Here is a 56,188-nt window from a genome sequence, read left to right as displayed (position 1 = left end):
GCCCTGGCGATAGCGGGCCAGTAACCGGTAGATGTGCTGGCGAGACAGGCCATAAACCCGTGCTGCCTGGGTGACAGAAAGGTGGCCACTGACAACTTCGAGGACAACCACACGCGCCTTGGACATGAGCCATGACTGTCACCTATGACGCGACTCATCGAAGCCCTTCGCAGGTGTAACCCATGACGCGACTCATCTGTCACCTATGTCGTGAACTCACACACCCTTAGCTCCACCCTTAGCTCCACACACCCTTAGCTCCACCCTTAGCTCCACCGATATCACCGCTGTTCAGCGGCGCGTTGACGTCTTGGCCTTGGTTCGGCGAAACAATTCGGCGGGACGGCCCCTGAGCCCGGTAACCATCCTTTCGGTCGCGACGAGATGGGGCTCCATCGTGCGCCGGAATGCATCGCGTTGAAGCGCAGCGCCGGCAACCGCTTCGTGCGCCAGTCGCAACTCGCGCATCGTGAATTCGTCGCCGAGCAGCCGGTCGGGGTCGGGATACACCCGGTAGCGGGACCGCAGGTCATCGACGGCACGGGCGATGATGCCGTCGTGGTCGTAGGGGAGGCGTCCGGGTGCCGATGCGGGCATGAGCCTGGTGGCTCCGGCGAAGCGCGACGCAAGCCGATCCAGCCGAACCACTTCGACGTGCGCGACGGCCAGCACCCAGCCGCGCTCATCGCGATGCGGATCGTCGAACACGTGCAGCTGGCGAGGATGGAGGCCGCGGACGTTCGCCTTTTCGCGCAGCGACCGATCGACCGCGTCGGCAAGCGTCTCACCCTCGTGCAGGAAGGTGCCCGGCAGCGCCCAGCCACGTCCGGTTGCCCGGCGCACCTCCAACACCACCAGCCCGACGTCGCGATCCAGGGACAGCACTGCAGTGTCGACGGCGACCGACGGGCGCACGTAATCGGCGAGAGTGTGTCCGTGGTCATCGCGCCACGGCCGATCATTCATGTCGGTGCCTCGGTATACGTTGACCCCATATTTAGCGCGATCCTACGCAATATCAGTACTCGTGGGCTCCGCGGGTGACGGTCGAGCGTGCCGGCCGACGTGAAGCCGTCCATCTTTGTCGGACCTCCTGCGTACACTTGAGTAATTAGCGCAAAAGTGCGCAAAATCCTGTTGAAAGTGGGTGGCCAGATATGACGAACGCAGACCTGACCTTGATCGCGGTGCTCGTGGACCGCAGCGGCTCGATGGCCCAGTGCCGCGACGACTGGGAAGGTGGATTGAACACCTTCGTCGAGAGCCAGGCCGAAGAACCGGGTGATGCCGAAATCACCCTGGCCCAATTCGACACCGAGTACGAGCTGGTCTGGCCGCTCCGGCCGATCAAAGAAGCGCCGCCGTACACACTGGTGCCGCGAGGCGCCACGGCGCTGTTGGACGCCATGGGCCGGTTCATCACCGGAGTCGGCGAGCGCCTGGCCAAACGCGATGAGGCCGACAGGCCGGGCAAGGTGATCGTCTGCATCGTCACCGACGGCATGGAGAACAGCAGCATGGACTGGACGCGCGACCAGGTGAAGGCACTGGTTGAACGGCAATGCAGCACGTGGCAGTGGGAGTTCGTCTTCCTCGGCGCGAACATGGACGCCGTCCAGGAAGGCGCATCGGTGGGCATCCCGCAAAAGTCGTCCCTCACATTCGACGCGGTCAACGCCAGGGCCGCCTACTCCATGGCGAGCGGCTACGTGTCGGCCGTACGAGGAGGCGCCCCAGCCACATTCAGCGACGAGGACCGCAAGTCGGCGAGGCGGCACAAAAGTAGGGGTTGAAATCGATCGCGGATCCGCGGCCATCGTCGACGTGGTCGGCACGCTCCTGGGCCCAGCGGCGAAATTCTCAGCATCCTGGTACCGGCGGTATGCATAACCGCGCCGTCGCGTGGGTACGCCGCCCAGTGAACGGTTGTTCGCAAGCAGGCGCCCGCAGAGCCGGCGACCTGTCGTCCACCAAAGGGCACCGACCGACTGACCCGGTCGGTCGGCGGGGAGGAGCTGCTGATGCCTGAGGTCCAACTTCACCACGAAGGACACCCGCGCTATCGCCGGATGGTCCGATTCGACTGGTCCGGGACGCCGCTGCACTGGGTGCCCGACGACCCGTTCTCGACGCACATGATGAACGTCTTGCATCTGCTGCTACCCGAGGGCGAGCGGCACTTCATCAAGGCCGTGCTCGAGGCGTCGTCGCTGGTCGACGACCCGGAGCTGGAGGCGGCGATCAAGCCGTTCATCCAGCAGGAGTCCTGGCACGCCTGGGCGCACCAGGTGGTGCTCGACCATCTGGCCGAGCAGGGCATCGACACCAAGCCGTACACGTCGCGACTCCGCAAGACGCTGTCGGTCGCGCTGGGTGACCCGCCGAAATTCTTCCCACCGGCGCTGAAGCGGTGGTGGTTGTATCGGCGGCTGGCCGACGTGGCGGCGCTGGAACATTACACCGCGATGTTGGGTCAATGGGTCCTGCAGAACCGTGGGCTGGACTACGCCAACACCGACCCGATGATGCTGGACCTGCTGCGCTGGCACGGGGCCGAGGAGGTGGAACACCGCTCGCTGGTGTTCGACGTCTACCAGCACGTGTGCGGCAACTACTTCATCAGAGCCTTCTCGATGTTGATGACCACCCCGCTGTTCTATGGGTGGTGGATCGCCGGCGCGAAATACCTCATGTCCCACGACCCGACCATCGACCAGAAGTGGCGCTGGCGAGACTGGCTGCGGGCGGCGCGCGAGTACAAGTTGCCCGGCCCCTGGCAGCTCATGGTGACCCAACCCGCCAGGTACATGCGTCCCCATCACCACCCGGGACCCGAAGCGGTGACCGAGATGGCGGTCGAGTACATCAAGAACTCGCCGGCTGCCAAGGCCGCCCGCGAGCGGGCCCAGCTGGAGGGGAAGGCGGCAGTTCGATGAAGGTCTCGGTCGATCTCGACACCTGCGACGGCAACGGTGTCTGCATGAGTCTGTGCCACGAGGTTTTCGACGTCAGGGAAGACGGACTGCACGTGCTCGAGGACCAACCGCCCCGCGAGCTGCGCGGACCGTTGAAGGCCGCCGAAGTGTCCTGCCCCACCCGCGCGATAGTGGTCGAGGAGTAACGCGATGCCCGCGAATCCTCAGCTACAGCAGGTCGTCGTGGTTGGTGCCGGAGTTGCGGGGATCCGCGCCGCCGAGACGCTGCGACAGGAGGGCTACGACGGTGCCCTCACCATCGTGGGGGCGGAACGCCAGGCGCCCTACCATCGGCCGCCGTTGTCGAAGAAGCTGCTCAACGGCCAGGTGCATCGGGCAGGCGTCGACATGGCGCCGCAGTTCGACATGGATGCGCGGGTGTTCAGAGGGGCATCCGCGGTCGGCCTCGACCTGTCCGGCCGTACCGTCGCGGTGCGCGACGACGGGCAGGACCTGTCCCTGGGCTTCGACGGACTCGTCATCGCCAGCGGCGCGCAACCGCGCGACTGGCCGGCCGGCCCGACCCCCGACGGGGTGCTCCTGCTGCGCACGGTCGAGGACTGCCTGGCGATTCGAGAGCGGCTCGGTGGGCGTCCCCGTGTGGTCGTGATCGGCGGCGGCTTCATCGGCAGCGAGGTGGCCGCGACCTGCCGGTCGCTTCAGCTGGACGTGGTGCTGGTGGAAAAGGCCTCCGGGCCACTGGTTCAAGCGTTGGGCGCGGAGCTGGCGCCGTGCTGGGCGACGTTGCATCGCGAACATGGTGTGGACCTGCGCGTCGGCGTGGGTGTCGACGAATTCGTCGGCAACGGCCGGGTCCAAGCCGTTCGGCTGGCCGACGGATCGCAGGTCCCCGCTGACGTGGTCATCGTCGGGCTCGGCGTTACCCCCGCCACCGGCTGGCTGGACGGCTCGGGTCTGCATCTGGACGACGGGGTGGTCTGCGATGCCACCGGCGCGGCCGAGGGCAACACCGGCGAGGGCAACGTGGTCGCCGCCGGGGACGTGGCGCGCTGGTGGCATCCGCTGTACGAGCGCCACCTGCGCACCGAGCACTGGGACGACGCGGCGCGGCAGGGCGAGGCCGCGGCGCGCACACTACTTGCGGGGCCCGGGCACGCCGAAGACTTCGACGCGGTCCCGTATTTCTGGTCCGATCAGTACGATGTTAAGCTCCAAATGCTCGGTGTACCAACTGATTACGATGCCGTCCAGATCATCGAAGGCAAACCCGACTCCTGGGAGTTCGTCGCCGCCTACGGGCGGGGCGGTCGCACCATCGCCGTGCTCGGGACCATCCCGGGCCGGGTTCACGCCTATCGGGAGGCTCTCGAGAAGGGTGCCGAGTTTCCGCCGGGCCGGCCGGATTAGCGAGGCCGGGCCCCCGGGGACTCGCGGCGCGCCCTTTTGGGTACAGCATCCACATGCATCGCCCCGACACGATCATCGAGATTCATCGCGAACGCGTGCAGGATCAGACGGCCGAGATGTTCAGCGGCGACAAGTACACGCAGTCCGTCGACGGCAGCGGCTACTCCGCGACGGCCACCCTCGACCTCACCCTGGATCGCGTCTGGTTCGTGCTCGACGCCCGTCGGCGGCTGTGGCAGGAGGAAGCCGACGGTGAACTTCGCGACCCGCTGCGGCACTTCGCGATAGACCTCGCGGTCTTCGAGTCCACGATCGTCATCGACTCGGTGACCTGCATCCCGCTGGTATCGCTGCCCCCGGCCACCATCACGATCCCGGACGGTCCGCGGGCCGGCGAGTCCCGCGAGATCGCGTACAACGAGATTCCGCTGTTCGGACGCTTGACGCTGCACGACCAGCTCGAGCCGCACCAGCTGGAGCCGGGCAAGCAGACGATCGTCCTGAATTTCACCGCTCAGGACGCTCCCGCGCTGGTGGCCACCCCGTCGCCGGACCCCCACGTCGGGTGGCTGTTCGGTCCGCACATCGAGCGGCGTGCGGGCGGGGTCACGGTCCTCGGCGGACAAGACCCGCGAATCAGCTGGGAACTCGACTATGCCGAGGCGCACTGGATCACCCACAGCATCGCCGGGGAGCTGATGGTGAACCTGGAGAAGCTGCAGCACCCCGGCCTCTCCGACGACCAAGCCCGAACCAGGGTGCTCGACTCGCTCGCCACCCAGATCGCCGATGCGGTCCGGCCGCAGCTTGAGGCGATGGGAGACAATGGGATTCAAACGCTGCTGCCGTCGCCGGTGGACGTCGACCCCGAGGCCCGAGACGACAGCACGGTCAAGGAGCTCGACGCGGTCGTGCAGCGCTTCGAGGTCGGCGAGACCACCGAGGAGTCCATGGTGGTGCAGCTGCGGACGCTGCGCGAACTGCCGCCGGGCGAGGAGCTACCCGCGTCCGTCCTGGCCGAAAACCCTAGGGAGAGAGCAGCTTTGGCCGCCACCGGGTGGAGCATCCTGCGGCAGGTCCGTGACACGGTGATGAACAGTTTCGATCTCGACGAGGGCGACTTCGACCCCGATGCGCCATGCGCGCTGGCGGGCCCGAAGACCATCAGCATCGGCGGACAAGACCGTCGCCTCGACGCGATCGACGCCGACATCGTGCCGCGAACCGAGGACGGCCGGTTGGTGGTCGACGGCACCGTGAGCGCTGACACCAAGCTCTACGACTTCAAGGCCACCTTCAAAGTGGTGTACGAAATGGGTCTCGGCGACATCCCCCGCGACCCGAAAGGCATAGAGCTGCAACGCGAGAAGGTCGACACCATCGAGCACCTCGAAGACGCGCTGAGTCTGGCCGCCCGACAGAAGCGCGCCGGCGACCTCGGCGCCGAGGAATACGAAGCGGAAGTCAAGCGAGTCAGCGAGCGATTCGAACGGTTACCGCAGACCGTGGGCGTGCGACCGGCGCAGAACTCCGAGCCGGAGGTCAACGCGGACTTCAGCCTGACCGCGGCCGGAAAAGTGGCCACGGCCGCGGGCGCGGCGGCCGTCATCGGACTGCTCGCGCTGCCGGTGACCTGGGTGGCGGGCGCGGCCGGGGTGGGAGTCGCCGGGGCGGGCGGACTGTTGACCCTCGCGATCGCGCAGTACATCACCACCGTTTTGACCATCGACTGGTTCGGCACCGGCATCGGTTCTCGTCAGGTCAAGAAATCGCTGAACGATCAGCCCGAGGGCACATCGCTGCCCCCAATCGGGATGCCGGTCGCCCTGGATCTCAACCGCCAGCGCCTCGCGGTCTACTTCCGTCCGGTGCCGGCGAAGTTATGCATCGATTGTGTGGTGGTTGATGAGGACGACACTGCTGAAGACGACAGCGACGGCGAGGCAACCGACGCCGACGGCAGCATTCGCGGCGTCGGCGGCCGGTGGCCCACCGATGGCCACCCGTGGCGGCTCTCGCACGATGATGCCGTGTTGTTCGTCGACTCGGAGGAGTTACAGCTGGTCGTCGATGGGGGTGGCGACGAGGTGCCTGTTGACGTCGTGACCAACGACGACGGACGACGCCGCCTGCGGGTGCCGGGCGACGCCGACGCATGGCGCCGGCTTGCGCGATGCTCCCGTGACGCCGACAACGACAGCGACGAGCGCGATTGAACCGTGACGAGTCCGGTCAGGTTCAGCAGAGGGCAGCGGCCGAGAACCACCCACCGGCCACCAGCGCGATGAGGAGCGCGGCGGTGGTTTGGCCCATCATCGCGGCCGTGATGACGCCCACCACCGCGCAGATGAACACCGTGACGGTCAGGATGGCGACGAGCAGACGGTGTGAATTGACGGCCGCGCCGGTACGAGGGGCGATGACGGCCTTTCGAGAGCGATCCACGCCAACCATGAAATCTCCTTTGGTGTGACGCCAGCAACATACCACTACCAGATGTGGTCTACATCACAGCATGAAGGCGGGGAGTCGTCGGACCGCGCCGGCGCGCCCTGGTCCGCCCGAGACCGCAATTAGGTTTTCGCCTCGATGCGGATTACTCTTGCCCGCGGTTCGTTCGCGACTCAGGAAAGCAGCCATGTCTGTTCAGCCCACACTGCTGCGCCGTCAATCGTTGCGCAGCGCCCGCCGTCAGCGGCCGGCTCCGCGCGTGAAGCGTCCGATGGTCGGCCAGTGCTTCGACATCGAAATCACTCGTGACGTGGACGGATGGATGATCCGGATACCCGAGCTCGGCAGGGCCACCCGGGCCGGCAGCAGGGCCGCCGTGGAGCCTGCCGCACGCGAATGCATCGCGACCTGGACCGGGATCCCCATCGGCTACGTCGTGGTTTTCGTCGCCAGCGAGACCGGCTAGTTACTCAGCCGCCCGGCGCAACCGCGATTGACTTGGTCTCGAGGTAGCCGTCGAGCCCCTCGGGCCCGAGCTCCCGGCCGTAACCGCTGGCCTTGACGCCGCCGAAGGGCGCGAACGGATCCATGGTGTAGCCCTGGTTGATGCCGACGGTGCCGGTGTGGATCCGGGTGGCCAGCGCCAAAGCCCGGTCGGTGTCGTTGCCCCAGACCGATCCGGCCAGGCCGTAGTCCGAATCGTTGGCGATCTGGACCGCCTGTTCCTCGTCGCGATAGGGGATGACCGTGATGACGGGGCCGAAAATCTCTTCGCGCGCGATGCGCATGGCGTTGTCGGCGGCCGCGAATAGGGTGGGCCGCACGTACCAGCCGCGGTCGAGGCCGTCGGGCATGTCGGTGCCGCCGACGATCAGCCGGGCGCCCTCGTCCTGACCGATCCTGATGTAGTCGCGAACGCGCTCCTGCGCTCGGCGCGATACCAGGGGACCGAGCTGGGTCTCGGGGTCGCCGGGGTCGCCCACGCGAAGGCCGCTCATCTCGGCCGCGAGCGCATCGACATAGTCGTCGTGCCGCGCTTGAGGCACCAGCACGCGGGTCAGCGCGTTGCAGATCTGCCCGCTGTTGGACAGGCTGGCCGAACGCACCCCGGCCGCGACCCGGTCCGGCGCCGCGTCGTCGAGGACCAGCGCCGCCGACTTGCCGCCGAGCTCGAGGCTGACCTTGGTGAGGTTGGCGGCGCAGGCCGCCGCGACCGCCCGCCCCGCCGTGGTGGAGCCGGTGAACGACACCTTGTCCACCCCGCGGTGGGAAACCAGGCAGGCGCCGAGCGCGGCGTCGCCGGGCAGCACGCTGACCACCCCCGGGGGCAGGCCGGCTTCGTCCAGCATCTCGCCCAAAAGCAGGGCGTCCAAGGGGCTTTCGGGCGCGGGCTTGAGCACCACGGCGCAGCCGGCCAGCAGGGCGGGCACCAGTTTGGTGACGATCAGGAACTGCGGCATGTTCCAGGGCACGACCGCCGCGACCACACCGACGGGCTCCTTGCGGACCAGCACGTCGCTGCCGAAGAACCCGGGCCTGGCCTCCTGCCACCGGTGTCGCTCGGCCAGGTCGCAGAACGCGCGGATCATGAATGCGGGCAGCCCTACCTGGGCGCGCCGGGCGAAGCTGATCGGGGCGCCGATCTCGGCGGTGATGGTGTCGGCCATCTCGGCGCGGCGCCGGTCGTAGATGTCGGCCAGGCGCCGGACGGCGGCGATCCGGTCCGACGGCCCGCTGCGGCCCCACGGGCCCGAGGCCAGTGCCGCGCGCGCGGCGGCGAGCGCGGTGTCGACGTCGTCGGGGCCCGCCGCGCCGACCTCGGCGATGGGTTCCCCGCTGTGGGGTGAGATGACTTGCACGACGCCGTGGTCCATCCGCGCCTCCCGGGCGAGTATCAACTACTTGCTAATGACGGGTAGAGGATATACCGTCGGCCGTGACGTAGCTCTCAGGGACCGGCGAAACCGGTGCGCAGGTGGTCATTTCGCGCAGCCAACGCTGCGGTGAGCGGCCGGGCGCCCACGACGCCGGCGAGATCGGACTGCACAAGGAGCGATGATGGCTCGATTCCCCAAACCGCCGGAGGGCAGCTGGACCGAGCATTACCCCGAACTGGGCACCGGCCCGGTGTCCTACGAGGACTCCATCAGCCCCGAAATCTACGAGCTGGAACGCGAGGCCATCTTCAAACGCGCCTGGCTCAATGTCGGTCGGGCTGAACAGCTTCCGCGCAAGGGCAGTTACCTCACCCGGGAGCTGAAAGTCGTCAACACCTCGATCATCTTGGTGCGCACGACATCTGGCGACATCAAGGCCTACCACAACGTGTGCCGGCACCGCGGCAACAAGCTGGTGTGGAACGACATGCCCCAGGAGGAGACCCGCGGCGTGTGCCGCCAGTTCACCTGCAAGTACCACGCCTGGCGATATGACCTGGACGGCAACCTCACCTTCGTGCAGCAGGAGGAGGAGTTCTTCGACCTCGACAAGAGCCGCTACGGCCTGGTGCCGGTGCACTGCGACGTGTGGGAAGGCTTCATCTTCGTCAACTTCGCGAAGAAACCAGAGCAGTCGTTGCGAGAGTTCTTGGGGCCCATGATCACCGAGCTGGAGGGCTACCCCTTCGACCGGATGACGTCCCGCTGGTATTACCGCCCGGAAGTCAAGGCGAACTGGAAGCTCTACATGGATGCGTTCCAGGAGTTCTACCACGCGCCCGTGTTGCATGCGAACCAGTCGCCGACCGCGTATTCAAAAGCGGCCGCCGAGGCGGGTTTTGAGGCCCCGCACTACCGGCTCGACGGGCCGCACCGGCTGGTCAGCACCTCGGGCGTGCGGGCCTGGGAGATGGCCGACGAGATGCGCAAGCCGATCGAGGACATCTGCCAGAGCGGCCTGTTCGGGCCCCGGGACAAGCCCGATCTGGGACCCATGCCCGCCGGACTCAATCCCGCGAAATGTGATCCCTGGGGGCTGGATTCGTTCCAGCTGTTCCCCAACTTCGTCATGCTGTTCTGGGGCCAGGGCTGGTATCTGACCTACCACTACTGGCCGACGTCCTATAACAGCCACCTGTTCGAAGGCACGCTGTACTTCCCGGCGCCGCGCACCCCGCGCGAGCGGGTGGCCCAGGAGCTGGCCGCGGTGTCGTTCAAGGAATACGGGTTGCAGGACGCCAACACGCTGGAGGCCACCCAGACGATGCTCGAATCGCGGGTGATCGACACGTTCGTGCTCAACGACCAGGAGATCCTGCTGCGGCACCTGCACAAGGAGACCTCGGCCTGGATCAACGACTATCGCCGGGCCTCGACGGCGGGGGTGTGAGCGCGATGCCGATGCTGCCCCCCGAGTTCGCCGACCTCGAACCGTTCTCCGATTGGTGTCTGCCCAGCGAACCCGAGCGCTACGCCAAGAGGCTGGCCAGTTCCATGACGCAGATGAAGGCCTTCTACGACGCGATCACGGCGCGGGCCGAAGACGCTTTGGCGTTCTGCGACAAGTTCTCTCTCGACGACCTGCCCGAGGACGTGCAGAACCTGATGCACCTGCTTTATTCGATGATCATGGTGTCGTTCCCGGTGGAGTGCTGGAAACAGCCCCGCGTCCCCGACTCGGGCGCCTCGACACTGGACTGCGTGTCCGAGCCCGTGCCATGACGTCGGTGCTGCGCGCGGCGCGCTGGGCCGACGTCGTGACCGGCCAGATCCATTCGCCGGCGGTAGTGGTGATCGAGGGCGAACGCATCACCGCGATCAATCCCCAAGAGCCACTTCCGGATTCGGCCGCCGTCGTCGACCTGGGCGACGTGACCCTGCTCCCGGGACTGATGGACATGGAACTCAACCTGCTCATCGGCGGGCCCGGCGGCCCCGAGGGGCTACCGGCGCCCATGCACGGAGTGCAGGACGACCCCGCGTATCGCACGCTGCGCGGCGCGGTCAACGCGCGCGACACTTTGGCGGCGGGGTTCACCACGGTGCGCAACCTCGGGCTGATGGTCAAGACCGGGGGATACCTGCTCGACGTGGCGCTGCAGCGCGCCATCGACCAAGGCTGGCACGCCGGCCCGCGCGTGTATCCCGCCGGCCACGCCGTCACCCCCTACGGCCGACACCTCGACCCGACGGTCTTCCAGCGGTTGGCCCCCGGGATCATGCCGCTGTCGGTGGCCGAGGGTATCGCCAATGGCGTCCCCGACGTGATCGCCTGCGTGCGTTACCAAATTCGGCACGGCGCCAAGCTGATCAAGGTATCCGCCTCGGGTGGGGTGATGTCACACAGCACCGCACCCGGCGCGCAGCAGTACTCCGACGCCGAGTTCGCCGCGATCGCCGACGAGGCCCACCGGGCCGGAGTCCGGGTGGCCGCGCACGCCGTGGGCGACAGCGCGATTCAGGCGTGCATCCGCGCCGGCATCGACTGCATCGAACACGGCTTCCTGGCCAGTGACGAGACCATCCAGATGATGGTCGACCACGGCACGTTCCTGGTGTCGACCACGTATCTGACCGACGCCATGGCCATAGACCGCATCGCGCCCGAGTTGCGCAAGAAGGCGCTCGAGGTGTTCCCACGCGCAAAGTCGATGCTGCCCAAGGCAATCGACGCCGGCGTGCGGATCGCGTGTGGCACCGATGCGCCGGCCATCCCGCATGGCCAGAACGCCAAGGAGCTCGGCGCGCTGGTGGAACGGGGCATGACTCCCGCGCAGGCGATCCGCGCGGCCACCGTGGTGGCCGCCGAGCTGATCGAGGCGGGCCACGAGTTGGGCAGGCTGGCCCCCGGCTACCTGGCCGACATCATCGCCGTTGCGGGCGATCCTTTCGAGGACATCGCCGCGACCCTCGACGTCCGCTTCGTGATGAAGAGCGGGCAGGCCTACAAGACGCCCGCGGCGTGACGGGAGGCGGCATGGAACTCACCGACAACATCCTGTGGCTGCTCAAGCAGGCGTTCTACTACTCGCTGACCACCATCAACGAGGCGATGCGCGAACACGGCGTGAGCACCGCCCAGATCGGTGTGCTGCGCCAACTCGCCAACGAGCCCGGCTTGTCCGGTGCCGAACTGGCGCGGCGCCTGCTGATCAGCCCACAGGGCGTGCAGCTGGCGCTCACCGCGCTGGAACGCCGCGGGCTGCTGGAACGAAAGCAGGACCCGCAGCACGCACGGATCCTGCGGGCGCACCTGACGAGGGATGGTCGCAAGATCGCCGAAACCGTGGTCAATGACGCGATCGCCGCACACCAGGAGGTGTTCGGTGTGCTGACCGAGCAAGAGCAGCAGACCCTACGCGAGTTGCTGGGCCGCGTGGTCGAAAAGGGGACCGGCCACGAATTCGTCGACGACCACGTCGACGGCCGTTGAGACCAATCACAAGTAGTTGATACTCTGGCCGGGATGGGTGAGGATCGCGTGACTGCATACGCCGGATCGGCCGCGGTGACCGACACCGGGGCGGGCGGTGCCGACGTCGCGGCGCTGCCGGATGGCTTTGTGCCACTGCGGATCAAGCGCGTAGTCACCGAGGCCCGCGACGCGGTGTCGATCGTCCTCGACGTCCCGCCGGGCAGCGCCGAGGAGTTCGGCTACCAAGCCGGACAGTTTCTCACGCTGTTGGTCAACGTCGACGGAACCGAGCACCGGCGCTGCTACTCGATGTCATCGTCGCCCGCGCTGGGCGAGGATCTGCAGATCACCGTCAAAAGGGACCGCGACGGTGTGGTGTCGAATTGGCTCAACGACACGGCCGCGCCCGGCGGCCGGCTGGCCGCGCTGCCGCCGCAGGGCCGGTTCGTGTTGCACGACAGCGATCGTGAGCTGATCGCCTTCGCCGGCGGAAGCGGTATCACGCCGGTGTTTTCGCTGTTGCGCACGGCGCTGGTGTCCGGCACGCGCAGCACCCGACTGTTCTACGCCAACCGCAACCGCGACGCGGTGATCTTCGACGAAGCGCTGGCCTCGCTGCTGCTCGGCCCGCTCAGCTGGGCCGGCGCGTGGCGATCAGCAGGTGCGGTGCGTTGTGAGCTTCGCTGACCCGACGGTGCTTGACCGTGAGGCCGGTGCCGCGCAGCGTGTCGATCACGTCGGGCACCGGACGGAGATGAAAGCCATGTCCCGTGAATGGCAATTTTGCCATCGCGCCGGGGTCGGCCAGTCCGATGACGATACGACCGGAGCTGCCGACCACTCGGGCGAGCTCCGTGAAGGCGTGATCCAGCTCAGCGACGAAGTAGATGGTGTTGACGGTGAGGGCGCCGGTCAATGCCCCATCAGCAAAGGGGAGCTGCGTCATCGACCCGGGATGCAGCGCCAGCCGCCCGGTCGCGACATCGCGGCGGAATCGCCGGGCCGCCTGACCGAGCATCGTCTCCGACACCTCGACACCGTGGACCTTGCCCGACGGACCGACACTGTCAAGCAGGAATTTCAGCCCTACCCCACCGCCGAATCCGACGTCGACCACCGCCGATGCATCATCGGGTCGCAGCGCCTGCACGGCGGCGCTCACGAATCGCCGGTTGCCCCGATTGAGCGCCGCACCGACCAGCCGCCCGCGTACCCCGCTCGGATGACCGAGCTGCTTCGCGACACCTGACATGACGGCGCTCCGGACTCCCATCACCCGACCGTAGGACACCGTTGCCGATCCGGCACGGCTATCAGAGAAGTGACGGAGCGGAGCGCCAGGGAGTGTCGTTGTCGCTCACGCGGTCTGGACCTCTTGTGTCGGGGCCAGCGGGCGGGAACGCACCAGCGTCGGCCACCAGAACCACGGCCCCAGTATCCGCAGGATGGACGGCACGACAAACGAACGCACGATCAAAGTGTCGAGCAGCAGCCCGATGCACACGGTCGAGCCGACCTGGCCGATCGTCCTCAGATCGCTGGTGAGCATCGCCAGCATGGTGAAGGCGAACACCAGGCCGGCCGACGTCACCACACCGCCGGTGCTGCCGAGCGCGCGGATCAGGCCGGTGTGTATTCCGCCGTGCAGCTCCTCTTTGACGCGGTTGATCAGCAGCAGGTTGTAGTCCGATCCGACAGCCACGAGGATGATGAACGTCAGCGGCAGGACCAGCCAGTGCAGGTGCAGGCCGATGAGGTGCTGCCAGAAAAGGATGGACAGGCCGAACGCCCCGGCGTAGGAAAAGGCTACGGTGCCCGGAATCACCAACGCCGCCACCAGGCTTCGCGTGATGAAGAGCATGATCAAGAAGATCAGCACGAAGGCCGCGATCGCCGCGATAAGCAGATCCGACATCGCATACTGCTTGATGTCTTTGTCGTTGGAACCCGAACCGCCGATGTAGACCCGAGCGCCGGCCAGCGACGTCTCCTTCAGGATGGTCTTGATCGCGTCCGGGAACTGCTCCACGTGCTCCACGCCCTCGGGGCCCATCGCGTCGCCTTCGTGGGTGACGATGAAGCGGGCCGCCTTGCCGTCCGGTGACATCATCAACTTCATGCCCGCCTTGAGGTCGTCGTTGTCGAAAGCCTCGTGGGGGATGTAGAAGAAGTCGTCGCTGCGGGACTTGTCGAAGTCGTTGCCCACGTTGATCAGATCGTCGAACGTCTGGTCGGTCTGGATGGACTGCAGATCCGCCGAACCGTAGCTGTTGACCAGCTTCAACTGCAGTGCCTCGGTGTCGTCGGCCGTGGCTTTCAGTTGCGCGATGATCTGCGGGAAGGCCTTGTCCACCTCCACGAGGGACACCCGGGCGGCCTTGATGTCCTCGGCCAGCTTGTCGATCTGGTCGAGCCCGTCGAACAACGACCGGAACGACCAACAGATCGGGATGTCGAAACAGTGCTTCTCCCAATAGAAATAGCTCTTGATCGGGCGGAAGAAGTCGTCGACGTTGGAGATCTCCTCGTTGATCTCGTTGCTGACCCGTTCCAGGTCCTCGACGGTGAGCACCGTTTGGTGCAGTTCGTCGGACACCTTCTGGAAGAACCCGATCTCCTTGCGCAACACCGCGACAGAGTGCGCCTGGATCTCGGCCTGCGCTTCGGTGTTGGAGTTCTGTTCTCTGTTGAACGGGAGTTGCTGCCCGTTGCCGCTGCCCTGCGTGGTGAACAGGTACGGAATGCTGGCGTGCTCGAGCGCGCGGCCCAGCGGCCGGGTCATTCCTTGCACCATCGCGACGCCGTGCAGGCGGATCAGCGCCCTGGCGACCCGGTCCAGCGAGATGAAGTCGGCCGAGTTGCGCATGTCGTGGTCGGTCTCGACCATCAGCATCTCCGAGAACAGCTTGCTCTTGGGGAAGTGCCGGTCGGCGGCCTGAAAACCCAGATTCGCGGGCGCATTGGCCGGCTGGTACTGCCGATCGTCGTAGTTCTGGCGGTAACTCGGCACGAAGATCGCCCCGAGCATGACGACCGCCGAACTGGCCACCAGGATCGGCACCGGCCAGCGCACGATGCTGGCCCCGATGCGCCGATAGAAACGTCCCTTGGTGTCGGTTCTGGGGTCGAACATCCCGAACAGGCTGCCGACCGTCAGGATCGCGGGACCCAGCGTCATCGCCGCCGCGATGGTGAACAGCATGGTGATCGCGACGGCCGGGCCCATGGTGTGGAAGTAGTTCAGGCGCGCGAAAGTCAGGCAGTAACAGGCGCCGGCGATCGTCAGCCCGGAGCCGATGATGATGGGCGCCACGCCTTTGTAGGCGATGTAGAAACTGTCCTCCCGGCTTTCGCCGGCCTGCCGCGCCTCGTGATAGCGGCCCATCAGGAAGATGCCGTAGTCCGTCCCCGCCCCCAGCGTCAGCGCGATGACGATGTTCACCGCGAACGACGACAATTCGATGTATCCCAGATGCCCGAGCGTCGAGATAATCCCCTTGGCGACAAGCATTTCGATGAGGACACCCAGCAAGGGGACCAGGAGAGTCGACGGCGTGCGGTACACCAGCAACAGCATCACGACGATGAGGATGATCGTGACGATCGTGACGTTGTTCAGGCTGGCGTTGGCGATGGCGAGAGTGTCGGAGGCCAGCGGAGCCGCACCGCTGACGTAGACCTTGAGCCCCGGTGGCGGCGTGTCTTTTTTGATGATGTCGCGCACGGCGTCGACGGACTGGTTGGCCTGGATCTGGCCGATGTCACCGGCCAGTCGCAGCAGCACGTAGGTGCACTTGCCGTCGACGCTCTGCGCCCCGGCCGCGGTGAATGGCTTGCCCCACAAGTCCATTACGTACTGCACATGTTTGGTGTCGCGTTGGAGGCGCCGCATCAAATCGTCGTAGTACCGGTGGTCCTGGTCTCCCAGTGGCCGGTTCGCCTCGAACACCACCATGGTCAGATTGGTCGAGTTGGACTCGTGGAACTTCTCGCCGATGTGCAGCAGCGCCCGCTGCGAGGGCGCGTAGTGCGGGACCATCGGCCCGGCGAGCTCCTCGGCGACCCGTTCCACTTGGGGCATAAAGGTGTTCGTGGTGACGGCGAGAAGACCCCAGAAGAAGATGATCGGTATCGCCAGGGCGCGGACCATCCTGGCGATGAGGGGACGCTTGACCCGGGGCTCTGCGACGCGGTGCTCGGTCACGCCGACTTCACCCTGCACTGGACGTCGGCGTCCTGGTGGTCACCCGACTGCTCATCGCGCACAACGCCGTCGACCAGCATCCGGCAGCCAACCTGACCGCCGTGCACGTGCACCGAGATGCTGCCGGATGCCACTGTGAGAGTGGTGGTTTCCGTATGGGTCCAGGGCAGCGACGTGAGATCGACCTGATGCGGATGGCCGTCGATATCGACGTAGACCAGTTTGCCGCCCTGCCCGACGGAACCGAACACTTCATAGGTGATCCGCTTGAGATTGAACTCCTCGGGTGCCTGCGGTCCGTTGACGGTGATGACCGGCTCGGGCTCGGAGAACTGATGCACCTTGTACATGCACAGCAGGCCCACACCGATCGCGACGACGGCGACCACCGGCAGCCAGATTCGCGCCAGGATGGTCCTGCCGGCGGAACGAGGGCTCATGCGATCACCCCTCGCCACCCGGTCCTGACATCGTGTTCGCGCCCCCCGCCTTCGTCCTCGCGCAGGTCAAATAGTAGACGGTAATGTCCCCAATGAACATATGCTCGTGCATAGGCGGAGCGCACCGCAACCCGTACGCACAAGACGCCCGGTCTCGTCCTGGGTCAGGACACTTTCTTCAGCCGCCGCTTCAACCGTGCGCTGCGGCGAATCTGAATGGCCAGGTTCGTCGAGGTCAACATGGGGATCACCCCGAGGAATGTGCGCTCGGAGGGCGTTGCTCCGTGCAAGTGGTGCAGGCTGCCGAACACGAAAAAGCAGCCCAACATGAACAACGCGGCGGGGATGCACAGGGTCCTCAACGAACCGCGATCGGCGACGACTTGCTTCGCGTAGTCCACTTCGTCCCGCGACATCGGTTCGCCCTTGCGCACCTTGTGCAAAACCGCTCTGGCGCTGCCGATGTTCTCGCTGACCGGTATGGTCGCGCGGCCCTCAAGGCGGTTGACATGCACGGCGGCGACAAGCGCCAGCACAACGGCCGAGGCGAGCGAGAGTACGGTCAGCAGACCAAATAAAGACGAACTCATGTGTCTAGTCCTTGCTCCGCCGTGGATCACCGCAGGCTCGCAAAGCACGCTACCCCAACGGGCGTCGATCGCATCCCGGGCGAATCAAAACCCGAAGTCGCCGCCGCCGGAATCGGAGCCGCCGCCGAAATCGGAGCCGCCGGAGTCCCAGCCGCCCGAGTCCCAGCCGCCCGCGGAGTCCCCGGTGAACCCCACGTCGGCCGGTGTGCTGTCGTAGCCGGTTGCTTGCCCGCCGTCATAGCCGTAGCCGTAGCCGTCGGCGGCGGTGAAGGCGGAATCGCGGCCGGCTTCGAAGCCGCGCTCGTAGCTCCCGCCCCAATGGTCGTTCAACAGCGCATCCATCAGCAGCACGTCCGTCAGCGCCCACGTCCAGCCCGGGCCCCAGAACGCGTACGGGTAATAGCCGGGGTAGAAGAACATCCCGTTGTGGTAGCCACCGCCGTAGTAGTGCGGGTAGCCCGGCTGCGCGGTGGTGCTGTAGTTGCTGTTGTCGATCGTCACCGACTCGCCGGTGTCGGGGTTGGTGGCGCGCACCGTGGCCTGCTTTCGCTCCGCGGGCGGCACCGAATTCACGGCGGCGGCGTCGGGCATGGGCCGGCTCGGGTCGAGCTTGCGGTTGGCCTTGGTGACCGTGGACTGGACCACCCGCAGGTGCGCCCGCGCGGCGCCGTAATCGCCCTTCGCATAGGCACTTCGGGCATCATGCAGGCTGGAGTTGGCCTTCAACGACTCGGCGCTGACGTCAGCGCCGGCGTCGGTCAACACCGCGTTGTCGAGGTCGCTGACATCGGATGCTGCCACGATCAGCTCCTGCTTGACCTCTTCGCGCGCCTCGGTGTCTTTGCGGTGCTTACGATTTCGGCGTACGGCTAACCAGAGCACGCCGGTGATGGCGAGCCCGATGGCGAGGACGGCCAGCGTCACCTTGAGCCAGGCCGAGTTGTCGTGCTTTTGGTGCGCGACGGCAGACGTGGTCGCGGGTCCGCGCGGGACCGCATCGGCATTCGACAGCTTGGCGACGAAGTCGCTCGTCGCGCCGTACGGGTCGTTGCGGTGATCTTTCGCGGACTGCTTCATGAATCGGTCGACGTCGTCCGCAATGGTTCTGGGCACGTTGTAGGCGCGCACGTGGTAGCCGTGCGAGTCGATGACCAGGATGACGCCGCTGAATCCGGCGTCGCGGACCAGCATGGCGTCGTGCACGGCGTCGGCGGTGGTGACACCGCTCTGGGCGGGCGATACCGCCGCCACCCAGACCGGAGGCCCCGGGCTCCACGTCCACGGGCCGGTGAGGATTTGCCGGTTCAGCTTGTCGGGGTTCTGCAGCGGCGGCCTGGCCCCGGGGTCGACCACCACATGCGTCTGGGCGTCGAACTTATGCACCAGCTGGTCGGTGTAGGTGTCGGCCGAGGTGGGCGGGGCGAGCAGCAGCGCCAGCGCCAACATCAGCCAGGCCGGCACCAGGCCGCGAAGGCGTAGGGTCACAGCTCTCCTGCCACGAGCGCCCACCCTAGCCGCTTTCGGGCCGGTCCGCCGCGGGCCCGCGCGGCCGGCGATGACCGTCAGTGCGCGCCGGCCAGATTCAGCGTCACCACTCCCGCGATGATCAGCCCCACGCCGACGACCTTGGCCACCGATATCGGTGAGCCCAGGAACAGCACGGCGATCAGCACGATCAGGGCCGTGCCGATCGCCGACCACAACGCGTAGGCGACGTCGGTCTGCATACCGCGCGATATCGACACCGCCAGCAGCGCGAAGGAGACGGCGTAACCGGTCAGGCAGACCGCGGTCGGCCAAGGCCGGGTGAAGCCCTCGGTGCTCTTGAGCAGGCTGGTGGCTATCACCTCCGCGACGATGGCGCCGAGCAGAAACAGAAAGGTCACAACGCCTCCTTGCTGACCCGGATACACGTACATGGCATTCTCTGATACGGAGAAGCCGCGTCCAACGGGGGAACGGTTCGGAGATGCTGGCGATGAGCGCACCACGCTGCGACGGGATGGTGGCTCTCGTCACCGGAAGCAGCCGCGGCCTGGGCAGGGCAATCGCCGCGCGGCTGGCCTCCGAAGGCGACGGTGGCGCTGACCGCCCGCACGCTGGACCCGACCCGAAGTACCAGGGGTCGCTGAGCCAGACCCGCGACGAGATCCTCGCCGCCGGTGAGAAAGCCGTTGCGGTCCAAGCGGATCTGTCCCAATCCGAAGACCGGCGCCGGCGCTCTCGATCTGGCCAAGACCGACACTGAGAACATCGCGCTGATCACCGAAACCGCCTTCCGGTTGTGCACGGGTGATCCGAAGACCCTGACCGGTCGCATCGCACACACTCAGCCTTTCCTCGCCGAGGTCGGCTGGACCGCGCCGGCCGACGAACTCGCCGAGCTGTACCGGGCTGAGTCGGGTTGCGGCTTGGGCGATCTGGGATGGTTCACAGCGCTGGCGTGCTTCAAGTCGGCGGCGACCTGGTCGCTGATCATCAAACACAATCGCCGACGGGCCGCGCCACGCGCGGAATGGGAGGCCATGGCCGTGGCCGTGCCGCGGCTGCTCGAGCGCGCGCGGTCGATGCTGGATTAGCCTGCGGGGCCTACTGGCAACGGACCAGGAGGTTTTGGCAGATCATGCCGACCTCGCCCGAGTCGTCCGACGGCTGGCCCATGTTGGAGGGGTTGCTCCAAGTCCTGGGAAACGGGTTGAACACTTCTACCTGGTCGACCCCCGGCGGCTGGGGGCGCGGATCGACGTTCGGGCTCGCGTGCGCGACGCCGGCGCCGATCGCCACGGCGACGGCCGTCGCCGCGCAGACGAGCAGCCCGCGAGCGCATGCGCGAAACGCCATCGCTGCCTCCTCAACTGCTGCCTGGGTGATTTGCCTTTTCAATAATCGAGTCTACCTATGCGCTTCACATCGCATAACAGTTACAAACAGACAACAACTTCGATCGGCCGCCCAGCAAATTTCGCAGTGGCAAATGGCGGCTCCGTATGGTTTCGCCCGTGAGGCCCTTAGCCCTGGTCGTTCGCCGCGCCCTGGTGGCCGTCTTTTGTTTGGTCATCGCTTTGCCCACGGCGCCGACGACCACCGCGGATCCCGATGCCGAGGCGGCCCCTCCCGAGGCGGCGCCGATGGCCGAGGGGGCGTTGCCGTCGAATCCTCCGGTTATCCTCAAGACTCCCGACGGCTGGACCCTGGGCCTGGGCGCCAAAGAAGAGCAGCAGCTCCCGGTGGCGCCACTCACCACCGCGGTCTCTTCCCGCGAATACCTGTCCAGCGGCATATTTGTGGGATCCCTGATAGGGCCCGGACAGCCCCAGGGTGTCCTCGAGGTGGGCTACGAGATCGGCTGCGGCATCGACATGAGCACGTCTGACGGCGTCACGATCGGGGGCACCGCCGGCATCACCCCGGGTGTCACCGGACCGGTGACCGGCGTGCCGGGTGACGTGCTTCCGTTGGTCGTTGCTCCGATCGCGGGCGTGCTCAACGTGGGGCTCAAGCCGGGCCTGGTGATCGTGGTGCCCGTGGTCAAAAAACAATTTAGGGGCCCGAATCCGTGGGTCATGGTCAGCAACTTCCACGTCAAGATCGACGGGTGCGTGGGCCAGTCGTTCATCCGCTCCTATGCGGTGCTCAACCGGGTGACCGATGACTCCGACGTGGTGCTGTCCTACGTCGGCGTCACCAAGGGCGTCTGACCGGGGTCGGCGCTTCGCCGCGGGGGATGCCCGCGAGCCGGTCGGCGAACTTCGGGTCACCAGCGATCGTATGTCGTCTCTCGCGTGCGGAGAACTGCCCTCTCCGAATTGGCAAAGCCGTTCTCGCACGGGGGAGATGTGCGGTTGATGCTGCTCTGGTCACATGAGTCCCAGCAGCCCCCGGCGCAGCGATAGGGGCCTTTGCCCGCCTTTGCGCGACAACGCCGCGGGCGGGCCGGGCGAGCGATGAGTTTGTCGCGCAGAGGCGGGCACTCAACACTGCACGTCCCGAAGGGGCGGGAGTGCCTGGTACGGCGGGAGTGGCTGGCACGGCGGGATTGCCTGGCGGGGCGGGAGTGCCTGGCACGGCGGGAGCGACTGGCGGAGCGGGAGCGCCTGGCGCGGCCGGAGTGTCCGCGGTGGCGTGCCGCTTACCCCTGCAAAAATTCATTCCTCGAAAGTCGGGCCGTCGAACCGATCGCGAGTGACGAACTCGCTGACCGGCCGGCGGCGCAGTTTGGTTAACTGGCGCACCGGCTTTCCCAACGGCACCACCGCGGCCACCGCGTGCAGCTCGGGAATGCCGAGCAGTCGGCGGACGTGTTCTTCGGCCGCGACGGCCATCGTGGTGATCGTGCCGCCGTAGCCCTCGCTTCGCGCGGCCAGCAAGATGTTCCAGATCAGCGGGTACACCGACGCCCCACCGGCGAGTCCGGCCCGGTCCAGATCCTGGTCGACGGCCGCGACCACGCTCAGGTCCACCGAAACAACAAGGACCACAGGCGCTTTGGCGATCGGCGCCACGAAGGTGTCCGGGATCTCCGTCGCGTCGATGACATCCCGCGGCACGGCGCTGGGATGGACGGAATTCCATGGGTTTTCGCCGGCCTGTAACTGCGCGAAGTAGCGCCGCGCCGCGGACTTGCCGAGTTCGGCGAGCCGGCGCCGGATCGTTTCGTCGCGCACCACGGTGATGTGTGCGCCCTGCCTGTTTCCCCCGCTGGGCGCGAACCGGGCGTTGTCCAGGACACGCGTCAGCACCTCATCGGGCAACGGATCATCGGTGAATTCCCTTGCGGCGAAGGTTGTCCGCATCACGTCGTACAGCTGCATGGGGAGTGGCCCGTCAACTCGCGGACGCGCACCGCTCCAGCCGGAAGGTGCGCTCGAAGCCGGCCGGTCGCGTCGTCATTGTCACCTCCACCGCACCGCCGGGGGCGATGACGTAGCGCTCCTCGACATCGGGCCCGTCCACGCATCGGCCGACCGGCTGGCGCCCCAAGTCTTCGCGGTCGTGCAAGGCCGGGTCGAACGGGAACAGCACCGGATCGTACGGCGTGACGTCGCCGTCGGGCCGCCCGTTGACCAGACGGCTGCATTCCACGAACCGGAAGTGCCCGATGTTGTGCGCCGCTCGATATCGTCGTTTCACCACGAGCGGGGATTGCCCGTCGGCCGGAAGTGGAACGTCTTTGCACACGATCGGGTCGAAGACCACCCCGGCGCCGGCCTCGGCCTCCCGGAAAACCCCGAAGTTTCTCGAGAAGCGTTCGGACAGCGCGAAACCGGACTCCTTGTCCAAAAAGACGGCGAGTCCGATGGCGGTGGCGGCGAAGGGGTGCGGCGAGCGTTTCACCCGTTTGTCGCCGAAGGCGCTACGTAACATCCGGGACACCAGCGGAAATCCCCCGGCCCCGCCGACGACGTAGATGCCCGCCACCTCCGACCAGTCCACGTCCTGGCGGCCTCCCGCCGGATCGTGCAAGACGCGGTTCAGCAACCGCACCGTTTGGTCGACCAGCGGTGCGCACACCGAGTAGACGTCGTCGATGGGGCAGGAGAACGGGGGCCGATCGAGCGGGGACAGGTCGACCAGAAAACGGCGGGTCTGCGACCCGACCGCCTCTTTGCGCGCGGCGCACTCCTCGGCCAGCAGGTCGCGCCCGGCGACGTCGAGGCCGGGCAGGTTGGCGCCGGTCAGCACCAGCTCGACGATCGCGTCGTCGAAGTCGTCACCCCCGAGGCGCTGGATGCCCTCGCTGATCACGACCTCGTTCGCGTGCCCGGTCATCTTCAGCAGCGAGGCATCGAACGTGCCGCCGCCCAGGTCGTAGACGAGGACGTATTCCCGTTTGGCGTTGATGGTGGAGCGGTACCGGTGGGCGTATTCCAGGCTTGCGGCGGACGGCTCGTTGAGCAGTGCGGCGACGTGAAAACCGGCCGCCACGTAGGCATCCAGGGTCAGCAGGCGCTGGGCGCTCGAGGCGTTGGCCGGCACACTGATCGCGGCTTCGATGGATTCGCCCGGGGCCGGGGCGGCGTTCGAGTGCTGCTGCAGGTCGGTCTTCAGCTGGGCCAGGAAGCCGGCGAGAAGGTCGGCGATCCGATAGTCGCGGCCGGCCAGGGTGATCTCCGTCTGGGGTCCGGCGTCGTTGAGTAGACGTTTGAACGAGCGCAGCACCGACCAGCCCGGTTCGTGGCGGACGGCTCCGGCGTGTGCGCCGAAACGCAGCTCGCCGCTGGCGTTGGCGGCGATCAGCGAAGGCCACGCATCCATTCCCTCGAACGAGACGACGGGATAGTTGCCCCGGTCGACTGCCGCGACGACGGTGTGCGTGGTGCCGAAGTCGATGCCGACCCTCATCGCGCAAGTTTAGGACCGCGGCGCGGGGTTGGGCACGACCTTTTCGCGGCGCGCCGCCGGCCTGCGGTCAGTCCTCGAAGTGGCGCTCGTAGTCCGTGCGCTCGAGCCACCACTGCAGGCTGTAGGTCCCCCGCGCGAGCAGCAGGATCAACGCGATGCAGGCGACGCTGATGATTGCGTTCACAGCATGGACATTTCGTGTGCCAGGCGTGCGTCCTCGAGGTACGCGTAATGCCTCAGGTAGTGGGGGCGCCGCGGCTGATTGGCATCCGCGACCATCCGGCGCAGCGCGGCGGCGATCCGGCTGCCAAGGGATGGGGCCTCGATCGCGGGCGCCGCCGAAGACGGTTGTGCAATGGGCTCGTCGGCGGTATCGGATGCGGTCCGGACTCCCGTTGGCGTGAGCAGCATGTCGTTTACCTTCTTCGCGTTGTGATCCCGTTGACCAGGTAGGTCGACCGGTGTCGGGAGTAAACGTACGGTCGGCGCTCACCCGTCGGCACGCGTAGTGGACTACCTCTTTGCGCGCGGCCGGCTACCGCACGTCGCCGGATGCGGCCAGGTCGTCCCACTGCCGCTGCACCTCGCGCTCCGCGGCCGTAGGAATCAGGCCCGCGGGTGCGAAAGACCTCGACGGCACCGGGTCGTTTTCGGTCAACGGCACGCCACTGCCGCGAATCGCCTTGATCGCGGCGATGACTCCCGCGATGACCACGACGACGACGGCCAGCGCGAACAGGATGGACAGCGTGCCCTGGATGAACGTGTTGCGGATGACGTCGTCGAGTTGATGCGCGTTGGCGGCCGATCCGAGCGCCGTCTTGCCCGCGTGCCTGGCCGCCAGGTATTTCGCGTGCTGGCTCCAATACCCGACCGCGGGGTCCGCGGAGAAGATCTTCTGCCACGACGCGGTCAGCGTGACCGCCAGGTCCCACAGCAGCGGCACCCCGGGAATCCACGCCCACGCCAGCAGGCCCTTTTTGATGACGATCACGGTGACGACGCTCAGCGCGATCGCCGCCAGCAGCTGGTTCGCGATGCCGAACAGGGGGAACAGCGTGTTGATCCCGCCCAGCGGATCGGTCACGCCCATCAGCAGGATGCCGCCCCACGCGGCGACCACCGCCACGCTGCAACCCCAGACGCCCGGGCGCCAACTCGGATTCCGCAGCCCGGCCAGCGGTCCACCCAGGTTGCTCAGCGCATCGGAGAGCATGAACCGCGCGACCCGGGTGCCCGCGTCGACGGCGGTCAGGATGAACAGCGCCTCGAACATGATCGCGAAGTGGTACCAGAACGCCTTGAGACCGGAGCCGCCGAAGGCGCGGTTCAGCACTTCGGACATGCCGACCGCCAGCGTCGGCGCGCCGCCGGTGCGCGACACGATCGACCTTTCGCCGATGCCTGCGGCGGCCTGGTTCAGCTCATCCGTGGTCGCAGGCGCGCCGCGCAGACCGAGGCCGTTGACGTAGTGCGCGGCGGTGGCCGCGGTGCCGCCGGTCGGCGCGGCCGGGGCGTTGAGCGCGAAGTACACGTGCTGGTCGAGGATGGCCGCACTGATGAGCGCCATGACGGCCACGAACGACTCGGTCAGCATCCCGCCGTAGCCGATCAGCCGCATCTGGCTTTCCTTCTCCAGCAGCTTGGGCGTCGTCCCGGACGAGATCAGCGCGTGAAATCCCGACAGGGCGCCGCACGCGATGGTGACGAACAGGAAGGGAAACAGCGAGCCGGCGAACACCGGCCCGTCGCCGCGGTGGGCGAACCGTGAGACCGCCGGCGCCTGGATCAGTGGATGCGCGATGAAGATGCCGAGCGCGAGCAGCGCGATGGCACCGACCTTCATGAACGTCGACAAGTAGTCACGCGGCGCCAGCAGCAGCCACACCGGCAGCGCCGACGCCACGAAGCCGTAGATGATGATCAGCCAGCTGACCGTGACGGGTGACAGGCTCAACCAGGATGCGCCCCAAGAGGTTTCGCTGACCCAGCTGCCGGAGGCCACGGCCAGCATCAGCAATGCCACACCGATGAGTGAGACCTCGCCTACTCGCCCGGTACGCAGGAACCGCAGATAGCAGCCCATGAACAGCGCGATCGGGATGGTCATGGCGATGGAGAACACGCCCCACGGGCTCTGGGCGAGGCCGCGCACCACGACCAGAGCCAGTACCGCGATGATGATCACCATGATGACGAGGACGCCGACCATCGCGGCCACGCCGCCGGTCGCGCCCAGCTCGTCCCGGGCCATCTGGCCCAGCGACCGCCCCCGCCGCCGGGTGGAGATCCACAACACCAGATAGTCCTGCACGGCGCCGGCGAATACCGCGCCGACGATGATCCAGATGCTGCAGGGCAGGTAACCCATTTGGGTGGCCAGCACCGGGCCGACGAGCGGTCCGGCTCCGGCGATGGCGGCGAAGTGATGCCCGAACAGCACCCGGCGGTCGGTCGGCACGTGGTCGGTGCCGTCGTCGAAAATCTCGGCGGGCGTGGCGTGATCGTCGCGCGGCCGAACGACCTTCGACTCGATCAGCCGGGCATAGAACCGGAACCCGATCAGGTAGGTGCAGATCGCCGCGACGACGATCCACACCGCGTTGACGGTCTCGCCGCGGGCGAACGCGATGATTGCCCAGGCGACGGCGCCGAGCACCGCAACGACAGCGAACGCCAGCTTGTGCCGCGCGGTGATGGGGGAGCGGTCGATGATGGCGACGGGCGGCAGGTCTTCGTCGGTATGGATGTAGCTGATGTGTTTGCCGTCGTCTGTGGCCGCCACGGCCGAAACCCTACGCGCGCAAAGTCAATCGCGCCTGTCGAGACGGGCCCGCCTCAGTACAGCGCGCGCACGGCGTCGATGGTGTCGGCTTCGGCGGGTCCCTTGTCGTCGCGATAGCGCAGGACGCGGGCGAATCGCAGGGCCAGGCCGCCGGGGTAGCGCGACGACTTCTGCACGCCGTCCAACGCGATTTCGACCACCTGCTCGGGCCGCACACCGACGACGTGACCGTCTGTCCCGCCGACGGCGAGTTCGCTGAACCGGGCAGTCTGCCATTCGAGCATGGCGTCCGTCATGCCCTTGAAAGTCTTTCCCACCATCACGAATTCGCCGGTGGCCGGATCGCGCGCACCCAGGTGGATGTTGGAGAGCTTGCCCCGGCGGCGCCCCGACCCCCACTCCACCGCGAGCACCACCAGGTCCAGCGTGTGCACCGGCTTGACTTTCAGCCAGCCCGCTCCCCGCCGCCCCGCCTGGTACGGCGCGCCGGGCGCCTTGGCCATCACACCCTCGTGGCCCGCGGCCAGCGTCGCGTCCAGAAAGGCGCTCGCCTCCGCCGGGTCGGCGGTGAGCAGGCGATCGACCCGCTGCTCCGCAGGCACCAGCGCGTCGAGCGCGGCCAGCCGCTCGGTGGTCGGCGCGTCGAGCAAGTCGGCGCCGTCGCAATGCAGGATGTCGAAAAAGAACACCGAAAGCCGTTGCGCGGCAAGGGCGGCGGCGATGTCAGCCGAGCGGCCGAACCGTGCGGCGGTGACCTGGAAGCGGTGCGGCCGCCGGTCGGGTCGCAGGGCGATGGCCTCCCCATCGGCGATGAGGTGGTCGACCGGTAGCGCCAGCGTTGCCTCCACCACCTCGGGCAGCCGTGCGGTGACGTCGTCCAGGCTTCTGGTATAGACGGCGACATTGTGACCGGCGCGGTGAATCTGCACTCGTGCCCCGTCCAACTTGGCTTCGAAGATCGTCCGCCCGCCGTGGCGTTCGATCGCATCGGCCACGCCCGTCGCGGTCTGTGCCAGCATCGGGCCGACCGGCCGGCCGACCCGAAGGGTGAACGCGTCCAGCGCCGAGGCCGAGCCGGGCGACGGACCGGACAGGGCCGCCGCCGCGACCGCGGGCAGGTCCCCGGCGAGCATGGCGGCGCGCTGCACCGCGGCGGCGGAAATGCCCGCGGCCTTCGCCACGGCGTCGGCCATGATCCCGGCCAAGGCGCCCTGGCGCAATTCGCCGCCGAGCAGCCGCAGCAGAAAGGTCTGTTCGGTTTCCGTGGCGGCGGCGAACAGGGCGTTCAGTAGTGCGGCTCGGCGCACCTGCGCGCCCTTGCCCGACACGGCGCCGATGTCGGAGAAGGCGGCGTCGACGCCGGCGACGGTCAGCGAGGCGTCGGGGGCCGCGGCCGGTCGCGAGCGCAGCGCCGCCCATCCCACCCCGATCTGGCGTTGCCGCAACTCACCGGAAAGCCACGACACGACGATGGCGACCACCGCGGGATCCGGCGCGGCGCGGGTCAGCAGGCCCGCGATGTGGGCGACTTTGCCCAGCCGCGACGACGTGCTCCCGACATCGGTGGACGTCGTCGCCACGTCGAGAAGGAGCACGATCGCCAGCTTGGCACGGCTCGTTGACCGGCCTGAAGGGCGGACACGCTAGCGTGCCTACGTAACGTTACAGATCGCAACGATTCTGACAACCACAAAGGAGACTTCCGGATGGAGATCAGCGGGAAGAAGGTCGTCGTCATCGGCGGCGCATCGGGAATGGGCCGGGCCAGCGCCGAGCTGCTGCACGAACGCGGCGCGGATGTCGCCATCCTCGACCGCGAGGGTTCGGACGGCAAGACCGTCGCCGAGGGTGTCAAAGGTTCCTTCTACCCGGTTGACGTCACCGACTTCACCGGCACCGAGGAGACGTTGCAGACCGCGGTCGACAGGTTGGGCGGCCTGCACGTCATCGTCACCACCGCCGGTGGCGGCATCGCCAAGCGGACGCTGACCAAATCGGGTCCGCACGACCTCGAATCCTTCCAGTCCGTGATCGACCTGAACCTGATCGCCACCTTCAACATCAGCCGGCTGGCCGCCGCGCACATGGCCAAGAACGAGCCCGAAGACCCCGACACCGGGGAGCGGGGCGTCATCATCAACACCGCTTCCATCGCGGCCTTTGAGGGCCAGATCGGGCAGGTCGCCTACACCGCCGCCAAGGCGGGGATCGCCGGCATGTGCCTGACCATGGCCCGCGACCTGGGCTCGGTGGGCATCCGGGTGCTGGGGATCGCCCCGAGCCTGTTCGCCACGGGACTGACCCAGGGCATTCCCGACGAATTCGCCACGCAGCTGACCAGGGACGCGGCGTTCCCCAAGCGCCTCGGCCGTCCCGAGGAGTACGCGAAGCTGGTCGCCGCCATCGTGGACAACCCGATGCTCAACGGCCAATGCCTGCGCTTGGACGCCGGGCAGCGGTTCGCGCCCAAGTAGACGCCCCCCGTTGGGGCCCTCCCCGCAATAAGTACACTCTTTAGGCAGCCGCCCCGCTTCCCCTCGAAGCGGGGCAGGCCAACCAGCAAAGGGAGCGGGACGATCACACCCGGCTGGCACGCGGCGCGAGGAGGGCCCTCATGGGTATCGCAATAACCGACGACCATCGTGAACTCGCCGAGGTGGCTCGCGGGTTCTTGACCTCGCAGAAGGCGCGCTGGGCGGCGCGATCGCTGCTCGACTCCTCCGACGAGCCGCGCCCCGGGTTCTGGCAGAACCTCGTCGAGCTGGGCTGGCTCGGCCTGCATGTCGACGAGGAGTACGGCGGATCGGGATTCGGGTTGCCCGAACTCGTCGTGGTGGTCGAGGAACTCGGTCGGGCGGTGGCGCCCGGTCCGTTCGTGCCTACCGTGATCGCTTCCGCGGTGATCGCGAAAGACGGTACCGCCGAACAGAAGTCGCGGCTGTTACCCGGCCTGCTCGACGGAACCGTCACCGCGGGCGTCGGGCTGGACAGCAAGGTGCGGGTGGGCGACGGCTCAAAAGGTCGGATAGCCGACGGCGAGGCGGGCATCGTCCTGGGCGCCGGGCTGGCCGAGCTGTTGCTGGTCGGCGCGGGCGACGACGTGCTGGTGCTCGAGCGCGGCCGCGACGGTGTCTCGGTGGAGGTGCCGGAGAACTTCGATCCGACCCGCCGATCCGGCCGTGTGCGCCTGCAGAACGTGCGCGTCACCGACGACGACGTCCTGACGAGGGCACGGCAGTCGGCGTTGGCCCGGGCGCGCACGCTGCTGGCCGCCGAGGCGGTGGGCGGGGCGTCGGACTGTGTCGAGGCCGCCGTCGACTACGCCAAGGTGCGCCAGCAATTCGGGCGCACTATCGCCACTTTCCAAGCGGTCAAGCATCATTGCGCGAACATGCTGGTGGGCGCGGAGTCCGGGATCGCCGCGGTCTGGGACGCCGCCCGCGCCGCGTCCGAGGATGAGGAGCAGTTCCGCCTGATCGCCGCGGTGGCCGCGGCGCTGGCCTTTCCGGCCTACGTCCGCAACGCCGAGCTCAACATCCAGGTCCATGGCGGCATCGGCTTCACCTGGGAGCACGACGCGCATCTGCACCTGCGCCGGGCGGTGGTGAGCGCGGCGCTGTTCGGCGGCAGTGGCCCTAAGGCGCCGGCCGCCGACGTTTTCGCGCGCACCAGCGCCGGCGCCGTCCGGGAGAACAGCCTCGACCTGCCGCCGGAAGCCGAGGAGCTGCGCACCGGCATCCGCGCCGACGCCGCCGAGATCGCCGCCCTGGACAAGGACGCCCAGCGTGACAAGCTGATCGAGACCGGCTACGTGATGCCGCACTGGCCCAAGCCGTGGGGGCGCGCCGCCGACGCCGTCGCCCAGCTGGTGATCGACGAGGAATTCCGCGCGGCCGGCATCAAGCGGCCCGACTACGGGATCACCGGCTGGGTGATACTGACCCTGATCCAGCACGGAACGCCTTGGCAGATCGAACGATTCGTGGAAAAGGCGCTGCGCAAGGACGAGATCTGGTGCCAGCTGTTCTCCGAGCCCGACGCCGGCTCGGACGCCGCGTCCATCAAGACGCGCGCCACCCGGGTGGACGGCGGCTGGAAGATCAACGGCCAGAAGGTGTGGACCAGTGGGGCGCACTATTGCGCCCGCGGCCTGGCCACGGTGCGCACCGACCCCGACGCCCCGAAGCACGCCGGCATCACCACGGTGATCGTCGACATGAAGGCGCCCGAGGTCGAGGTGCGCCCGCTGCGGCAGATCACCGGCGGCTCGGACTTCAACGAGGTCTTCTTCAACGACCTGTTCGTCCCCGACGAGGACGTCGTCGGGACGCCCAACTCCGGGTGGACCGTCGCGCGCGCGACGCTGGGCAACGAGCGGGTAAGCATCGGTGGCAGCGGATCCTTCTACGAAGGGCTGGCCGACCAGCTGGTTCAGCTCACCGGGCAGCACCCGGATCGCTTGGCGGGCGGGCGAATTCGCGTCGGGTCTTACCTGGCCGAGGAAACCGCGCTGCGACTGCTGAACCTGCGGCGCGCGGCCCGCAGCGTCGAAGGCGCGGGCCCCGGCCCGGAAGGCAACGTGACCAAGCTCAAGCTGGCCGACCACATGGTGGAGGGCGCCGCGATCATGGCGGCGCTGCTGGGCCCCGAGGTCGCGCTGACCGACGGTCCCGGCGCCCTGGCCGGCCGGCTGATGATGGGGGCGCGCGGCATGGCGATCGCCGGCGGCACGTCGGAAGTGACGCGCAACCAGATCGCCGAGCGGATCCTCGGCATGCCCCGCGACCCGCTGATCAACTAGCCGGTCGCACCGGCGCGAACTGCGGCGCGCCGCCGCCGCCGCGTTCCGGACGCAAGGCCACGGGCATGCCGCAGGTCACCGAATCCGCTTCGCAGTCAACGATATTGGCGGCCACCCGCAGCCCGCTCTGTTCGGCGAGCTCGACGATGGCGATGACATACGGCGTGGGGATCTCCGGGTTGTACGGGTGATGGTTGACCGTGTAGGTGAACACGGTGCCCCGCCCGGAGACCTCCTGTGCCCGCAGCGCCGCCCCGCATTCGCGGCATTCGCCGCTGGCCGGATGCACCCAGTGCGCACAGTCGTCGCAGTACTCGATGAGCAGGGGCCCGTCTGACACGACGAATACAGTACACTCAATTGATTCGAGACGACGGCGGGTGTGGTCTGACGGGCGGTGTGCATGACGCATTTCGAAAAAGACGCGATCCTGTCCGGAATCGGCATCTCACGAATCGGCCGCCGCACCGGCATCCCGGGCGCGGAGTTGACCATGGAGGCGGTGCGCGCCGCCATCGACGATGCCGGCCTGGCCGCCACGGACATCGACGGCATCGCCACCCTGGGTGACACACCCGCGGGGGAGGTCAACGCGCGGCTGGGCATCGATGCCGCGGACTGCGGGTCCGGCTTCGGCACCGGCGGCCTGCTCTCGCCGGTGATGTCGGCCTGCCGCGCGGTCGCCGAACACCGCGCCCGGCACGTGGTGGTGTACCGGACGATTCAGATGCTCGGCGGCACGGTTCCGGTCAAGCAGGAGGAGAACGCGCCGGCGCCGCCGCTGGCGCGGATGTTCGAGACGCCCGAAGGTGAGCCCAAGCCCGCCGTCGGGGCGATGGACGACGTGAACGATCTGGTTGCGGCCCAAGCCTATTCGGCGGCCAACTGGCTGGCGCTCAACTGCCGTCGGCACATGGAGCTGTACGGGACCACCAAAGAGCAGCTGGGCTGGATCGCGCTCAACGGCAGGCGCAACGCGGCGCTGAATCCTCGTGCGGTGTACCGGGATCCGATGACGATGGCCGACTACCTGGGCGCGCGGCCGGTTTCCACCCCGCTCGGGCTGCTGGACTGCGACGTGCCGATCGACGGGTCCATCGCGGTGGTGGTGTCGCACGCGGAGCACGCGGCCGACTGTCCGCACCGGGCGGTGAAGGTGGAGGCGATCGGCGGCTCCGACGGCGCCGGCGGCTGGTTTCACCGCGCGGACTACCCGAAGATGGCGATGTCGGACGCCGCGGCGCAGATGTGGTCGCGCACCGCGTTGAAGCCCGCCGACCTGCAAGTCGCCCAGTTGTACGACGGGTTCACCTATCTCACCCTGGCGTGGCTGGAAGCGCTCGGGGTCTGCGGCGACGGCGAGGGCGGCCCGTTCGTCGAGGGCGGGGACCGGATCGCCCGCGACGGGCACCTGCCACTGAACACCTACGGCGGCCAGCTTTCGGCGGGGCGCATGCACGGCTATTGGGCGCTGCACGAAGGGTGCCTGCAGTTGCGCGGCGACGCGGGGGAGCGGCAGGTGTCGCGTCGCCCCGAGGTGGGCGTCGTCTCCGTCGGCGGCGGGCCCGTCGCGGGGTGCATGCTGCTGACTTGCTGAGCAGCGCGATCGAGCTCGGATGACAGAGGAGCCAAACACCGGCCGGGCGAACAAGCTCGCGTCGATCCTCGCCCGGGACATCGAGGCCGACATCGTCCGCTGCGGCTGGGCGGTGGGCGAATCGCTGGGTTCCGAACCGGCTCTGCAGCGGCGCTTCGGGGTGAGCCGGTCGGTGCTGCGGGAGGCCGTTCGCCTGGTCGAACACCACCAGGTGGCGCGGATGCGCCGCGGCCCCAACGGCGGGTTGTACATCTGCGAGCCCGACGCGGGGCCCGCCACCCGCGCCGTCGTCATCTACCTGGAATACCTGGGCACGACCCTGGGCGACCTGCTCAACGCGCGCCTGGTGCTCGAGCCGCTGGCGGCCTCGCTCGCCGCCGAGCGCATCGACGAGGCCGGCATCGCGCGGCTGCGGGCGGTGTTGCAGGCCGAGGAGCAGTGGAGGCCCGGTTTGCCGGTGCCGCGCGACGAGTTTCACATCGCGCTGGCCGAGCAGTCCAAAAACCCGGTGCTGCAGCTGTTTATCGACGTGCTGATGCGGCTCACCACCCGCTACGCGCTGGCGTCGCAAACGGATTCGGCCACCGAGGCGGTCGAGGCGGTCGAGCATCTGCACACGGACCACTCCGCGATCGTCGCCGCCGTCACGGCCGGCGATTCGGCGCGGGCCAAGACGCTGTCCGAGCGACATGTCGAGGCGGTGACGGGCTGGCTGCAACAACACCATCCGGGCGACGGGAGCCGGGGCCGTCACCGGCGCAGGCGGCTCGACGCCGAGGCGCCCCGGGGCAAACTGGCCGAGATGCTGGCCGTCACCATCGGCGACGACATCGCCGCCGGCGGCTGGCGGGTGGGTTCGGTCTTCGGCACCGAGACCGCCCTGCTGGAGCGGTACCGGGTGAGCCGCGCGGTGCTCCGCGAGGCGGTGCGGCTGCTCGAATACCACTCCATAGCCCACATGCGCCGCGGACCCGGCGGCGGACTCGTCGTCGCCCGGCCCGCGGCACAGGCCAGCATCGACACGATCGCCCTATACCTGCAGTACCGCGACCCGAGTCGCGAAGACCTGCGATGCGTCCGCGATGCCATCGAGATCGACAACGTGGCCAAGGTCGTCAAGCGGCTGGGCGAGCCCGCGGTGGCGGCGTTTCTGGCCACCCACCGGGCCGGGCTGCCGGCCACCGCGGGACAGACGGCCGACGACGTGCGGCAGGCCATCGCCGAGGAGTTCGACTTTCACGTGGGCCTGGCGCAGCTGGCCGGCAACGCGCTCCTGGATCTGTTCCTGCGCATCATCGTCGAGCTGTTCCGCCGGCATTGGTCGAGCACCGGTCAGGCACTGCCGACCTGGTCGGATGTGCTGGCCGTGCACCACGCGCACGCGCGGATCGTCGAGGCGATCGGGGGTGCCGACGAGGGCGTCGCGTGTCATCGCCTCCGCCGTCACCTCGACGCGGCCGCGTCGTGGTGGCTGTGACGGGGCGGCCGCAGGCAGCCAGACCCAAATGTGATCCCCTGCGCGGTATAGCGAAGGGCCGTCTTGGGTATTGGGAAGGAGGGGCGGCGTCAGTCGCATCTGCAGGGGGTTGGCGTAGGTGATCGAAAGCGAGCGCGCTGAAGTGACGGCCGGCAACGTGACCAGGCAATACGGTTTCGTCCACTCGGCGTCAATTTTCCATTCCCCCCAAGAGCTTTTGGAGCTGGTACGCCGCTTCGTCGGCGACGGTCTCGCGCTGGACGAGGCGATCCTGCTCGCCGCGCCCCCCGCGACGCTGGCGCTGTTGCGCGACGGGCTGTCCACCGGTGCCGACCTGCCCGCCGATGTGCGCATGGTCGACATCACCGAAGCGGCCCGCAACCCGAGCCGGTTCATGGCGATGCAGGGCGCGTTCATCGATGAGCACCCCGACCAGCGGGTGCGGATCGTCGGCCAACTCGCCTGGCCCGGCCGCACCGACGAGGAGTTCATCGCCTGCATGGAGCACGAGGCACTCGCCAACGAGGCCATGGACGGATACCCGGCGACCAGCCTGTGCCTCTACGACGCCGACCGGCTCGGCGGCGACGTGCTCTCCGACGCACGCGCGACGCATCCGCTGGTGTGGGAATGCGGTGGGCTGCAACGCAGTTCGGACTACGCCCCGGGCGACGTCCTGGAACGCTGCAACCGGCCGCTGACCGCCGGTCCCGGGGCCGTCACCTACATGGTCCGCAAGTCGGCCGACCTGCGGCCCGCGCGGTCCTTCGCCATCGACTACGCCGGCTGGATGGGGCTGTCCCAGGAAAGCATCGACGATCTGCAGTTGGTGGCCACCGAATTGGCCACCAACAGCCTGATGTACACCGGGGGCGCCTGCCGGCTGGCCTTCTGGCAGGACGACGGTCATCTGGTCTGCGAGGCACGAGACAGCGGACGATTCGACGACCCCATGGTGGGCCGCCTGGACCCGGGCCCGCGCGGTCCCGCGAGCCGCGGCCTGTATCTGGTCAACGCCATCTCGGACCTGGTGCGGACCCACACCACCCGGACCGGCACCACGATTCAGGCGTATCTGCGGTTCGAGGCCGCCGCGGGGCCGGCCGGATAAGCGGCGGGGGCCGGTTGCGGCGGCGCCATCTGTGGGTCTAATGTCATCGCTCGTGCGTGTCTTCGAGCGTGTCTTCGCGCCTGTCGTAGTAGCGAGCACCTGCAGCGGGGTCTGATTCTGACCGACCCCCCGCTGTGGGTCGGAAGCTACCGCCGTCGGTCACTTTCGCTGACTAGAGAAGACCGGCACCATGACTGTTCCAGAGCGCAATCCACAGAATTTCACTTCCGCCCGCAGGTGGTTCGGCGAACGCGTCGGCGTCGCGTTGCCCCGCGGCCTGCGCGAGCGGGCCGACACCATGTCTTGGGAGACCTTCGTCGCGACCTATGGACCCAACGCCGGCCCGCTGCGGCTGGGCCACTGGGAGTGCACCGACCTCGCGACCCGAATGAGCCCCGGCGCCCGCGGCTTTCGGGCGGTAATCGCCGTGGGCGATCGGATCAGCACCGTGACCGCCGCCGCCGGCGGCCCGATCGCGGCACTGACCGCGATGCTGCATGAGCGCGGGTTCGCCGTCGAGATCGTGCAGTTCCATCAGATGCAATCGTCAACCGGCAGCGCCACTTTCATCTGCGGCAGCGACGGCGTCCGCAGCGAGTGGGCGATGGGCTGGTCGGACGATGCGACTCAGTCGGCGCTGCGCGCCGTGATCGCCTGCGCCAACCGGCTGTTCGCGGCCGAATGAGTCCCGGACGTTCTACAGCGGGCGCAACACGATGGGCATGCCGTCCTTGGGCACCGGCATGCCGCCGTAATCCCACTCGCACTTGTAGCCCGGGCGGGGTGGCTCCAGCCGATACCTGCGCAGCAGGCGGTGCAGGATCGTCTTGATCTCCAGCTGCCCGAACGTCATCCCGATGCACTTGTGCGCGCCGCCACCGAACGGCGTGAACGCGTAGCGGTGCCGCTTGTGCTCGTTGCGTGGCTCGGTGAACCGCTCCGGGTCGAATGTCAGCGGGTCGGTCCACAATTCGGGCAGCCGGTGGTTCATGCCGGGGTAGGCGATGACGTTGGTGCCCTTCGGGATGTAGTAGCCGAGCAGCTCGGTGTCGCGCACGGTCTGGCGCATGGCCCACTGCACCGGCGTCACCAGACGGATCGACTCGTTCATTACCAGATCCAGCGTCTCCAGCTTCTCCAGCGCGTCGATGTCGAGCGGTCCGTCGCCCAGCCGATCCGACTCCTCGCGGCAGCGCTGCTGCCATTGCGGATGGGAGGCCAGGTGGTAGGCCATCGTGGTCACCGTCGAGGTGGAGGTGTCGTGCGCGGCCATCATCAAAAAGATCATGTGGTTGACGATGTCGTCGTCGGAGAACTTGTTGCCGTCGTCGTCTTCGGTCTGGCACAGCACCGACAACAGATCGGTGCCGGGGTTGGCGCGCTGCTCCTTGACCCGCTCGCGGAAGTAGTTCTCCAGCAGCTCGCGGGCCTTGAGGCCACGCCACCAGGTGAACGGCGGCACGGAGGTGCGGATGATCGCGTTGCCCGCGCGCGTGGTCACCGCGAACGCCTTGTTGATCTTGGTCACCAGCTCGTGGTCGGTGCCCGGCTCGTGACCCATGAACACCATCGACGCGATGTCGAGCGTCAGTTCCTTCATGGCCGGGTAGAGCAGGAAGCGGGCATCGTTGGGCACCCAGTCGTTGGCGATGGTCTGCGACACAACCTGGTCCATCTGCTCGACGTAGCTGACCAGGCGCGACCGGATGAAAGCCTCCTGCATGATGCGGCGATGGAACATGTGTTCCTCGAAGTCGAGCAGCATCAGGCCGCGGTTGAAGAACGGCCCGATGACCGGCACCCAACCCTGCTGGGAGTAGTCCTTGTTGCGGTTGGAGTAGATGACCTGCGCGGCGTCCGGGCCCAGGGCTGCGACACCCGGCAGGACGGGCGAGTCCCCGAAGACCACCGGACCCCTGGTGTTGTACATGTGCATCAGGTAGTCGGGCCCCCCGCGCAGCATCTCGATGATGTGCCCGAGGAGCGGCAGGCCCGCGTCGCCGACGACCGCTTTGAGCTCGCTGCCGGCTGGTGGCTCGGCGAGCGTCCGCTCCGGGAAGTCCGTGTTCAGCAGCCTGCGCTCGACCATCCCCATGCCGGGGAAGTTGTTGATCGAGGGTGTGAACCGGCGCCGCGCCTGGTCCAGCAGGTAATGCGGGGTGCTGATGGTGGCGGTCATAAACGCTCCTCTGCGTGCCCTCCGGTGACGGCCGTCACTGATTGATAACCTTCGCTGACAAACTTGACGGCTGTCAAGTTTGCTTTTTCTGTGGCGTGGTGCAAGGTCAGGGAGTGAGCAGCGACCCTGTCACTCCGGAGCCGGCGGCACGGCGGCGTGGTGACAAGCAGCGCCAGGCGATCCTGCAGGCGGTGCGAGAACTGCTGCAGGAAAAGCCCTTCGCCGAACTGTCGGTCAGCACCATCAGCATGCGGGCCGGGGTGGCGCGATCGGGCTTCTACTTCTACTTCGACTCCAAGTACGCGGTGCTGGCGCAACTGATGGCCGAGGCCGCCGAGGAACTCGAAGAACTCACCGAATACTTCGCCCCCCGGCTGGCCGGCGAATCGCCCGAGCAGTTCGCCAAGCGGATGGTCGGCAGCGCGGCGGCCGTCTACGCGCACAACGACCCCGTCGTGACCGCGTGCAACGAGGCCCGCAACACCGACGTCGAGATCCGCGAGATGCTGGATCAGCAGTTCGAGGTGGTGCTGGGTCAGATCGTCGGGATTGTGGAGGCCGAGATGAAGGCCGGGACGGCCATGCCGATCAGCGACGACCTGCCGATGCTGATCCGCACCCTGGCCGGCACCACTGCGCTGATGCTGACCGGCGACCCGATGCTGACCGGGCGCGACACCGACCGTGAGCGACGGGTGCGCGTCCTCGAGCAGTTGTGGCTGCACGCGTTGTGGGCCGGCCGTCCCTAGGGCGGTGCCACCGCCGGTATCGTCACGGCCATGGCGCAGAGGGGATCCGGGCGGTCTTTTGCGGGAAAGCGGTGCCTCGTCACGGGCGCGGCCAGCGGCATCGGCCGCGCCACGGCATTGCGGCTCGCCGCGCAGGGCGCAGAGCTCTATCTGACCGATCGCGACAGCGACGGTCTCGAACAGACCGTGGCCGACGCGCGCGCGCTGGGCGCGCGGGTTGCCGAGCACCGGGCGCTCGACATCGCCGACCACGACCAGGTGGCCGCCTTCGCCGCCGATGTCCACGCCGCGCATCCGAGCATGGACCTCGTGCTCAACATCGCCGGCGTATCGGCGTGGGGCACCGTCGACCGGCTGACCCACGAGCAGTGGCGCAAGATGATCGCCGTCAACCTGATGGGCCCGATCCACGTCATCGAGACCTTCGTCCCGCCGATGGTGGCGGCACGGCGCGGCGGCCATCTGGTCAACGTGTCCTCGGCGGCGGGGCTCGTCGCCCTGCCGTGGCATGCCGCCTACAGCGCCAGCAAGTACGGCTTGCGGGGCCTGTCCGAGGTGTTGCGCTTCGACCTCGCTCGCCACCGCATCGGGGTGTCGGTCGTGGTGCCGGGCGCGGTGAACACCCCGCTGGTGAACACCGTGGAGATCGCCGGGGTGGACCGGGAAGACCCCAACGTCGCCCGGTGGATCAGGCGGTTCGCCGGCCATGCCGTGACGCCGGAAAAGGCCGCAGAGAAGATCCTGGCCGGGGTGGCCAGGAACCGGTACCTGATCTACACGTCGGTCGACATCCGCGCGTTGTACGCCTTCAAAAGGCTTGCGTGGTGGCCCTATAGCGTCGCGATGCGTCAGGTGAACGTGATCTTCACCCGCGCGTTGCGGCCCGCCCCGCCGCCGCTAGTCCGGCATGACCAGCTCGAGGCGCACCCCGAGCAGGCGGACCGGCCGGTCGAGCTCGAATAGGTCGAGAACACGAAGGGTTGCTGCCACTATGGTGTCGCGATCGGTGCCGGGCGCGTCGAGCTTGCGAATCTTGGTGCGCGTGTAGAAGGTCGACGTTCGCACGGTCACCGCCACCCGGGTCACGGTCCGGCCTTCCGCCAACACGTCCGTCAGCGCCCGCTCGGCCAAATCCGTTACCGCCGCGTCCATCTCGGCGCGATCGGTGAGATCGCGCGGAAAGGTGACGACGTGGCTGCGCGAGCGCGGCACCCACGGCTCGGCGCTGACCCGACCGTCGCCGCCGCCCTTGGCCAACAGCAGCAGCCACAGCCCGGTGCGCGGCCCGAACGTGGCCGTCAGCAACTCCGCGTCGCAGTGAGCGAGTTGCGCTACCGTCGTAATCTCAATATCCGCAAGCTTTTTCGCCGTCTTGGGACCCACGCCCCACAGCGCGTCGACGGGACGGCCGGCCATCAGGGGCATCCAGTTCTCATCGGTGAGCACAAAGATGCCGCCCGGTTTCGCGAAGCCGGTGGCCACCTTGGCGCGCTGCTTGTTGTCGCTGATGCCGACCGAGCAGGACAGCCCGGTTTCGGTGGAGACGACGGCGCGGATGTGCTGCGCGACCTCGCCCGGGTCCCGCGCCGCCACCGCGACATAGGCCTCGTCCCAGCCCCAGACTTCGACCGGATGGCCCAGGTCGCGCAGCACCCCCATCACCTGGCCGGACGCCGCGTCGTAAGCGGCCGGGTCCGAGGGAAGGAAGGTCGCCTCGGGGCAGCGACGGGCGGCGGCCCGCAGCGGCATGCCCGCGCGCACACCGAACTCGCGGGCCTCATAGGAGGCGCAGGTGACGACCTTGCGCGGCTCGGTCGGATCGCCGCTGCCGCCGACAATGACCGGCCGTCCGGCCAATTCGGGGCGCCTGCGCAGCTCGACCGACGCCAGAAACTGGTCGAGGTCCACATGCAAGACCCAGGCCGGCGCCCCGGCGTTCATCGTCCGCAGAGCTTGCGCGCCAGGCTTTCCCACGCGTCGCCCAGTGTGGTCAGGGTATGACCGCCGTCGGCCAGTTGATGCTCGACGTAGTCCACGTCCAGTAGCGCGAGCAACGCGTCCGTCTGGGCGTCGAGGTCGCCGGTGGACTCTGCCGCCTTGAGCAGCATCCGCACGTGCGTGCGTAGCACCATGGCAGGTGCGTTGCGCCGACTTTGTGGGTCGCGGTTGGCCGCGGACAACAGTTCGCAGTGGTCGTGGGCGAACCGAATCCGCTCCCGGCCGAACGCGACCAGCCGATCGGCCGGCGGGGCTCCGGGTCCCAGGGGCGGCGGCCCGAACAGGAACGCCTGCTGAACGGCCTGTTCGTCCTCGTCCAGGAGCACCATCATCAGGCCGGCCCGGCTGCCGAAGCGGCGGAACAGCGTGCCTTTGCCGACTCCGGCGGCGGCGGCGATGTCGTCGGTGGTGACGGCGTCGGCGCCGCGCTCGGCGACCAGGTTGCGGGCGGCCGCCAGCAGCAGGGCGCGGTTTCGCGCCGCGTCGCCCCGCTCCTGGTGCACCACCTGCGGGGCGAACACGGGCAGCTCGGTCGACCGCTCGCTCACTCCTGCACTGTAACGCCGCCGGAATAAAGCGGACTAGAGTCCGGTTAGCTCGTGCGAGGATGTACGCAACGACCGAAGGGAAACTCGGACAGTGGCAATCAACATTTTGGCATTAGTGGGAAGCCTGCGGACGGCGTCGATCAACCGCCAGATCGCGGAGTTGGCGACGGCGGTCGCCAGCGGCGACGTGACGGTCACGATCTTCGAAGGGCTCGATGGGTTGCCGTTCTACAACGAAGAGATCGACGACGTGATGAACGCCGACGCGCCACCACTGGGCCCGGTGGCCGCGCTGCGCGCCGCGGCGGCCGGCGCCGACGCCGCCCTGGTGGTGACCCCCGAGTACAACGGCAGCTACCCGGCCGTCATCAAGAACGCGATCGACTGGCTGTCCCGGCCGTTCGGCGACGGCGCGCTGAAGGGCAAGCCGCTGGCGGTCATTGGCGGATCCTTCGGCCAGTACGGCGGGGTGTGGGCGCACGACGACACCCGCAAGTCCTTCGGCATCGCCGGAGCGCGGATCGTCGAGGACCTCAAGCTGTCCGTGCCGTTCAAAACCCTGCAGGGCAAGGCGCCCGCCGAGGACGCCGAACTGACGGCGAACGTGCGCGATGTGGTGGGCAAGCTGGCCGCCGAGGTCGGCTGATTGGCAGAAGTCGACAAGGCGCTCGCCGGGCGACCGGCGCTATCGCGATGACCCGATAGCACGAGCCGCCAGCCCCCGCCGGCGGCTTTGCTGGCCGGGGGTCGGGCCCGTCGCCGGCGGCGGTCATGTCGGTGGCCGCTGCTATACCCATGTGCAGAGGCGCTCACGCTCGGCCGTGTGATCTGCGACACGCCGAGCGGGTGTCTGAATTTGTTGACGACAGGGCTCACGACCAGGGAATTTCAAAAATGTTATTCAGAACATCTTGTATCTCGACAACTCGTCAGCCACTAGGTGTAGTGTTCCGAGCACCGGCAGATCCCAGGACCACCAAGCCCGCCAGACTGGGTGGACCCCCCGAAATCGGCGCCCACGGGTCGTTCGACCTCGACCGCCGCACGACGGGAATCAGGGAGCCTGACGGATCGCTGAACATAGCAAAGACGCAGTCCAAAAGTAGTTGCCAGTCCGTTGGGTCCCCTCTTCCGCAAAGGAGCGGCATTCTATGAGCATCACCGTGTACACCAAGCCGGCCTGTGTACAGTGCATCGCCACCTATAAGGCGCTGGACAAGCAGGGCATCGCCTACGACAAGGTCGACATCTCACTGGACGCCGAGGCGCGCGACTACGTGATGGCCCTGGGCTACCTGCAGGCCCCCGTCGTGGTCGCGGGCAACGACCACTGGTCCGGTTTCCGGCCCGACCGCATCAAGGCGCTCTCCGCGGCGGAACTCAGCGCTTAAGGCAACAGACGGGTAATAGGTCAGGTAAGGAGGTTGTGGTGTCCAACCTGGTCTATTTCTCGTCGGTGTCGGAGAACACCCACCGCTTCGTGGAGAAGCTGGGGATCCCCGCCACGCGGATACCCGTGCATGGCCGCATCGAGGTGGACCAGCCCTACGTCCTCGTGCTGCCCACCTACGGCGGTGGCCGGGCCACGCCCGACCTCAACGCCGGCGGTTACGTCCCCAAGCAGGTCATCGCCTTCTTGAACGACGAGCACAACCGGTCGTTGATCCGCGGCGTGATCGCCGCGGGCAACAACAACTTCGGCGCCGAATTCGCCTACGCGGGCAACGTGATCTCGCGCAAGTGCGGCGTTCCGTACCTCTACCGCTTCGAACTCATGGGAACCCAGGACGACGTGGACGCCGTCCGCGCGGGCTTAGCCAATTTCTGGAAGGAACAGACGTGTCACCAACCGTCGCTGCAGAGCCTGTAACCACCGGAGCCCACGCACTGCCGGGGGAGACGGATTATCACGCGCTCAACGCGATGCTGAATCTGTACGACGCGGACGGCAAGATCCAGTTCGACAAGGACCGCGAGGCCGCGCACCAGTACTTCCTGCAGCACGTCAACCAGAACACGGTGTTCTTCCACAATCAGGACGAGAAGCTCGACTACCTGATCAAGGAGAACTATTACGAGCGTGAGGTTCTCGACCAGTACAGCCGCAACTTCGTCAAGACGCTGCTGGACCGCGCCTATGCCAAGAAGTTCCGGTTCCCGACGTTTCTGGGCGCGTTCAAGTACTACACCTCCTACACGCTGAAGACGTTCGACGGTAAGCGATACCTGGAGCGCTTCGAGGACCGCGTGGTCATGGTCGCGCTGACGCTGGCCGCCGGCGACACCGTCCTGGCCGAGAAGCTCGTCGACGAGATCATCGACGGGCGATTCCAGCCGGCCACCCCGACCTTCCTGAACTCGGGCAAGAAGCAACGCGGCGAGCCGGTGAGCTGCTTTCTGCTGCGCATCGAAGACAACATGGAATCGATCGGGCGGTCCATCAACTCCGCGCTGCAGCTGTCCAAGCGCGGTGGGGGAGTCGCGTTGCTGCTCAGCAACATTCGTGAGCACGGCGCCCCGATCAAGAACATCGAGAACCAGAGCTCGGGTGTCATCCCGATCATGAAGCTGCTCGAGGACTCGTTCTCCTACGCCAACCAGCTCGGGGCCCGCCAGGGCGCGGGCGCGGTGTACCTGCACGCGCACCACCCCGACATCTACCGGTTCCTGGACACCAAGCGCGAGAACGCTGACGAGAAGATCCGCATCAAGACGCTGAGCCTGGGCGTGGTGATTCCCGACATCACCTTCGAGCTGGCCAAGAAAAACGAGGACATGTACCTGTTCTCGCCGTATGACGTCGAGCGCGTCTACGGTGTGCCGTTCGCCGACATCTCGGTGACCGAGAAGTACCACGAGATGGTCAACGACGGCCGGATCCGCAAGTCGAAGATCAAGGCGCGCGAGTTCTTCCAGACGCTGGCCGAGCTGCAGTTCGAGTCCGGCTACCCGTACATCATGTACGAGGACACGGTGAACCGGGCCAACCCGATCGACGGCAAGATCACCCACTCGAACCTGTGCTCGGAGATCCTGCAGGTGTCCACGCCGTCGATTTTCAACGAGGATTTGACGTATGCCAAAGTGGGCAAGGACATTTCGTGCAACTTGGGGTCGCTGAACATCGCCAAGACGATGGACTCGCCCGACTTCGCGCAGACCATCGAGGTCGCGATCCGCGCCCTGACGGCGGTGAGCGATCAGACGCACATCTGGTCGGTGCCCTCAATCGAGCAGGGCAACAACGAGTCTCACGCGATCGGGCTCGGGCAGATGAACCTGCACGGCTACCTGGCCCGCGAACGCATCCTCTACGGCTCCGAAGAGGGCGTCGACTTCACCAACATCTACTTCTACACCGTGCTCTACCACGCGCTGCGCGCATCGAACCGCATCGCGATCGAACGGGGCAGCAAGTTCGGCGGCTTCGAGAAGTCGAAGTACGCCTCGGGTGAATTCTTCGACAAGTACACCGAGCAGGTGTGGGAGCCGGCCACCCCACGGGTCCGCGAAATCTTCGCCGAGGCCGGCATTCGCATTCCGACACAAGAGGATTGGCAACGGCTCAAGGAATCGGTGCAGCAGCACGGCATCTACAACCAGAACCTGCAGGCCGTGCCGCCGACCGGATCGATCAGCTACATCAACAACTCGACCAGCTCGATCCACCCGGTGGCGAGCAAGATAGAGATCCGCAAGGAAGGCAAGATCGGCCGCGTCTACTACCCGGCGCCGTATCTGACCAACGACAACCTGGAGTACTACCAGGACGCCTACGAGATCGGCTACGAGAAGATCATCGACACCTACGCCGCGGCCACCCAGCATGTGGACCAGGGGCTGTCGCTGACGCTGTTCTTCAAGGACACCGCCACCACCCGCGACGTGAACAAGGCGCAGATCTACGCCTGGCGCAAGGGAATCAAGACGCTCTACTACATCCGGTTGCGTCAGATGGCTCTGGAGGGAACCGAGGTCGAAGGCTGCGTGTCCTGCATGCTGTAAATGCTCGCGCCGAGTGTGGATGTAGCGACGGCTGCCCGGGGTGTCGCGTCGTGCAATTCACACTCGGCGGGGCGCACGGGCCCGGTCTGCCCAGGTCAGCAGGCCTGACGGAGTAAGGTGCCTGACGTGGTGAGAATTCCTCGACCTGCTAGGCCCCACCCCAGCGTCAAACCTGGGGCCAAGGTCGACGCGCGCAGCGAACGTTGGCGCGAGCACCGCAAGAAGGTGCGCAGCGAGATCGTCGATGCGGCGTTCCGCGCGATCGATCGCCTCGGGCCCGAGCTGTCCGTGCGGGAAATCGCCGAGGAGGCCGGCACCGCCAAACCGAAGATCTACCGGCATTTCCACGACAAATCCGATCTGTTCCACGCGATCGGGGAGCGGCTGCGCGACATGCTGTGGGCGGCGATCTTCCCGTCCATCGACCTGAAAACCGACTCGGCGCGCGAGGTGATCCGGCGCAGTGTCGAGGAGTACGTGATCCTGGTGGACAAGCACCCCAACGTGCTGCGCGTGTTCATCCAGGGCAGGTCGGCGGCCAGCCCCCAAATTCTCGACGAGGGACGCGGGATCACGCTGGCCGTGGCCGACATGTTCGACAACGAGCTGCGCGACATGGAGCTCGACCACGCCGCCGTGGAACTGGCCGGGCACGCGGCCTTCGGCTGTGCCGCGTCGGCCACCGAGTGGTGGCTGGGCCCAGAACCGGAGAGCCCGCGCCTGATGTCGCGTGAGCAGTTCGTCGCGCACCTGGCGACCATCATGATGGGGGTGATCGTCGGCACCGCCGAGGCGCTCGGCATCACGATGGACCCTGACCTGCCGATTCACGACATGGTGACCGTCAAGCCCGCTGCGGGCTGAGTGGGCCGCGGCGTTGACAAGCGCCGCGGCCATCGATCACACTCGTCCCAACCGATACCCTCGGTACTGGGTATCTGCGTCAGTCGGGGGCCGTAGCCGAAGACGCCGGCCCGCGCCGACCCGAGACAGGCCTGGATAGAAGGATCATCGACCGTGACCGACGTCGTGACACAAACCGAGACAACCCCCGGGGCCACCGCCCACCAGCCCGTGCACACGCGCGCCCTCATCATCGGGACCGGATTCTCCGGCCTGGGGATGGCGATCGCGCTGCAGAAGCAGGGCGTGGGATTCGTCATCCTGGAAAAGGCCGACGACATCGGCGGCACCTGGCGAGACAACACCTACCCGGGATGCGCCTGCGACATCCCGTCGCACCTGTACTCCTTCTCGTTCGAGCCCAAGCCCGACTGGAAGAACCCGTTCTCTTTTCAGCCCGAGATCTGGGATTACCTCAAAGGGGTCACGGACAAGTACGGCCTGCGCCGTTATGTCGAATTCAACTCACTGGTCGACCGCGCCCACTGGGACGATGACGAGAACCGCTGGCACGTGTTCACCACCGACGGGCGCGAATACGTCGCACAGTTCCTGATTTCCGGTGCCGGTGCGCTGCACATCCCGTCCTTCCCGGAGATCGAGGGCCGAGACGAATTCACCGGTCCCGCTTTCCATTCCGCGGAGTGGGACCACAGCGTCGACCTGACCGGCAAGCGGGTGGCGATCATCGGCACCGGCGCCAGCGCGATCCAGATCGTGCCGGAGATCGTCGGGCAGGTCGCCGAACTTCAGCTCTACCAGCGCACCCCGCCGTGGGTGGTGCCGCGGTCCAACCCCGAGATCCCACCGCGGCTGCGGGCGGCGATGCAGAACGTGCCCGGGCTGCGGGCGTTGACACGCCTGGTCATCTACTGGGGTCAGGAGGCGCTGGCGTTCGGCATGACCAAGCGGCCTAATGCGCTGAAATTCATTGAGCTGTACTCGAAGTACAACATCCGGCGCTCGGTGAAGGATCGCGAGCTGCGGCGCAAGCTGACCCCGAACTACCGCATCGGCTGCAAGCGAATCCTGAACTCCACCACCTATTACCGCGCGGTCGCGGACCCGAAGACCGAGCTGGTCACCGACCGTATCTCCCGGATCACCGCCGACGGCATCGTCACCGCGGACGGCACACACCGCCAGGCCGACGTGATCGTGTATGCCACCGGCTTCCACGTCACCGACTCCTACACCTACGTCCAGATCAAGGGACTCCACGGCGAGGACCTGGTGGACCGCTGGAACCGCGAGGGCATCGGCGCGCACCGTGGCATCACCGTCGCGGACGTCCCCAACCTGTTCTTCCTGCTGGGCCCCAACACGGGCTTGGGGCACAACTCGGTGGTGTTCATGATCGAATCCCAGATCCGTTATGTCGCAGACGCGATCGCGACGTGCGACAAGATGGGCGCACGGGCGCTGGCCCCGACCCGCGCCGCCCAGGACAAGTTCAACGACGATCTGCAACGCAGGCTCGGCCCGTCGGTGTGGAACAGCGGCGGCTGCAGCAGTTGGTATCTGGACGAGCACGGCAAGAACACCGTGCTCTGGGGCGGCTACACCTGGGAGTACTGGCGCGCGACCCGCTCGGTCAAGCCGGAGGAATACCAGTTCTTCGGCGTGAAGACGGGCAGGCGCGCGGCCGCCTCCTGACCGCAGCCGCCCGAATCATCTTCTGCTGCTAAGGAGTTTGACGAACAGCTGCGCGGCCCCGTCCACGCCGGCGTCGTCGTCGGTGGCCACCAGGTCCAGCAGCAGCCCGCGTACGACGGCCAGTCCGAGCCGCGCCAGCGCGGGCTCGACCGTACCGTCGGCGACCTCGTCTGCCTCGTGCAGCCAGGCCTCGACGGCGCCGGGAACCATTCGCGCGAAAGGCTTTTCGCCCTGAGCGGCGCGAGAGTAGCACTCGAAGAACAGCCGCTCGGCCTGGCGCAGCTCGGGCCGCCGTAGGTGGGCCCACATGGCGGCGAAGCTCTCGGCGGGGTCGGTGGGCAGTTCGGGCAGCAGCGCCATCTGACGGCGCTCGACCTCGTCAACCATCGCCAGGAGCAGGTCTTCCCGAGAACCGAAGTGATGCAGCAACATTCGGTGACTGGTCCCGACGGCGGCCGCCACGTCGCGCAGCGAGCGGTCACCGACGCCGCCGGTGGCGAACTCGGCGACGAGCGACTCGAGGAGTTGCCGACGACGCCCGGCGTCAGGAGTGCGCGCCATCGGCGCGGCTGAGCCGCTCGGAGCGGGCCTTGAGGCCCTGGGCCTCCAGGGCGAGGAAGCGCTTGGTCTTGTTGAGCATCAGCCGTCCGACCAGACCACCCAGGACGCCACGCTGGTCGAGTTGCTGGCGCACCAGCGTGCCGCCACCGGGCCGCGGGATGACATGGTGGCGGGCCGTCACCCGCGCCCCGGGAGCGCTTTGCACCCAGGTCCACGACCTGCCGGGGTCGATCTCGGTGACCTCCCAGACCAGCTTCGGCATGCCGGGCTGTTTGATCGCGAACCGTCTGCCGACGGCCAGGGAGCCGGAGTCCAGTCCGACCAGGGAGTTCACCGACGCGGTCCAGTCCGACCAGTGCTCGACGTCGCTGAACACCTCCCAGACCCGTTGTGGCGGCGCGTCGATCTCGACGCTGTCTTCGGTAATCATGTACCATATGGTACATGAAATGCCGTGTCCCGAACAGGGGCCTGCGCTTCCCGTTGCGAATCCCGTCCGCGCGGACCACCTTGAAACGGGCGACGATCGCCGCGTCACATCCGTGACGTCCCGATCGTCTAGAGAACGACCGTCCACCGTCCGCCGTTCGTCGAAAGGAGTCGCAACCATGCGCCCAGCCGTCACCGCAACCGACCGTTCCCAGCGCACCCGCTCATTCGCGCGGGTGCTGGGGCCGTTCATCGCCGTGGTACCCGCGATCGTGGCGATCAGGGCGGGAAGCATCGGCAACGTGCTGTCCAGTTTCTCGACAGACCTGATGTGGCCGTGGGTACTGGGCGCGCTGCTGTTCTTCTGCGGCCTGTTCATCGTGGCGTTTCACCAGTATTGGCGCAGCGTTGCCGCCGCGATCGTCTCACTGTTCGGCTGGTTTTTGCTGTTGCGGGGTTTGACGTTGCTCGCCGTGCCACAGCTGATCGTCAAGGGGGCCGAAAACGCCACCCAAACATCGGGTCCTGCCGTCGGCGTCGTGCGGGTCGGGTTTGGCCTGCTGGCATTGTGCGGTCTCTACCTGGCATACGTCGGCTGGCTCAAGAGGCCCGACTGATTCATGCGCGATCAGGGCGCCGAACCGTAGGCCCGTCGCGCGGCACAACGCGTCATACTGGAGCGGCGGTCAATCCGGAGCCGGAGACGGGGCACGACACGCAAACACAAGTTCTTGTGTTCCACGGCGTTGTCGGACCCCAGGGGTAGTGTCGGAAGCCTGGAATCTATCCGGCAAAACAGTGGGTGAAGTGGGGTTCTGGTGACCGAAAACATGAAGCTGATCGACCGCGTTTCGGCGATCAACTGGAACCGGCTGCACGACGAAAAAGACGCCGAGGTCTGGGACCGGCTCACCGGCAATTTCTGGCTGCCCGAGAAGGTGCCGGTCTCCAACGACCTGCCGTCGTGGGGCACGCTGACCGCCCACGAAAAGCAGATGACCATGCGGGTCTTCACCGGTCTGACGCTGCTGGACACCATCCAGGGCACCGTCGGGGCGGTCAGCCTCATCCCGGACGCGCTGACCCCGCACGAAGAGGCCGTCTACACGAACATCGCGTTCATGGAGTCGGTGCACGCGCGCAGCTACAGCAACATCTTCTCCACACTGTGCTCGACCGCCGAGATCGATGACGCCTTCCGCTGGTCGGAGGAGAACCCCAACCTGCAGCGCAAGGCCGAGATCGTCATGCAGTACTACAAGGGCGACGAGCCGCTCAAGCGCAAGGTCGCCTCCACGCTGCTGGAGAGCTTCCTGTTCTACTCCGGCTTCTACCTGCCGATGTACTGGTCGAGCCGGGCCAAGCTGACCAACACCGCCGACATGATCCGGCTGATCATCCGCGACGAGGCCGTGCACGGTTACTACATCGGCTACAAGTACCAGCGCGGCCTGGCGCTGGTCGACGACGAGCGCAAGCAGGAGCTCAAGGACTACACCTACGAATTGCTCTTCGAGCTCTACGACAACGAGGTGGAGTACACCCAGGATCTCTACGACGAAGTCGGGCTCACCGAAGACGTCAAAAAGTTCTTGCGCTACAACGCAAACAAGGCGCTGATGAACCTCGGCTACGAGGCGCTATTCCCGCGCGACGAGACCGACGTCAACCCGGCGATCCTGTCCGCGCTGTCACCCAACGCCGACGAGAATCACGACTTCTTCTCCGGGTCGGGCTCGAGCTACGTGATCGGCAAGGCCGTCGTCACCGAGGACGAGGACTGGGACTTCTAACGTCCAGGCGCGCAGCAGCGCGGATTCGTCAGGTCAGGGCGCCGCTACCCGCTCCGTTCGTCGGTGCCGCTCGACCCACTGCGCAAGCCGGATCGCGAGAGGGCGCCGGCCGGCCCAGCGCAGGCCTGCCATCCTCCACCGCTCGGTGACACCCATGCGCGACCAGTGTCGTCTGCCGGCGGCGGACAAACGTCGGTCAGCCATCACGACGTCTGGCAGGGACGCGGCGGCATGTCCCGCATACGCATCTTCCAGATCGGCCGCAAGAAGCGGATGTCCGAGCCTCCGCGCGAGCTCGACGACGCGCCCACCCAGCTCGGCGGCACGTTCGCGGGCTCGCGCGGGATTCGCATAGGCGCCGGCAAGGTCGAGGTGGTCCTCCAATTCGTTGGCGAGCCGCAGCAGGAGAAGCTGCCGCGCCGCCGGAGGGGCAGTCGCCAGCCCCGCAAGATGCGCATCGAGGGCACGTGCGGTTCCCCACGGCAGGTGGTGATACTCCCAGACCAGACGCTCCGCCCCCGCGCCCACCTCGCGCGCCAGCAGCGAGCGCTGCGCCGGACGGACACGGCGGTCACTGCCGTCGAACGCGTGCAGGATGTAGGCCGCGTGCAGCAGGGCGGCGGCCACCGCATCGACCGGCGCGTCCTCGCCGAGCGCGATGCTCGCGGTGCCTGTCAGGTGGCAGAGAAAAGGCACGCCCTGCGAGCGGTGCATACCGAAGGTCAGCTGGGCGGCGAGATCATGGGCCGCCTTGAGCCGGCACAGCGCCTCGGCGTCCATGCCGCAGGCGATCGCCTGGTTCATGAGCTGTGGATACGTGCGCGCCACGTCCCTCATCGAATTCCCCCGCCCTGCGTCTGTGGATCAACTACCGGTGCAGTCCGCCCAAACTCGGCGTTCAAACACTGACCCCATTGGCCTGACCGTATACCCGAATGTCTTGCAATTCATTACTCGCAGTATGGCGGTCCAGGCCTCATGAGTTATGCGATTCGTGGCAAGCTCCCGCAGGCCTGGCAGCGGCATCGGGATCGGCCAATCGGGCCTGGCAGGCGCACCGCGTCTGGGAAGATGCTCACGCCCAGGTCGCCGGCGAGGGAGGCGTGCAGCCACATTGCTCGAAGTGATCGACAAGGGATCTACCACCCGGACGCACCCCGTCCCTCTCCTCTTCGTCCACGGCGCTTCCGCCGCCGCGTGGTGCTGGGAGGTGCACTTCCTGGACTACTTCGCCGGCAGGGGCTACCGGGCCGTGGCGCTGAGCCTTCGTGGTCACGGCGCCAGCACCTTGTCCGAGCCTCTCGACTCCTGCTCCCTGGCCGACTACGTGGATGACGTAGACACCGTCGTCGGTGAACTCGGTTCCCCACCGGTGCTCATCGGTCACTCCCTGGGCTGCTGGGTGGTACTCAAGTACCTGGTGCTGCACGCAGCTCCAGCCGGGATCCTCATGGCACCAGGCACGCCGCAAGGATTGCGGCGCTGGGCATTTCGTTCGATCCGCCGTCATCCCTGGGTTTTTCTGCGCGCCAATACCGTCGGGAGTCTGCACGACATCTTCAACACCCCCGCCCTGGCCCGCGAATTCTGTTTCTCCGGGAGCACCCCAGAGGCCGTCGTCGAATCCTGCGCTGCCCGTTTGGGACCCGAAAGTCGGCGCGTGACAAAAGATTTGATGAAGCAACTCCCCGGCGCCGGGCTCGTGAATGCCCCGATGCTCGTCCTCGGAGCAGAAGACGACGGCATGCGAGTCGACGGGGATGCGCTCGCGGTGGCGCAGGCTTACCAATCGGAAATTGAGATGTTTCCCGGAATGGGGCACGTGATGATGCTGGAGCCGGGATGGCAGGCAGTCGCCGAGCGAATCGGCGACTGGCTCACAGCGCGGGGGCTATGAGGGCGGCGGCCTGGTCAGGGCTGGCGTGGATGCGCCTGTCCAGACACATGTTGTGGTCGCGTCGGCGAATAGAGCCTCGGCGCGAACGTCGCCATCACCGGCCAGCGCACCTTGACCCCGCCGGCCACCGGCATGCGGATGGTGAAGTAAATGAGTTGCACGTCCAGGCCGACTTGGAGGCGCACCTCTTTGAGGGGCTCGGCGCGCACGCCCATGCCCAAGCCGCGCAGGCGCGCGGCGATGCCGCGTTCGAAAAACTCGGCTGGGTCTGACGGCCTCGAATCCCTCGGTACCGGCTTGCTCTGGCTGCCGGCAGCCGCGGAAGCGTTGAGCTTCCGGTTCTTCGCGGTCGGAGTCGTCATGGCTCGACTGTACTCTGCGCGACCGGCGCCGACCCGGTCGCCAAGATGTCGATGCAGGCAGCGAGCAGGCAGGACGGGATCTGTCCGGGTGAACGGCGTATGAATTGTCTGCACGCGGTTGCGCCGCAGTAGCGCGGCGACGCGGCTGCCCTGACACTGTTGGGGTGACGAATACCGCCGCCTCTCAAACCAGCAACTTCTGCCGCTCTGTGCTGCGCTGGCTGCGCGCCGGCTACCCCGAGGGTGTCCCCGGGCCCGACCGGGTGCCCCTGCTGGCGCTGCTGCGCAGCACGCCCCTGACCGAAGAACAGATCGCCGAGGTGGTGCACAACCTCACTGCGCAGGGATCGCCGGCGGTGGCTGACGGGGTGATCGACCGCGACGAGATCGCCCAGTTCATCTCTGACGTGACGCAGTACGACGCCGGGCCCGAGAACATCATTCGGGTGGCCGCCACGCTGGCCGCCGTCGGATGGCCGCTGGCCGGCATCGACGTCAGCGAGGTCATCCCCGGTGACGAGTGGGGAGAGGCCGCGGAGATCGCCGCGCGCATCGCGGCAGCCAAGAGCGCTCCGGGCGTCTTGCCGTAGGGGGCCTACATCTTCGAGATGTCGATGACGAAGCGGTAGCGGACGTCGCTGGCCAGGACGCGCTCGTAGGCTTCGTTGATGTAGTCGGGCTCGATGAGCTCGATTTCCGGCGTCACGCCGTGCTCGGCGCAGAAGTCCAGCATCTCCTGGGTCTCGGCGATGCCGCCGATGTTTGACCCGGACAGGCTGCGGCGCGCCAGCGCCAGCGAGAAGGCGCCCACCTCCATCGGGTGCTCGGGAATGCCCAATTCGACGAGCGTGCCGTCGACGTCGAGCAGGCTCAGGTAGTCGTTGAGGTTCAGGTTCGCCGAGACTGTGTTCAGGATCAGGTCAAAGCCGTTGCGCAATTTCTTGAAGGTCTCGCGCTCGGCGGTGGCGTAGTAATGCGTGGCGCCCAGCCGCAAGCCGTCCTCCATCTTCTTCAGCGACTGCGACAGCACCGTCACCTCGGCGCCCATCGCCGCGCCGAGCTTGACGCCCATGTGGCCCAACCCGCCCAGGCCGATGATCGCCAGGCGGGTGCCCTCGCCGGCTTTCCAGTGCCGCAGCGGCGAGAACAGGGTGATGCCCGCGCACAGCAGCGGCGCCGCCTTATCCAGGGGCAGCGCGTCGGGGATGCGCAAGACGAAGTTTTCGTCGACGACGACCGCCTGGCTGTAGCCGCCCTGCGTCGTCGTCCCGTCCTTGTCGGTGGCGTTGTAGGTGAAGACGGTTCCCCGGCTGCAGTACTGCTCGAGGCCGGCCTCACAGCTGCTGCACCGGCCGCAGGAGTTCACCATGCAGCCGACGCCGACGCGGTCACCCACCTTGTGCTTGGTGACCTCGGACCCGACGGCGGTCACCACGCCGGCGATCTCGTGGCCCACCACCAGCGGGTACCGGGGGATGCCCCATTCGGCCTTCGCCGTGTGGATGTCGGAGTGGCAGATCCCGGCGAACTTGATGTCGATGGCGACGTCATGCGGCCCCGGGTCGCGCCGCTCGATGGTGGTCTTGGTCAGCGGTGCCGTCGGCGAGGTGGCCGCATACGCCGAAACTGTGCTCATTGAAAATCCCTCTTCGATTCGATACGTCATCAATTCGATACGTCAGACAAGAACTTTAGCTAAGGTAATAGTTATTCCGCCACGTGATGTTCGTCGGGCGGGCCGTCAGTTGATCGGGGCGTTCACCAGGCGTAGGTCGTCGACGATGCCCCGGGCCGCGATCAGGCCCTCGCCGGTCTGCCATATCTCGTCGTTGACGACGTAGACGCGATTGTCGCGGTTGGCGGACAGCCTGCGCCACGGGTCGCTGTCCAGGATCGTGGCGGCCCGGTCGGCGGCGCCCGGCGTGGCGCAGGACACATACACCACGTCGGCGTCGGCGATCGACAGGTCAGGATTTTTCGCCAGGTCCGCGTCGTTCGCCGCGATCTCGACGTAGGGCTTGTCGGTGAACCGCTGGGCGGCCGGCCGGTCCACGCCGACCGCGCCGAGCACGCTGGCCGGGAAGTTGTTGGCGCCGTACACCCGGATCGTGCCGGTTGTCAGCTGCACGATCGACGCCTGGTAGTGGGAGGCGTCATGCCGCGCGCCGATGTCGGAGGCCCGCTGCGAAAACCCGCCGAGCAACGCGTTGGCCGCGCCGCCGCGGCCGGTGGCGGCGCCGACGGCGCGCAGGTTGTCCTGCCACGCAGCGCCCGGCGCCGCCGTGAACACCGTCGGCGCGATCGCGTTCAGCTGCGGGTACAGCGCGGGCGTCAGCCCCTGCGACCCCAGGATCAGATCGGGGTGGGCGGCCGTGATCGCCTTCAGGTCCGGATGGGAGCGGGTGCCGACCCCCGGCACGCCGTGCATCGCACCGCCCAGGTAGGCGGGCTGACTCGATGACCCGTCCGGCAGCGCCGCGCCGACCACCCGCGACTGCAGGCCCAGCGCACACAGCGTGTCGAGCTGGTCGCCGGAGAGCGCCACGATGCGCTGCGGGTCGGCGGGCACCTGCACGACGTTCGGGTCCACACCCGCGGCGTTGCGGACCGGCCGCTTCGACGAGCCGGGATCGGCCTCGGCGGCGTCGCGCGCACAGGAGTCGTCGGGGCGGCGGTCGTTTCCGAGCACGCCGGCGCCGGCGATCTGGGTGGTGGGGGTGACCAGGGAACGTCCCGGCGCCCGGCCGGCGGGGGCGTCGGATCCGCATCCGCCGCTGGCCAGGACCAGCGCCGCCGTCACCCCGGTCGTCGCGGCCAGCCGGGCGGGTCCCCCGTTCGCGCCGAACAACACGCGTCAGACGCTAACATCCGGCCAGCGTGGCGATCGCGAGCGCGGCGGAGCCGGGCGACGCGGGTCGCCACGATCCGACCCCGCCCGCCGCCACGATCCGACCCCGCCCGCCGCCACGATCCGACCCCGCCCGCCGCCACGATCCGACCCCGCCCGCCGCCCCATCGACGGGCCCGCCGCACCGGTGAGCCGTTTACGACAGTTTGTAGGACCAGCCCTGACGTCGTCATGATCGACGGCTAAGATTCCACTCGATACCGATTACTTTTGGGCCAGTGTCCGATCTGGATGTTTGGAGAAGCTGTTGACAGCCGAAGCGCCCCCCTTGGGAGAACTCGAGGCCGTTCGTCCGTACCCGGACCGGATGGGCCCGAAGGGGAACCTGGTCTACAAACTGATCACCACGACCGATCACAAGATGATCGGCATCATGTACACGGTCACCTGCTTCGCCTTCTTCTTCATCGGCGGGCTGATGGCGTTGCTGATGCGCACCGAACTGGCCGCTCCCGGGCTGCAGTTCCTGTCGAACGAGCAGTTCAACCAGCTGTTCACCATGCACGGCACGATCATGCTGCTGCTGTACGCCACACCGGTGGTGTTCGGCTTTGCCAACCTGGTGCTGCCGTTGCAGATCGGTGCGCCCGACGTGGCCTTCCCGCGGCTGAACGCCTTCTCGTACTGGCTGTTCCTGTTCGGTGGCCTGATCGCCGCGTCCGGCTTCATCGTCCCGGGCGGGGCGGCCGACTTCGGCTGGACCGCGT

The 56,188-nt window shown here is 67.2% G+C and carries 56 protein-coding genes and 3 pseudogenes (1 of these 59 only partly in view); 33 read left to right on the top strand and 26 right to left on the bottom strand.

Annotation, left to right across the window (positions count from 1 at the left end):
* Together OQ789_RS07710 and OQ789_RS07705 are read right to left on the bottom strand one after the other, a co-directional pair.
* Positions 1–126 (bottom strand): helix-turn-helix domain-containing protein (locus OQ789_RS07710; RefSeq protein ID WP_324684702.1); only part of this gene is annotated, 126 nt, incomplete at its 3' end.
* A gap of 165 nt (positions 127–291) precedes the next feature.
* Positions 292–966 (bottom strand): NUDIX hydrolase, encoded by a 675-nt coding sequence (locus tag OQ789_RS07705; protein ID WP_324684657.1) that lies wholly within the window; start codon positions 964–966, stop codon positions 292–294.
* 191 nt (positions 967–1,157) lie between these two features.
* Here OQ789_RS07705 and OQ789_RS07700 point away from each other — a divergent pair, with 191 nt between their 5' ends.
* The 5 genes from OQ789_RS07700 to OQ789_RS07680 all read left to right on the top strand — a co-directional run bounded on the left by OQ789_RS07700 (position 1,158) and on the right by OQ789_RS07680 (position 6,559).
* Entirely contained in the window at positions 1,158–1,793 is a 636-nt protein-coding gene (locus tag OQ789_RS07700) for a vWA domain-containing protein (RefSeq protein ID WP_324684655.1), read from the top strand.
* A 228-nt stretch (positions 1,794–2,021) separates the two neighbouring features.
* Positions 2,022–2,936, top strand: a complete 915-nt coding sequence (locus tag OQ789_RS07695; protein ID WP_324684654.1) for a metal-dependent hydrolase — start codon at positions 2,022–2,024, stop codon at positions 2,934–2,936.
* Entirely contained in the window at positions 2,933–3,121 is a 189-nt protein-coding gene (locus OQ789_RS07690) for a ferredoxin (RefSeq protein ID WP_324684653.1), read from the top strand. Before OQ789_RS07695 ends, OQ789_RS07690 begins: the two co-directional genes overlap by 4 nt.
* Before the next feature lie 4 nt (positions 3,122–3,125).
* Positions 3,126–4,343 carry an FAD/NAD(P)-binding oxidoreductase gene (locus OQ789_RS07685; protein ID WP_324684652.1) on the top strand — a complete coding sequence of 406 codons (1,218 nt, stop codon included), beginning with the start codon at positions 3,126–3,128 and terminating at the stop codon, positions 4,341–4,343.
* A gap of 53 nt (positions 4,344–4,396) precedes the next feature.
* A complete protein-coding gene (locus OQ789_RS07680; RefSeq protein ID WP_324684650.1) occupies positions 4,397–6,559 on the top strand; it encodes a hypothetical protein in 2,163 nt (720 codons plus the stop codon).
* A gap of 22 nt (positions 6,560–6,581) precedes the next feature.
* Here the strand turns inward: OQ789_RS07680 and OQ789_RS07675 are convergent, their stop codons facing one another.
* Positions 6,582–6,797 carry a hypothetical protein gene (locus OQ789_RS07675; protein WP_324684649.1) on the bottom strand — a complete coding sequence of 72 codons (216 nt, stop codon included), beginning with the start codon at positions 6,795–6,797 and terminating at the stop codon, positions 6,582–6,584.
* Positions 6,798–7,065: 268 nt separating this feature from the next.
* Between OQ789_RS07675 and OQ789_RS07670 the strand changes: the two genes are divergently transcribed.
* Positions 7,066–7,260 carry a long chain fatty acid-CoA synthetase Faa4p gene (locus OQ789_RS07670; protein WP_324684700.1) on the top strand — a complete coding sequence of 65 codons (195 nt, stop codon included), beginning with the start codon at positions 7,066–7,068 and terminating at the stop codon, positions 7,258–7,260.
* Positions 7,261–7,264: 4 nt separating this feature from the next.
* Here the strand turns inward: OQ789_RS07670 and OQ789_RS07665 are convergent, their stop codons facing one another.
* Positions 7,265–8,668, bottom strand: a complete 1,404-nt coding sequence (locus tag OQ789_RS07665; RefSeq protein WP_324684648.1) for an aldehyde dehydrogenase — start codon at positions 8,666–8,668, stop codon at positions 7,265–7,267.
* Positions 8,669–8,852: 184 nt separating this feature from the next.
* On the opposite strand from OQ789_RS07665, the gene OQ789_RS07660 reads away from it, so the two are divergent.
* From OQ789_RS07660 to OQ789_RS07640, 5 genes and pseudogenes are all read left to right on the top strand, one after another.
* Positions 8,853–10,121 (top strand): aromatic ring-hydroxylating dioxygenase subunit alpha, encoded by a 1,269-nt coding sequence (locus OQ789_RS07660; RefSeq protein WP_324684698.1) that lies wholly within the window; start codon positions 8,853–8,855, stop codon positions 10,119–10,121.
* A complete protein-coding gene (locus OQ789_RS07655) occupies positions 10,118–10,453 on the top strand; it encodes a hypothetical protein (RefSeq protein ID WP_324684647.1) in 336 nt (111 codons plus the stop codon). Before OQ789_RS07660 ends, OQ789_RS07655 begins: the two co-directional genes overlap by 4 nt.
* Entirely contained in the window at positions 10,450–11,697 is a 1,248-nt protein-coding gene (locus tag OQ789_RS07650; RefSeq protein ID WP_324684646.1) for an amidohydrolase family protein, read from the top strand. Before OQ789_RS07655 ends, OQ789_RS07650 begins: the two co-directional genes overlap by 4 nt.
* A gap of 11 nt (positions 11,698–11,708) precedes the next feature.
* Positions 11,709–12,164, top strand: coding sequence for a MarR family winged helix-turn-helix transcriptional regulator (locus OQ789_RS07645; protein WP_324684645.1), 456 nt, complete (start codon positions 11,709–11,711; stop codon positions 12,162–12,164).
* 33 nt (positions 12,165–12,197) lie between these two features.
* Positions 12,198–12,764 (top strand): annotated as a pseudogene (locus tag OQ789_RS07640) (FAD-binding oxidoreductase); the annotation flags it as partial.
* A gap of 13 nt (positions 12,765–12,777) precedes the next feature.
* Here the strand turns inward: OQ789_RS07640 and OQ789_RS07635 are convergent.
* The 6 genes from OQ789_RS07635 to OQ789_RS07610 all read right to left on the bottom strand — a co-directional run bounded on the left by OQ789_RS07635 (position 12,778) and on the right by OQ789_RS07610 (position 19,266).
* Entirely contained in the window at positions 12,778–13,398 is a 621-nt protein-coding gene (locus OQ789_RS07635; RefSeq protein WP_324684644.1) for a methyltransferase domain-containing protein, read from the bottom strand.
* A 105-nt stretch (positions 13,399–13,503) separates the two neighbouring features.
* Positions 13,504–16,296: an RND family transporter gene (locus tag OQ789_RS07630; protein ID WP_324684696.1), complete on the bottom strand. Its 2,793-nt coding sequence runs from the start codon at positions 16,294–16,296 to the stop codon at positions 13,504–13,506.
* A 50-nt stretch (positions 16,297–16,346) separates the two neighbouring features.
* Positions 16,347–16,790 (bottom strand): MmpS family transport accessory protein, encoded by a 444-nt coding sequence (locus OQ789_RS07625; protein ID WP_324684643.1) that lies wholly within the window; start codon positions 16,788–16,790, stop codon positions 16,347–16,349.
* A 164-nt stretch (positions 16,791–16,954) separates the two neighbouring features.
* Positions 16,955–17,380 (bottom strand): hypothetical protein, encoded by a 426-nt coding sequence (locus OQ789_RS07620; protein WP_324684642.1) that lies wholly within the window; start codon positions 17,378–17,380, stop codon positions 16,955–16,957.
* Between the two features lie 84 nt (positions 17,381–17,464).
* Entirely contained in the window at positions 17,465–18,865 is a 1,401-nt protein-coding gene (locus OQ789_RS07615) for a hypothetical protein (protein ID WP_324684641.1), read from the bottom strand.
* A 77-nt stretch (positions 18,866–18,942) separates the two neighbouring features.
* Positions 18,943–19,266: a multidrug efflux SMR transporter gene (locus OQ789_RS07610; protein WP_324684639.1), complete on the bottom strand. Its 324-nt coding sequence runs from the start codon at positions 19,264–19,266 to the stop codon at positions 18,943–18,945.
* Between the two features lie 92 nt (positions 19,267–19,358).
* Between OQ789_RS07610 and OQ789_RS07605 the strand changes: the two are divergent.
* Together OQ789_RS07605 and OQ789_RS07600 are read left to right on the top strand one after the other, a co-directional pair.
* A pseudogene (locus tag OQ789_RS07605) lies at positions 19,359–19,737 on the top strand (SDR family NAD(P)-dependent oxidoreductase); the annotation flags it as partial.
* A 15-nt stretch (positions 19,738–19,752) separates the two neighbouring features.
* A pseudogene (locus OQ789_RS07600) lies at positions 19,753–19,959 on the top strand (phosphotransferase family protein); the annotation flags it as partial.
* 10 nt (positions 19,960–19,969) lie between these two features.
* On the opposite strand, the gene OQ789_RS07595 reads toward OQ789_RS07600, so the two are convergent.
* Positions 19,970–20,221 carry a hypothetical protein gene (locus tag OQ789_RS07595; RefSeq protein ID WP_324684638.1) on the bottom strand — a complete coding sequence of 84 codons (252 nt, stop codon included), beginning with the start codon at positions 20,219–20,221 and terminating at the stop codon, positions 19,970–19,972.
* Between the two features lie 173 nt (positions 20,222–20,394).
* On the opposite strand from OQ789_RS07595, the gene OQ789_RS07590 reads away from it, so the two are divergent.
* On the top strand, positions 20,395–21,078 hold the full coding sequence (locus OQ789_RS07590) for an MspA family porin (protein WP_324684695.1): 684 nt from the start codon (positions 20,395–20,397) through the stop codon (positions 21,076–21,078).
* 447 nt (positions 21,079–21,525) lie between these two features.
* Here the strand turns inward: OQ789_RS07590 and OQ789_RS07585 are convergent, their stop codons facing one another.
* The 5 genes from OQ789_RS07585 to OQ789_RS07565 all read right to left on the bottom strand — a co-directional run bounded on the left by OQ789_RS07585 (position 21,526) and on the right by OQ789_RS07565 (position 28,102).
* Positions 21,526–22,191 (bottom strand): nitroreductase family protein, encoded by a 666-nt coding sequence (locus tag OQ789_RS07585; RefSeq protein WP_324684637.1) that lies wholly within the window; start codon positions 22,189–22,191, stop codon positions 21,526–21,528.
* A 13-nt stretch (positions 22,192–22,204) separates the two neighbouring features.
* Positions 22,205–23,722 carry an Hsp70 family protein gene (locus tag OQ789_RS07580; RefSeq protein ID WP_324684636.1) on the bottom strand — a complete coding sequence of 506 codons (1,518 nt, stop codon included), beginning with the start codon at positions 23,720–23,722 and terminating at the stop codon, positions 22,205–22,207.
* A gap of 180 nt (positions 23,723–23,902) precedes the next feature.
* Positions 23,903–24,133 carry a hypothetical protein gene (locus OQ789_RS07575; RefSeq protein WP_324684634.1) on the bottom strand — a complete coding sequence of 77 codons (231 nt, stop codon included), beginning with the start codon at positions 24,131–24,133 and terminating at the stop codon, positions 23,903–23,905.
* A 124-nt stretch (positions 24,134–24,257) separates the two neighbouring features.
* Positions 24,258–26,507, bottom strand: a complete 2,250-nt coding sequence (locus OQ789_RS07570; protein WP_324684632.1) for a carbon starvation CstA family protein — start codon at positions 26,505–26,507, stop codon at positions 24,258–24,260.
* Between the two features lie 53 nt (positions 26,508–26,560).
* Positions 26,561–28,102, bottom strand: coding sequence for an ATP-dependent DNA ligase (locus OQ789_RS07565; RefSeq protein WP_324684631.1), 1,542 nt, complete (start codon positions 28,100–28,102; stop codon positions 26,561–26,563).
* A 111-nt stretch (positions 28,103–28,213) separates the two neighbouring features.
* Between OQ789_RS07565 and OQ789_RS07560 the strand changes: the two genes are divergently transcribed.
* Complete coding sequence (locus OQ789_RS07560) at positions 28,214–28,981, top strand: SDR family NAD(P)-dependent oxidoreductase (protein WP_324684630.1); 768 nt, start codon at positions 28,214–28,216, stop codon at positions 28,979–28,981.
* Positions 28,982–29,121: 140 nt separating this feature from the next.
* On the top strand, positions 29,122–31,308 hold the full coding sequence (locus tag OQ789_RS07555; RefSeq protein WP_324684628.1) for an acyl-CoA dehydrogenase: 2,187 nt from the start codon (positions 29,122–29,124) through the stop codon (positions 31,306–31,308).
* Here the strand turns inward: OQ789_RS07555 and OQ789_RS07550 are convergent.
* Positions 31,301–31,648 carry a Zn-ribbon domain-containing OB-fold protein gene (locus OQ789_RS07550; protein ID WP_324684627.1) on the bottom strand — a complete coding sequence of 116 codons (348 nt, stop codon included), beginning with the start codon at positions 31,646–31,648 and terminating at the stop codon, positions 31,301–31,303. The two genes, OQ789_RS07555 and OQ789_RS07550, sit on opposite strands and share 8 nt — an antisense overlap.
* Positions 31,649–31,711: 63 nt before the next feature.
* Between OQ789_RS07550 and OQ789_RS07545 the strand changes: the two genes are divergently transcribed.
* From OQ789_RS07545 to OQ789_RS07530, 4 genes are all read left to right on the top strand, one after another.
* Positions 31,712–32,905: a thiolase family protein gene (locus OQ789_RS07545; RefSeq protein ID WP_324684626.1), complete on the top strand. Its 1,194-nt coding sequence runs from the start codon at positions 31,712–31,714 to the stop codon at positions 32,903–32,905.
* Positions 32,906–32,924: 19 nt separating this feature from the next.
* Positions 32,925–34,382, top strand: coding sequence for a FadR/GntR family transcriptional regulator (locus tag OQ789_RS07540; protein WP_324684625.1), 1,458 nt, complete (start codon positions 32,925–32,927; stop codon positions 34,380–34,382).
* Positions 34,383–34,500: 118 nt separating this feature from the next.
* Positions 34,501–35,493, top strand: coding sequence for a sensor histidine kinase (locus OQ789_RS07535; RefSeq protein ID WP_324684623.1), 993 nt, complete (start codon positions 34,501–34,503; stop codon positions 35,491–35,493).
* 190 nt (positions 35,494–35,683) lie between these two features.
* Complete coding sequence (locus OQ789_RS07530) at positions 35,684–36,178, top strand: homocitrate synthase (RefSeq protein ID WP_324684622.1); 495 nt, start codon at positions 35,684–35,686, stop codon at positions 36,176–36,178.
* Between the two features lie 12 nt (positions 36,179–36,190).
* Here OQ789_RS07530 and OQ789_RS07525 read toward each other — a convergent pair whose 3' ends face one another.
* Positions 36,191–37,672, bottom strand: a complete 1,482-nt coding sequence (locus OQ789_RS07525) for a cytochrome P450 (RefSeq protein ID WP_324684620.1) — start codon at positions 37,670–37,672, stop codon at positions 36,191–36,193.
* Between the two features lie 113 nt (positions 37,673–37,785).
* Between OQ789_RS07525 and OQ789_RS07520 the strand changes: the two genes are divergently transcribed.
* Positions 37,786–38,421: a helix-turn-helix domain-containing protein gene (locus OQ789_RS07520; RefSeq protein ID WP_324684619.1), complete on the top strand. Its 636-nt coding sequence runs from the start codon at positions 37,786–37,788 to the stop codon at positions 38,419–38,421.
* 30 nt (positions 38,422–38,451) lie between these two features.
* On the top strand, positions 38,452–39,384 hold the full coding sequence (locus OQ789_RS07515; protein ID WP_324684618.1) for an SDR family oxidoreductase: 933 nt from the start codon (positions 38,452–38,454) through the stop codon (positions 39,382–39,384).
* On the opposite strand, the gene OQ789_RS07510 is transcribed toward OQ789_RS07515, so the two are convergent.
* Positions 39,319–40,362, bottom strand: a complete 1,044-nt coding sequence (locus OQ789_RS07510) for a DNA polymerase IV (RefSeq protein ID WP_324684693.1) — start codon at positions 40,360–40,362, stop codon at positions 39,319–39,321. The genes OQ789_RS07515 and OQ789_RS07510 overlap by 66 nt on opposite strands.
* Entirely contained in the window at positions 40,359–40,967 is a 609-nt protein-coding gene (locus OQ789_RS07505; protein WP_324684616.1) for a helix-turn-helix domain-containing protein, read from the bottom strand. Before OQ789_RS07505 ends, OQ789_RS07510 begins: the two co-directional genes overlap by 4 nt.
* 91 nt (positions 40,968–41,058) lie before the next feature.
* Between OQ789_RS07505 and OQ789_RS07500 the strand changes: the two genes are divergently transcribed.
* The 6 genes from OQ789_RS07500 to OQ789_RS07475 all read left to right on the top strand — a co-directional run bounded on the left by OQ789_RS07500 (position 41,059) and on the right by OQ789_RS07475 (position 47,531).
* Positions 41,059–41,613 (top strand): NAD(P)H-dependent oxidoreductase, encoded by a 555-nt coding sequence (locus tag OQ789_RS07500; protein ID WP_324684615.1) that lies wholly within the window; start codon positions 41,059–41,061, stop codon positions 41,611–41,613.
* Positions 41,614–42,118: 505 nt separating this feature from the next.
* On the top strand, positions 42,119–42,358 hold the full coding sequence (gene nrdH / locus OQ789_RS07495) for a glutaredoxin-like protein NrdH (RefSeq protein WP_324684613.1): 240 nt from the start codon (positions 42,119–42,121) through the stop codon (positions 42,356–42,358).
* A gap of 38 nt (positions 42,359–42,396) precedes the next feature.
* On the top strand, positions 42,397–42,837 hold the full coding sequence (gene nrdI / locus OQ789_RS07490; protein WP_324684612.1) for a class Ib ribonucleoside-diphosphate reductase assembly flavoprotein NrdI: 441 nt from the start codon (positions 42,397–42,399) through the stop codon (positions 42,835–42,837).
* On the top strand, positions 42,807–44,972 hold the full coding sequence (nrdE, locus tag OQ789_RS07485; RefSeq protein WP_324684611.1) for a class 1b ribonucleoside-diphosphate reductase subunit alpha: 2,166 nt from the start codon (positions 42,807–42,809) through the stop codon (positions 44,970–44,972). The genes nrdI and nrdE overlap by 31 nt, the downstream gene beginning before the upstream one ends.
* 126 nt (positions 44,973–45,098) lie before the next feature.
* Positions 45,099–45,836 carry a TetR/AcrR family transcriptional regulator gene (locus tag OQ789_RS07480; RefSeq protein ID WP_324684610.1) on the top strand — a complete coding sequence of 246 codons (738 nt, stop codon included), beginning with the start codon at positions 45,099–45,101 and terminating at the stop codon, positions 45,834–45,836.
* Between the two features lie 153 nt (positions 45,837–45,989).
* Positions 45,990–47,531: an NAD(P)/FAD-dependent oxidoreductase gene (locus OQ789_RS07475; RefSeq protein ID WP_324684608.1), complete on the top strand. Its 1,542-nt coding sequence runs from the start codon at positions 45,990–45,992 to the stop codon at positions 47,529–47,531.
* Between the two features lie 15 nt (positions 47,532–47,546).
* On the opposite strand, the gene OQ789_RS07470 is transcribed toward OQ789_RS07475, so the two are convergent.
* Positions 47,547–48,092 carry a TetR/AcrR family transcriptional regulator gene (locus OQ789_RS07470; protein ID WP_324684607.1) on the bottom strand — a complete coding sequence of 182 codons (546 nt, stop codon included), beginning with the start codon at positions 48,090–48,092 and terminating at the stop codon, positions 47,547–47,549.
* The gene (locus tag OQ789_RS07465) at positions 48,076–48,522 is read right to left on the bottom strand and encodes an SRPBCC family protein (protein WP_324684606.1); all 447 of its coding nucleotides are present in this window, start codon (positions 48,520–48,522) and stop codon (positions 48,076–48,078) included. Before OQ789_RS07465 ends, OQ789_RS07470 begins: the two co-directional genes overlap by 17 nt.
* Positions 48,523–48,700: 178 nt before the next feature.
* Here OQ789_RS07465 and OQ789_RS07460 point away from each other — a divergent pair, with 178 nt between their 5' ends.
* Both OQ789_RS07460 and nrdF read left to right on the top strand, forming a co-directional pair.
* On the top strand, positions 48,701–49,138 hold the full coding sequence (locus tag OQ789_RS07460; protein ID WP_324684605.1) for a hypothetical protein: 438 nt from the start codon (positions 48,701–48,703) through the stop codon (positions 49,136–49,138).
* A gap of 201 nt (positions 49,139–49,339) precedes the next feature.
* Positions 49,340–50,314 carry a class 1b ribonucleoside-diphosphate reductase subunit beta gene (gene nrdF, locus OQ789_RS07455; RefSeq protein ID WP_324684604.1) on the top strand — a complete coding sequence of 325 codons (975 nt, stop codon included), beginning with the start codon at positions 49,340–49,342 and terminating at the stop codon, positions 50,312–50,314.
* Between the two features lie 33 nt (positions 50,315–50,347).
* On the opposite strand, the gene OQ789_RS07450 is transcribed toward nrdF, so the two are convergent.
* Positions 50,348–51,118, bottom strand: coding sequence for a DUF6817 domain-containing protein (locus OQ789_RS07450; RefSeq protein WP_324684602.1), 771 nt, complete (start codon positions 51,116–51,118; stop codon positions 50,348–50,350).
* Between the two features lie 310 nt (positions 51,119–51,428).
* Between OQ789_RS07450 and OQ789_RS07445 the strand changes: the two genes are divergently transcribed.
* Positions 51,429–52,211 carry an alpha/beta hydrolase gene (locus OQ789_RS07445; RefSeq protein ID WP_324684600.1) on the top strand — a complete coding sequence of 261 codons (783 nt, stop codon included), beginning with the start codon at positions 51,429–51,431 and terminating at the stop codon, positions 52,209–52,211.
* A gap of 14 nt (positions 52,212–52,225) precedes the next feature.
* Here OQ789_RS07445 and OQ789_RS07440 read toward each other — a convergent pair whose 3' ends face one another.
* Positions 52,226–52,573, bottom strand: a complete 348-nt coding sequence (locus OQ789_RS07440; protein WP_324684598.1) for a hypothetical protein — start codon at positions 52,571–52,573, stop codon at positions 52,226–52,228.
* A 164-nt stretch (positions 52,574–52,737) separates the two neighbouring features.
* Between OQ789_RS07440 and OQ789_RS07435 the strand changes: the two genes are divergently transcribed.
* The gene (locus OQ789_RS07435) at positions 52,738–53,163 is read left to right on the top strand and encodes a DUF3349 domain-containing protein (RefSeq protein WP_324684596.1); all 426 of its coding nucleotides are present in this window, start codon (positions 52,738–52,740) and stop codon (positions 53,161–53,163) included.
* Between the two features lie 5 nt (positions 53,164–53,168).
* Here the strand turns inward: OQ789_RS07435 and OQ789_RS07430 are convergent, their stop codons facing one another.
* Complete coding sequence (locus OQ789_RS07430; RefSeq protein WP_324684595.1) at positions 53,169–54,209, bottom strand: NAD(P)-dependent alcohol dehydrogenase; 1,041 nt, start codon at positions 54,207–54,209, stop codon at positions 53,169–53,171.
* 105 nt (positions 54,210–54,314) lie between these two features.
* Positions 54,315–55,424 (bottom strand): iron-siderophore ABC transporter substrate-binding protein, encoded by a 1,110-nt coding sequence (locus OQ789_RS07425; protein WP_324684593.1) that lies wholly within the window; start codon positions 55,422–55,424, stop codon positions 54,315–54,317.
* Positions 55,425–55,728: 304 nt separating this feature from the next.
* On the opposite strand from OQ789_RS07425, the gene ctaD reads away from it, so the two are divergent.
* Positions 55,729–56,188, top strand: partial view of a cytochrome c oxidase subunit I gene (gene ctaD / locus OQ789_RS07420; protein ID WP_324684591.1) — the beginning only. The gene runs 1,301 nt beyond the window's last position; 460 of the gene's 1,761 nt are visible here — the first part of the coding sequence; it begins with the start codon at positions 55,729–55,731; its stop codon lies off the right edge, out of view.

Source organism: Mycobacterium sp. 94-17 (assembly GCF_035617725.1).
Taxonomy (GTDB): domain Bacteria; phylum Actinomycetota; class Actinomycetes; order Mycobacteriales; family Mycobacteriaceae; genus Mycobacterium.
This window is presented reverse-complemented; position numbering and strand designations above follow the sequence as displayed.

Coding starts and splice junctions, on each gene's coding strand:
- OQ789_RS07705 (WP_324684657.1), bottom strand. CDS start 966: ATGAATGATCGGCCGTGGCGCGATGACCACGGACACACTCTCGCCGAT.
- OQ789_RS07700 (WP_324684655.1), top strand. CDS start 1,158: ATGACGAACGCAGACCTGACCTTGATCGCGGTGCTCGTGGACCGCAGC.
- OQ789_RS07695 (WP_324684654.1), top strand. CDS start 2,022: ATGCCTGAGGTCCAACTTCACCACGAAGGACACCCGCGCTATCGCCGG.
- OQ789_RS07690 (WP_324684653.1), top strand. CDS start 2,933: ATGAAGGTCTCGGTCGATCTCGACACCTGCGACGGCAACGGTGTCTGC.
- OQ789_RS07685 (WP_324684652.1), top strand. CDS start 3,126: ATGCCCGCGAATCCTCAGCTACAGCAGGTCGTCGTGGTTGGTGCCGGA.
- OQ789_RS07680 (WP_324684650.1), top strand. CDS start 4,397: ATGCATCGCCCCGACACGATCATCGAGATTCATCGCGAACGCGTGCAG.
- OQ789_RS07675 (WP_324684649.1), bottom strand. CDS start 6,797: ATGGTTGGCGTGGATCGCTCTCGAAAGGCCGTCATCGCCCCTCGTACC.
- OQ789_RS07670 (WP_324684700.1), top strand. CDS start 7,066: ATGGTCGGCCAGTGCTTCGACATCGAAATCACTCGTGACGTGGACGGA.
- OQ789_RS07665 (WP_324684648.1), bottom strand. CDS start 8,668: ATGGACCACGGCGTCGTGCAAGTCATCTCACCCCACAGCGGGGAACCC.
- OQ789_RS07660 (WP_324684698.1), top strand. CDS start 8,853: ATGGCTCGATTCCCCAAACCGCCGGAGGGCAGCTGGACCGAGCATTAC.
- OQ789_RS07650 (WP_324684646.1), top strand. CDS start 10,450: ATGACGTCGGTGCTGCGCGCGGCGCGCTGGGCCGACGTCGTGACCGGC.
- OQ789_RS07645 (WP_324684645.1), top strand. CDS start 11,709: ATGGAACTCACCGACAACATCCTGTGGCTGCTCAAGCAGGCGTTCTAC.
- OQ789_RS07635 (WP_324684644.1), bottom strand. CDS start 13,398: ATGTCAGGTGTCGCGAAGCAGCTCGGTCATCCGAGCGGGGTACGCGGG.
- OQ789_RS07630 (WP_324684696.1), bottom strand. CDS start 16,296: ATGGTCCGCGCCCTGGCGATACCGATCATCTTCTTCTGGGGTCTTCTC.
- OQ789_RS07625 (WP_324684643.1), bottom strand. CDS start 16,790: ATGAGCCCTCGTTCCGCCGGCAGGACCATCCTGGCGCGAATCTGGCTG.
- OQ789_RS07620 (WP_324684642.1), bottom strand. CDS start 17,380: ATGAGTTCGTCTTTATTTGGTCTGCTGACCGTACTCTCGCTCGCCTCG.
- OQ789_RS07595 (WP_324684638.1), bottom strand. CDS start 20,221: ATGGCGTTTCGCGCATGCGCTCGCGGGCTGCTCGTCTGCGCGGCGACG.
- OQ789_RS07585 (WP_324684637.1), bottom strand. CDS start 22,191: ATGCAGCTGTACGACGTGATGCGGACAACCTTCGCCGCAAGGGAATTC.
- OQ789_RS07580 (WP_324684636.1), bottom strand. CDS start 23,722: ATGAGGGTCGGCATCGACTTCGGCACCACGCACACCGTCGTCGCGGCA.
- OQ789_RS07575 (WP_324684634.1), bottom strand. CDS start 24,133: ATGCTGCTCACGCCAACGGGAGTCCGGACCGCATCCGATACCGCCGAC.
- OQ789_RS07560 (WP_324684630.1), top strand. CDS start 28,214: ATGGAGATCAGCGGGAAGAAGGTCGTCGTCATCGGCGGCGCATCGGGA.
- OQ789_RS07555 (WP_324684628.1), top strand. CDS start 29,122: ATGGGTATCGCAATAACCGACGACCATCGTGAACTCGCCGAGGTGGCT.
- OQ789_RS07545 (WP_324684626.1), top strand. CDS start 31,712: ATGACGCATTTCGAAAAAGACGCGATCCTGTCCGGAATCGGCATCTCA.
- OQ789_RS07540 (WP_324684625.1), top strand. CDS start 32,925: ATGACAGAGGAGCCAAACACCGGCCGGGCGAACAAGCTCGCGTCGATC.
- OQ789_RS07530 (WP_324684622.1), top strand. CDS start 35,684: ATGACTGTTCCAGAGCGCAATCCACAGAATTTCACTTCCGCCCGCAGG.
- OQ789_RS07525 (WP_324684620.1), bottom strand. CDS start 37,672: ATGACCGCCACCATCAGCACCCCGCATTACCTGCTGGACCAGGCGCGG.
- OQ789_RS07515 (WP_324684618.1), top strand. CDS start 38,452: ATGGCGCAGAGGGGATCCGGGCGGTCTTTTGCGGGAAAGCGGTGCCTC.
- OQ789_RS07510 (WP_324684693.1), bottom strand. CDS start 40,362: ATGAACGCCGGGGCGCCGGCCTGGGTCTTGCATGTGGACCTCGACCAG.
- nrdH (WP_324684613.1), top strand. CDS start 42,119: ATGAGCATCACCGTGTACACCAAGCCGGCCTGTGTACAGTGCATCGCC.
- OQ789_RS07470 (WP_324684607.1), bottom strand. CDS start 48,092: ATGGCGCGCACTCCTGACGCCGGGCGTCGTCGGCAACTCCTCGAGTCG.
- OQ789_RS07465 (WP_324684606.1), bottom strand. CDS start 48,522: ATGATTACCGAAGACAGCGTCGAGATCGACGCGCCGCCACAACGGGTC.
- OQ789_RS07460 (WP_324684605.1), top strand. CDS start 48,701: ATGCGCCCAGCCGTCACCGCAACCGACCGTTCCCAGCGCACCCGCTCA.
- OQ789_RS07450 (WP_324684602.1), bottom strand. CDS start 51,118: ATGAACCAGGCGATCGCCTGCGGCATGGACGCCGAGGCGCTGTGCCGG.
- OQ789_RS07440 (WP_324684598.1), bottom strand. CDS start 52,573: ATGACGACTCCGACCGCGAAGAACCGGAAGCTCAACGCTTCCGCGGCT.
- OQ789_RS07430 (WP_324684595.1), bottom strand. CDS start 54,209: ATGAGCACAGTTTCGGCGTATGCGGCCACCTCGCCGACGGCACCGCTG.